This window comes from Flavobacterium macacae (assembly GCF_003865365.1).
In the GTDB taxonomy this organism is placed as follows: Bacteria; Bacteroidota; Bacteroidia; order Flavobacteriales; family Flavobacteriaceae; genus Flavobacterium; species Flavobacterium macacae.
On the sequence record NZ_RQVR01000016.1, the window covers coordinates 1 to 57,671 of the forward strand.

At 36.2% G+C, this 57,671-nt stretch carries 52 protein-coding genes and 1 tRNA gene (1 of these 53 running past the window's edge); 25 read left to right on the forward strand and 28 right to left on the reverse strand.

All coding sequences use genetic code 11. The annotated features are described in order from the left end of the window. The first annotated feature begins 1,042 nt into the window (after positions 1-1,042). Together EG849_RS12675 and EG849_RS12680 are read left to right on the forward strand one after the other, a co-directional pair. Positions 1,043-1,420: a GreA/GreB family elongation factor gene (locus tag EG849_RS12675; RefSeq protein ID WP_125013463.1), complete on the forward strand. Its 378-nt coding sequence runs from the start codon at positions 1,043-1,045 to the stop codon at positions 1,418-1,420. Positions 1,421-1,558: 138 nt separating this feature from the next. Then, complete coding sequence (locus tag EG849_RS12680; protein WP_125013464.1) at positions 1,559-2,128, forward strand: outer membrane beta-barrel protein; 570 nt, start codon at positions 1,559-1,561, stop codon at positions 2,126-2,128. Between the two features lie 126 nt (positions 2,129-2,254). Here the strand turns inward: EG849_RS12680 and EG849_RS12685 are convergent, their stop codons facing one another. Further along, complete coding sequence (locus tag EG849_RS12685; protein WP_125013466.1) at positions 2,255-4,012, reverse strand: mechanosensitive ion channel family protein; 1,758 nt, start codon at positions 4,010-4,012, stop codon at positions 2,255-2,257. Between the two features lie 194 nt (positions 4,013-4,206). Beyond that, on the reverse strand, positions 4,207-5,979 hold the full coding sequence (locus tag EG849_RS12690) for an AMP-dependent synthetase/ligase (RefSeq protein ID WP_125013467.1): 1,773 nt from the start codon (positions 5,977-5,979) through the stop codon (positions 4,207-4,209). A gap of 231 nt (positions 5,980-6,210) precedes the next feature. On the opposite strand from EG849_RS12690, the gene EG849_RS12695 reads away from it, so the two are divergent. From EG849_RS12695 to EG849_RS12705, 3 genes are all read left to right on the forward strand, one after another. Next, positions 6,211-6,516, forward strand: coding sequence for a GNAT family N-acetyltransferase (locus tag EG849_RS12695; protein WP_125013469.1), 306 nt, complete (start codon positions 6,211-6,213; stop codon positions 6,514-6,516). A 154-nt stretch (positions 6,517-6,670) separates the two neighbouring features. Next, complete coding sequence (locus tag EG849_RS12700) at positions 6,671-8,176, forward strand: aldehyde dehydrogenase family protein (protein WP_125013470.1); 1,506 nt, start codon at positions 6,671-6,673, stop codon at positions 8,174-8,176. Between the two features lie 79 nt (positions 8,177-8,255). Continuing rightward, positions 8,256-8,630: a DUF779 domain-containing protein gene (locus tag EG849_RS12705; RefSeq protein WP_125013472.1), complete on the forward strand. Its 375-nt coding sequence runs from the start codon at positions 8,256-8,258 to the stop codon at positions 8,628-8,630. Between the two features lie 4 nt (positions 8,631-8,634). On the opposite strand, the gene EG849_RS12710 is transcribed toward EG849_RS12705, so the two are convergent. The 5 genes from EG849_RS12710 to EG849_RS12730 all read right to left on the reverse strand — a co-directional run bounded on the left by EG849_RS12710 (position 8,635) and on the right by EG849_RS12730 (position 16,194). Then, positions 8,635-9,558 (reverse strand): AraC family transcriptional regulator, encoded by a 924-nt coding sequence (locus tag EG849_RS12710; RefSeq protein WP_125013473.1) that lies wholly within the window; start codon positions 9,556-9,558, stop codon positions 8,635-8,637. 81 nt (positions 9,559-9,639) lie between these two features. Continuing rightward, the gene (locus tag EG849_RS12715) at positions 9,640-10,002 is read right to left on the reverse strand and encodes a ribosomal maturation YjgA family protein (RefSeq protein ID WP_125013474.1); all 363 of its coding nucleotides are present in this window, start codon (positions 10,000-10,002) and stop codon (positions 9,640-9,642) included. 62 nt (positions 10,003-10,064) lie between these two features. Beyond that, positions 10,065-13,727 carry a phosphoribosylformylglycinamidine synthase gene (purL, locus tag EG849_RS12720; protein WP_125013475.1) on the reverse strand — a complete coding sequence of 1,221 codons (3,663 nt, stop codon included), beginning with the start codon at positions 13,725-13,727 and terminating at the stop codon, positions 10,065-10,067. 233 nt (positions 13,728-13,960) lie between these two features. After that, positions 13,961-14,617 (reverse strand): DUF1579 domain-containing protein, encoded by a 657-nt coding sequence (locus EG849_RS12725; RefSeq protein WP_125013476.1) that lies wholly within the window; start codon positions 14,615-14,617, stop codon positions 13,961-13,963. A 74-nt stretch (positions 14,618-14,691) separates the two neighbouring features. Beyond that, positions 14,692-16,194 carry a hypothetical protein gene (locus EG849_RS12730; RefSeq protein WP_125013477.1) on the reverse strand — a complete coding sequence of 501 codons (1,503 nt, stop codon included), beginning with the start codon at positions 16,192-16,194 and terminating at the stop codon, positions 14,692-14,694. Between the two features lie 187 nt (positions 16,195-16,381). Between EG849_RS12730 and EG849_RS12735 the strand changes: the two genes are divergently transcribed. From EG849_RS12735 to EG849_RS12760, 6 genes are all read left to right on the forward strand, one after another. Beyond that, positions 16,382-16,807, forward strand: a complete 426-nt coding sequence (locus tag EG849_RS12735) for a PaaI family thioesterase (RefSeq protein WP_125013478.1) — start codon at positions 16,382-16,384, stop codon at positions 16,805-16,807. Between the two features lies 1 nt (position 16,808). Continuing rightward, the gene (locus tag EG849_RS12740) at positions 16,809-17,870 is read left to right on the forward strand and encodes an isochorismate synthase (RefSeq protein ID WP_125013479.1); all 1,062 of its coding nucleotides are present in this window, start codon (positions 16,809-16,811) and stop codon (positions 17,868-17,870) included. Between the two features lie 48 nt (positions 17,871-17,918). Then, positions 17,919-18,635: a bacillithiol biosynthesis deacetylase BshB1 gene (gene bshB1, locus EG849_RS12745; RefSeq protein ID WP_125013480.1), complete on the forward strand. Its 717-nt coding sequence runs from the start codon at positions 17,919-17,921 to the stop codon at positions 18,633-18,635. A gap of 64 nt (positions 18,636-18,699) precedes the next feature. Beyond that, positions 18,700-18,773 (forward strand) — tRNA-His (locus EG849_RS12750). A gap of 120 nt (positions 18,774-18,893) precedes the next feature. After that, positions 18,894-19,148, forward strand: coding sequence for a hypothetical protein (locus EG849_RS12755; RefSeq protein WP_125013481.1), 255 nt, complete (start codon positions 18,894-18,896; stop codon positions 19,146-19,148). 107 nt (positions 19,149-19,255) lie between these two features. Continuing rightward, positions 19,256-19,585 (forward strand): YegP family protein, encoded by a 330-nt coding sequence (locus EG849_RS12760; RefSeq protein ID WP_125013482.1) that lies wholly within the window; start codon positions 19,256-19,258, stop codon positions 19,583-19,585. Between the two features lie 48 nt (positions 19,586-19,633). Here EG849_RS12760 and EG849_RS12765 read toward each other — a convergent pair whose 3' ends face one another. The 3 genes from EG849_RS12765 to EG849_RS12775 form a co-directional block, all read right to left on the reverse strand. Beyond that, positions 19,634-20,635, reverse strand: coding sequence for a M28 family metallopeptidase (locus EG849_RS12765; protein ID WP_125013483.1), 1,002 nt, complete (start codon positions 20,633-20,635; stop codon positions 19,634-19,636). 11 nt (positions 20,636-20,646) lie between these two features. Continuing rightward, complete coding sequence (locus tag EG849_RS12770; protein WP_125013484.1) at positions 20,647-21,603, reverse strand: DUF3667 domain-containing protein; 957 nt, start codon at positions 21,601-21,603, stop codon at positions 20,647-20,649. A gap of 148 nt (positions 21,604-21,751) precedes the next feature. Continuing rightward, positions 21,752-22,300 (reverse strand): type 1 glutamine amidotransferase domain-containing protein, encoded by a 549-nt coding sequence (locus tag EG849_RS12775; protein WP_125013485.1) that lies wholly within the window; start codon positions 22,298-22,300, stop codon positions 21,752-21,754. Between the two features lie 150 nt (positions 22,301-22,450). Here EG849_RS12775 and EG849_RS12780 point away from each other — a divergent pair, with 150 nt between their 5' ends. The 7 genes from EG849_RS12780 (at position 22,451) to EG849_RS12810 (ending at position 28,384) form a co-directional block, all read left to right on the forward strand. After that, the gene (locus EG849_RS12780) at positions 22,451-23,143 is read left to right on the forward strand and encodes a DUF421 domain-containing protein (RefSeq protein WP_125013486.1); all 693 of its coding nucleotides are present in this window, start codon (positions 22,451-22,453) and stop codon (positions 23,141-23,143) included. Next, entirely contained in the window at positions 23,144-23,635 is a 492-nt protein-coding gene (locus EG849_RS12785) for a GNAT family N-acetyltransferase (protein WP_125013487.1), read from the forward strand. Positions 23,636-23,736: 101 nt separating this feature from the next. Beyond that, the gene (locus tag EG849_RS12790) at positions 23,737-24,111 is read left to right on the forward strand and encodes a SpoIIAA family protein (RefSeq protein WP_125013488.1); all 375 of its coding nucleotides are present in this window, start codon (positions 23,737-23,739) and stop codon (positions 24,109-24,111) included. Positions 24,112-24,133: 22 nt separating this feature from the next. Continuing rightward, the gene (locus EG849_RS12795) at positions 24,134-24,640 is read left to right on the forward strand and encodes a pyridoxamine 5'-phosphate oxidase family protein (protein WP_125013489.1); all 507 of its coding nucleotides are present in this window, start codon (positions 24,134-24,136) and stop codon (positions 24,638-24,640) included. Positions 24,641-24,815: 175 nt separating this feature from the next. Then, a complete protein-coding gene (locus tag EG849_RS12800; RefSeq protein WP_125013490.1) occupies positions 24,816-27,305 on the forward strand; it encodes an AsmA family protein in 2,490 nt (829 codons plus the stop codon). Positions 27,306-27,351: 46 nt separating this feature from the next. Continuing rightward, positions 27,352-27,837: a tetratricopeptide repeat protein gene (locus EG849_RS12805; RefSeq protein WP_125013491.1), complete on the forward strand. Its 486-nt coding sequence runs from the start codon at positions 27,352-27,354 to the stop codon at positions 27,835-27,837. A gap of 148 nt (positions 27,838-27,985) precedes the next feature. Beyond that, positions 27,986-28,384, forward strand: a complete 399-nt coding sequence (locus tag EG849_RS12810; RefSeq protein ID WP_125013492.1) for a hypothetical protein — start codon at positions 27,986-27,988, stop codon at positions 28,382-28,384. Positions 28,385-28,437: 53 nt separating this feature from the next. Here the strand turns inward: EG849_RS12810 and tamL are convergent, their stop codons facing one another. The 13 genes from tamL to EG849_RS12875 form a co-directional block, all read right to left on the reverse strand. Then, complete coding sequence (gene tamL / locus EG849_RS12815; RefSeq protein WP_125013493.1) at positions 28,438-30,777, reverse strand: translocation and assembly module lipoprotein TamL; 2,340 nt, start codon at positions 30,775-30,777, stop codon at positions 28,438-28,440. Next, a complete protein-coding gene (locus EG849_RS12820) occupies positions 30,770-35,887 on the reverse strand; it encodes a translocation/assembly module TamB domain-containing protein (protein WP_233581802.1) in 5,118 nt (1,705 codons plus the stop codon). Before EG849_RS12820 ends, tamL begins: the two co-directional genes overlap by 8 nt. A gap of 112 nt (positions 35,888-35,999) precedes the next feature. Next, complete coding sequence (gene ligD / locus EG849_RS12825; RefSeq protein WP_125013494.1) at positions 36,000-38,639, reverse strand: DNA ligase D; 2,640 nt, start codon at positions 38,637-38,639, stop codon at positions 36,000-36,002. Positions 38,640-38,642: 3 nt separating this feature from the next. Beyond that, complete coding sequence (gene ku / locus EG849_RS12830; RefSeq protein WP_125013495.1) at positions 38,643-39,431, reverse strand: non-homologous end joining protein Ku; 789 nt, start codon at positions 39,429-39,431, stop codon at positions 38,643-38,645. Positions 39,432-39,532: 101 nt separating this feature from the next. Further along, a complete protein-coding gene (locus tag EG849_RS12835; protein ID WP_125013496.1) occupies positions 39,533-39,802 on the reverse strand; it encodes a hypothetical protein in 270 nt (89 codons plus the stop codon). Between the two features lie 17 nt (positions 39,803-39,819). Next, a complete protein-coding gene (locus EG849_RS12840; RefSeq protein ID WP_125013497.1) occupies positions 39,820-40,455 on the reverse strand; it encodes a YciE/YciF ferroxidase family protein in 636 nt (211 codons plus the stop codon). A 127-nt stretch (positions 40,456-40,582) separates the two neighbouring features. Continuing rightward, complete coding sequence (trpA, locus tag EG849_RS12845) at positions 40,583-41,347, reverse strand: tryptophan synthase subunit alpha (protein ID WP_125013498.1); 765 nt, start codon at positions 41,345-41,347, stop codon at positions 40,583-40,585. 4 nt (positions 41,348-41,351) lie between these two features. Next, positions 41,352-42,539, reverse strand: a complete 1,188-nt coding sequence (trpB, locus tag EG849_RS12850; RefSeq protein WP_125013499.1) for a tryptophan synthase subunit beta — start codon at positions 42,537-42,539, stop codon at positions 41,352-41,354. Beyond that, complete coding sequence (locus tag EG849_RS12855) at positions 42,536-43,153, reverse strand: phosphoribosylanthranilate isomerase (protein ID WP_317125211.1); 618 nt, start codon at positions 43,151-43,153, stop codon at positions 42,536-42,538. Before EG849_RS12855 ends, trpB begins: the two co-directional genes overlap by 4 nt. Positions 43,154-43,155: 2 nt before the next feature. Further along, a complete protein-coding gene (gene trpC, locus EG849_RS12860) occupies positions 43,156-43,947 on the reverse strand; it encodes an indole-3-glycerol phosphate synthase TrpC (protein WP_125013500.1) in 792 nt (263 codons plus the stop codon). Positions 43,948-43,949: 2 nt separating this feature from the next. Next, positions 43,950-44,942 (reverse strand): anthranilate phosphoribosyltransferase, encoded by a 993-nt coding sequence (trpD, locus tag EG849_RS12865; protein WP_125013501.1) that lies wholly within the window; start codon positions 44,940-44,942, stop codon positions 43,950-43,952. Positions 44,943-44,983: 41 nt separating this feature from the next. After that, positions 44,984-45,550, reverse strand: coding sequence for an anthranilate synthase component II (locus EG849_RS12870; RefSeq protein ID WP_125013502.1), 567 nt, complete (start codon positions 45,548-45,550; stop codon positions 44,984-44,986). Between the two features lie 12 nt (positions 45,551-45,562). Continuing rightward, positions 45,563-46,963 (reverse strand): anthranilate synthase component I family protein, encoded by a 1,401-nt coding sequence (locus tag EG849_RS12875; protein WP_125013503.1) that lies wholly within the window; start codon positions 46,961-46,963, stop codon positions 45,563-45,565. A 320-nt stretch (positions 46,964-47,283) separates the two neighbouring features. Here EG849_RS12875 and EG849_RS12880 point away from each other — a divergent pair, with 320 nt between their 5' ends. Next, the gene (locus tag EG849_RS12880) at positions 47,284-47,973 is read left to right on the forward strand and encodes an SRPBCC family protein (protein WP_125013504.1); all 690 of its coding nucleotides are present in this window, start codon (positions 47,284-47,286) and stop codon (positions 47,971-47,973) included. A gap of 79 nt (positions 47,974-48,052) precedes the next feature. Here the strand turns inward: EG849_RS12880 and EG849_RS12885 are convergent, their stop codons facing one another. Next, a complete protein-coding gene (locus tag EG849_RS12885) occupies positions 48,053-48,244 on the reverse strand; it encodes a hypothetical protein (RefSeq protein ID WP_125013505.1) in 192 nt (63 codons plus the stop codon). A 335-nt stretch (positions 48,245-48,579) separates the two neighbouring features. Between EG849_RS12885 and EG849_RS12890 the strand changes: the two genes are divergently transcribed. Further along, entirely contained in the window at positions 48,580-49,023 is a 444-nt protein-coding gene (locus EG849_RS12890) for a hypothetical protein (protein WP_125013506.1), read from the forward strand. Between the two features lie 59 nt (positions 49,024-49,082). Further along, entirely contained in the window at positions 49,083-49,985 is a 903-nt protein-coding gene (locus EG849_RS12895; protein ID WP_125013507.1) for a magnesium transporter CorA family protein, read from the forward strand. A gap of 53 nt (positions 49,986-50,038) precedes the next feature. Here EG849_RS12895 and EG849_RS12900 read toward each other — a convergent pair whose 3' ends face one another. Together EG849_RS12900 and EG849_RS12905 are read right to left on the reverse strand one after the other, a co-directional pair. Next, positions 50,039-50,254 (reverse strand): hypothetical protein, encoded by a 216-nt coding sequence (locus EG849_RS12900; protein WP_125013508.1) that lies wholly within the window; start codon positions 50,252-50,254, stop codon positions 50,039-50,041. Positions 50,255-50,347: 93 nt separating this feature from the next. Further along, entirely contained in the window at positions 50,348-51,448 is a 1,101-nt protein-coding gene (locus tag EG849_RS12905) for a DNA alkylation repair protein (RefSeq protein ID WP_125013509.1), read from the reverse strand. A gap of 141 nt (positions 51,449-51,589) precedes the next feature. On the opposite strand from EG849_RS12905, the gene EG849_RS12910 reads away from it, so the two are divergent. Beyond that, positions 51,590-53,218, forward strand: a complete 1,629-nt coding sequence (locus EG849_RS12910; protein ID WP_125013510.1) for an NADP-dependent glyceraldehyde-3-phosphate dehydrogenase — start codon at positions 51,590-51,592, stop codon at positions 53,216-53,218. A gap of 156 nt (positions 53,219-53,374) precedes the next feature. Here EG849_RS12910 and EG849_RS12915 read toward each other — a convergent pair whose 3' ends face one another. After that, entirely contained in the window at positions 53,375-54,004 is a 630-nt protein-coding gene (locus EG849_RS12915; protein ID WP_125013511.1) for a nitroreductase family protein, read from the reverse strand. Positions 54,005-54,194: 190 nt separating this feature from the next. Here EG849_RS12915 and EG849_RS12920 point away from each other — a divergent pair, with 190 nt between their 5' ends. The 3 genes from EG849_RS12920 to EG849_RS12930 all read left to right on the forward strand — a co-directional run bounded on the left by EG849_RS12920 (position 54,195) and on the right by EG849_RS12930 (position 56,682). Then, on the forward strand, positions 54,195-54,560 hold the full coding sequence (locus tag EG849_RS12920; RefSeq protein WP_125013512.1) for a hypothetical protein: 366 nt from the start codon (positions 54,195-54,197) through the stop codon (positions 54,558-54,560). An 89-nt stretch (positions 54,561-54,649) separates the two neighbouring features. Further along, positions 54,650-55,534 (forward strand): DUF808 domain-containing protein, encoded by an 885-nt coding sequence (locus EG849_RS12925; RefSeq protein WP_125013513.1) that lies wholly within the window; start codon positions 54,650-54,652, stop codon positions 55,532-55,534. A 92-nt stretch (positions 55,535-55,626) separates the two neighbouring features. Further along, positions 55,627-56,682 (forward strand): NAD(P)-dependent alcohol dehydrogenase, encoded by a 1,056-nt coding sequence (locus EG849_RS12930; RefSeq protein WP_125013514.1) that lies wholly within the window; start codon positions 55,627-55,629, stop codon positions 56,680-56,682. Between the two features lie 83 nt (positions 56,683-56,765). On the opposite strand, the gene EG849_RS12935 is transcribed toward EG849_RS12930, so the two are convergent. Continuing rightward, positions 56,766-57,671: the final stretch of a S9 family peptidase gene (locus EG849_RS12935; protein ID WP_125013515.1), read on the reverse strand. Its footprint extends 1,272 nt past the window's final position; the window shows 906 of its 2,178 coding nt (coding positions 1,273-2,178); its start codon lies off the right edge, out of view; the stop codon is at positions 56,766-56,768.

Genomic DNA, 57,671 nt, shown 5'->3' on the forward strand with positions numbered 1-57,671 from the left:
ATTATGCAGGTGTGAAGGGGATTTTAGATGGTGTTTGCGTTTTTCAGAACTTTAAGTTGTAATGTGTCCAGGCGAAGGGATTCGCGCGGGAGCGGGGTGAAGGGAATTTTAGATGGTGTTTGCGTTTTTCAGAACTTTAAGTTGTAAAGTGTCCACGCGAAGGGATTCGCGCGGGAGCGGGGGTTTTTCAGAACTTTAAGTTGTAAAGTGTCCACGCGAAGAGATTCGCGCGGGAGCGGGGGTGTTTGCGTTTTTCAGAACTTTAAGTTGTAATTTGTCCACGCGAAAGGATTCGCGCGGGAGCTGGGATTCGCGCGGGAGCTGGGGGTAAAAATTACTAAAATTAGCTTTTTTATCCTTTTTGATTTTCGGTCTTTTAGGAATTGCAGCAGTTTCACTCTAACAAAGCAAAATTCAGTACCCTAAATAATTGAAAATAAGAAGTTACAAACAAAGGAGCTGTTAGGTGATATTACACTTTGTAGCAAGTAACTTTGAGAATACCTGCCGAATTAGATAAACTATTTTGTGAAAAATCTTCATTGGTACCCATGGGAAGGCTTCGTGGGTTATGAAGATAACTTACTTTAATTCAGTGTTTTAGTTAATTTATACGTTTTTAGTATAGGAATACTGATTTTTAAATGCTGAAAGCTGAGAAAAGATATTGAAAGCAAGAGGGAAGTGCAAAATTAAAAATAGTATTTATATTTCAAAAAAAAAGCAGTAACTTGGTACTCCAATAAAAGGAATGCAAAAATGACAATTTCAAATTTTTATTTAACCAATAATCGCTTGATGCGCTTGATGCGCACATTGTTATATCTGCACGACGATACTTTCTTAAAAAGTTCTAAAGAGTTCATTAATTAAGCCCTGTCACAACTCTAGACAGGGAAACTTTCATTTAGAAAGCTCATTATTTTAATCTTCAATTTTCATTTAGCACACGATATCATTAAGTTGGTACACGTAAGGGCTGCGTATTTATTTAATGAAGAGTCATCTATCATTGCTATGAAAAGGGAGCAACAAAACAGTTATGTCACAAAATATTATTTTAACCACAGGAGTTTACGATTTAATTAAAGATCATGTAAGAAGAAAAAAAGTAACATTAGAAGAAGAAAAGTTATTGCTACTAGAACTTAAAAAAGCGTCACAGGTATTAAGAAAAGATTTGCCAGAAGATATTGTTTCCGTAAATCGAATAGTGACGTATAAAAACCACAGTAACGAAGAAGAAAAAACAGTTGAATTTGTAGGGCCAAAGAAATCTAAGCCAGCCAAAAATAAAATTTCGATTTTATCAGATGAAGGAATTGCAATGGTAGGGTATAAAGTTGGAAATATCATAGAATGGCCTTCGAAAAAAGGCGACCTAAAGCTAGAAATATTGAAAGTTGAAGAAGCAGAATAACATGCTTTTGATTAAAAAACATCCCCAGAGAAGCCTTCTCTTGTGGGATGTTTTTTTTATATAATATGATTTTATGTCCCTTTTTTGTAAGTAAATTAAGAATATAAGTACTAAGTTTGCGCCCTTAAATTTACTACTGTGAATAAGTTATCGTCTTTGCTGATTGCCTTATTATTTTTAACCTTCTGTTGCAATGCAGCAAGTGCCCAAACCCAAAAAGGGGAGTTTATCAATACTTCCATAGGCATTGGCATGGTCGCTGCTGATGACCAAGCTGACATTACAGGATCAGGCTTTTATGCACAAGGAGAATATGTTTATAACATTTTGAGCTGGTTCGGACTCAGGCCTTATGCTGGAGCTATATTTGCTTCAGGAGCATCTGATGAGCCTGGAATGGACCACTATAAAGTGAAGTCAAATGCTTTTTTACTTGGAGGAAAAGCCCGAATTACTGCACCCATTCCTTACGTGGCTCCATTTTTAGAATCGGGTATCGGTATGTCTATAGGGGAATTTAAAACCTATACTCCTTATACCCATTTAGAAAAAAAAGGCTTGCAGCTGCATATTCCTGTTACCCTTGGCTTGGCAATAGGCCGCAATCACGATTACGAACTTAAATTTGTATATTATTTTCATCCTGCTGCAGAACAGACTTCAGGCGCGGCAGCTATCGGCTATAGTTTTCCGCTCGATAGAAGTTAAATTGCAAAATTAATCCCAGAGTATAAAAAAAATATTTTCTGTACTTTATTACATGATTTCTATCGGAAGCGATCCTACTATTAAAAAAGTTGCCTGTTACTCTTAAAGAAGAGCAATAGGCTTTTTTTATGGCTTCTCTTTATTTACTGCTGAACCTTTTGGCGGATACACAATAGAATCGTTCAGTTCTTTAATTTTATCAGGATGAAATTTTGGCAGCTGCATTTCGCCTCTTTCATTCCATTCTTTGACTTTGTCAGAAACATCTTTTGACTTTTCTTCAGAAATGCCGTCGTCTTTTGCAAAATAAAGGGTCTGCGAAGGAAAGGCAAATCCGGTACCGCTTTCTGAAACCAAGTCCATAATTCTCAGGTATAAATCTTCTTTGATTTCTAATGCTGTATCTAAGGTGCTCACCAGGATATACGCATTGATTTCTAAACGCAAAGAGGAGGCTCCAAAACCAATAAAACGAACGCGGGCATCGTCATTTCCCACCATCGGATGCGAATATAAGATGCTCCTGATTTCTACCAGCAGAAAACGAATTTGGTCGGGCGTAGTTTCACATCTTAAATCAAGAACAGGATTAAAAAAGAAACGATCCCTAAAAGCATAATTTTCAATATTTGTGGCCGAAAGCAAACCATTGGGTATGGTAACTACCGTTCGTTCTCCAGTTCTGACTTTCGTCGATCTCATGCCAATCTGTTCCACATTTCCTTTTATATCGTTTATCCTGCAATAATCTCCCACGCGAATAGGCTGGTCGATGATCAAGGTAACGCTTCCCACAAAGTTTTCTACCGTTTTTTGGGCACCCAGAGCCAAAGCGATACCCCCGATTCCCAATGCGGCCAGTCCGGCAGTGACATCAATTCCGATAGCGCCCAAGATAGCAATGCCGCCAAAAATAAAAATGGCTACCTTAAAAGTCCTTCTTAAAAATAAAATAGCAGAAATAGTAGAAACCCTGCCTTTTACTGTCATTCTGTTTTTGCTGAATTCTCCAATAAAATCCGTTATTCTCCACAGCAGCATTAAAAAAGCAACAATTCCCACAGTAACTGTCAAATAGCTAAAACGCTGGCGGATGATGATGGAAATGCCAACGCGCTGTGAAAAATCAATAAAAAACCAAAGCGCAATATACAGCTGGATCGGTAATGATAAGGCAACAAGGAATCCTTCAGTGGGTTCGGTCCTGGCTTTTTTCCAAAGTTTTGAAATTATAAAAGTCAGCAATGCAATTATTCCCCATGACAAAAAATAGGCTCCCGCAACCAGCACAATAATGATGAACCATTGTCCGATCGGGACGCCTGCTAGCAATCTTTCTTTTAAAGATTCGGGTAAAATTTTATTGACCAATAGATTTTCATCTACTTTAACGGCAGCAATCGCATCAACAGTTTCAGCAGAAAAAAGCCATATCGGCGGACTGCCTTCCCGTTCATTATTTTCAACATATAATTTGACATTTTTGCCATTGATGGATATTGTTCCCACAAGATCCAATTCTGCGTCTAATTCATCATCGCTATTGCCGGTATTTTTATCGCTGATTAGGGAAGTTGGAACAATGCTGCCGCTTTGGTCTAAAAGGTTCTGCATCGTTTTTACAATGCGTTCTCTTTCTTTGTTTTTTCGGAAAGACCTTTTTAAGTACAGGTAATTGCTGGCCCTGATATAATTTTGCTCTGAAACGGCTTTTAAGAAGCCATTAACCGTTCCTCTCGGATTTCTTCTTCCTAAGGAATCATCGGGAATTTTAACTTCTTCTTTTACTTCTGACGAGGATGGTAAAAGTTGTGCTTTAATCTCAACAGGATTTAGCAAAAATATAAAAGTTAGGATAAAAAAATTTCGAATTGAGATGCTCATAAAAAGTAATTTTGTTCAGAAAAGGCACTGTTTCCAATCTTTAAAATTACACTTTATTCCTCATAAATAAAACCTAAAGTTTGAAGGTCCAATTATTGATGTTGCGCAATACTATGTGGGAAACCTACTGACCCAGAAATCTTGACTGCCGCAAAATAAAAAACCACGAGCCGGTAAGGTCGTGGTTTCTGTTTTTAATCTTTGTAAATCGTATCGTATAATTTTTTATAGATTTCCATGATGCTTTTTCGTTTCAATTTCATCGTGGGTGTAAGATGGCCGCCGTCAATGCTCCAAACGTCAGGTGTCAATTCAAATTTTTTGATTTGTTCCCAATGCCCAAATTTAGTATTGATTCCGTTGATTTCTTCTTGGAAACGCGCTCTTACGTCTTTATTTTCAACTAGTTCCTCATTCGATCTGATGCTGATTCCTTTTTTCTTCGCCCATGATTTTACAAATTCAAAATCAGGCTGAATGAAAGCGGCAGGCAACTTTTCGCCGTCGCCAATTACCATAATTTCTGCAATAAAACGCGATTGCTTCATCGCATTTTCTATCAATTGCGGCGCAATGTATTTTCCTCCCGAAGTTTTGAACATTTCTTTCTTTCTGTCGGTAATTTTTAAGAAACCATCGGCGTCTACTTGGCCAATATCTCCCGTGTGGAAATAACCATCGATAATGGCTTCCTTCGTTTTTTCTTCATCTTTATAATAACCCATCATTACATTCGGTCCTTTGCAAAGAATTTCGCCGTCTTCCGCAATTTTTACTTCCACATTGTCGATTATTTTTCCAGCTGTACCAATCTTAAAACCGCCATTTCGGGTGTCATTTACTGAAATTACCGGAGAAGTTTCAGACAAGCCATATCCTTCCATTACATAAATCTCGGCAGCAGCAAAAACACGTGCTAATCGTGGCTGCAAAGCGGCGCTTCCGTTTACGATTAAATCTAAATTCCCGCCCAAACCTGCTTTCCATTTGCTGAAGATAAGTTTTCGGGCCAATGATAATTGAACGCCATACCACCAACCATTAGCATTATAGGGTTCGTATCTTAAACCGACAGAAACTGCCCAAAAGAACAGTTTTTTCTTGATTCCGGTAAGTTCAGAACCTTTGGCAATTATTTTTTCATATACTTTTTCGATAAGTCTCGGAACACCAGTCATTACGTTAGGTTGCACTTCTTTGACATTATCAGAAATCTTTTCAATTGATTCGCCAAAATAAATAGCGACGCCATAAAACTGGTAGATATACGTTACCATTCGCTCATAAATATGGCAAATCGGCAAGAAACTCAAGGCCTTGCTTTTTCCGGCTTCAAACGGAATTCTGCTGGCAGAATTTAATACATTCGATACAATGTTGTTATGAGAAAGCATAACGCCTTTTGGCCTTCCGGTGGTTCCCGAAGTGTAAATTATAGTAGCAAGTTCTAATGGATCTACGTTGTTTTTTCGTTCTTCCACCTCGTTTTGATTGCTTTCGTCTTTTCCTAATTCTAAAAGTTCGTTCCAGTTTTTACAGCCGGAAATCTCGTTGAAGGAGTAAACTTCCTTTAATTTCGGAACATTTGCTTTGATGGCATTTACTTTATTTAAAACTTCTTCATCAGAAACAAAACAGTAGCTTACTTCAGAATGATTTAAGATATATTCATAATCTTCTTCTGTAATCGTTGGATAAACAGGAACATTTTGCGCTCCGGTTTGGAGGATTCCAATATCCATAATGTGCCATTCGCTTCTGTTATTGGAAGAAATGACCGCAATTTTATCGTTTTTTTGAAGGCCTAACCGCAACAGGGCTCTGGAGATTGCATTGGCTTTTTTGACATATTCTTCCGTAGAAGTCTTCTCCCATTCGCCATTTACCTTGGTTGCCAAGGCGTCAGGAATGTTGTATTTTTCTAACTGATGATACGGGAAATCAAATAATCGGGTAATTGAAGCCATTCGAATGAAGATTAAATTCTATGCAAAATAGCAAATTATAAATATATGACCAATCTTTTTATCATTTCCGTAAGGAAATTAAAAGTATTTTCCATACTTGATTATCTTAGTGTCTTACAAATCATTTATTTATAATAGTTTTAAAACAATTTCCAGATAGTACTTTCTTGAACTGGTTCAATGCGATTTAGTCAGGAGAAAATTAATTTTACGAAATAAAATATAGAAAAGATGAGCTACACGATTTTAGATAATAAACAAAAAAATAGATTTGAAATTCATCAAGACGGATACATCGCTTTTGAAGACTATCAACTTTTTGAAGGTGGCATTTCTTATATGTACACCGAAGTTCCAAAGGAATTAAGCGGTAAAGGAATTGCGTCTGCGCTGGCAAAAATGCTTCTTGATTATGCGATTGAAAACAACTTAAAAGTGAAACCTTATTGTCCGCATATCAAAGCATACATCGACAAACATGAAGAATATCAGTTCAATTCTATTTTTCATAATCCAGAATTATTTTATTTGAAATAAGCTTGATTTTGGTCTTTGCTTAATTTAGATCATAACTAAAAAAACATAACGTTATATTCTTCTTAAAATTAGAATTGTGCTATTTTTTGACAGAATAATGCTATTGTCACTAATTTTTATGTCTGAAATTTGAGAAATTAAAAATTATAAAACAATGAGCGATATCTTAAAAAGACCAGAATTTAAAGAAAAATATGATAATTATATAGGTGGTAAATTTGTACCGCCAGTAAACGGACAGTATTTTGATACTATTTCTCCCATCGATGGAAAAGTGTTTACAAAAGTAGCGAAATCAAGCAAAGAAGATTTGGTTTTGGCAGTTGATGCAGCGCACGAAGCTTTTAAAACTTGGGGAAAAACATCGGTTACAGAACGAAGCATTTTGCTAAATAAAATTGCTCAAGTTCTTGAGGATAACTTAGAATACATGGCGGCAGTGGAAACAGTGGACAATGGAAAAGCCGTTCGCGAAACTTTAGCTGCAGATATGCCGCTTGCAATTGACCATTTCAGGTATTTTGCAGGCGTAATCCGTGCAGAAGAAAGTTCTATTGCTGAATTGGATTCGAACACGGTTTCGATTGCTTTAAGCGAACCTTTGGGCGTTATTGCACAGATTATTCCGTGGAATTTCCCAATTCTAATGGCTGTTTGGAAATTAGCGCCCGCATTGGCTGCCGGAAACACGGTGGTTTTAAAACCGGCTGAAAGTACGCCAGTTTCCATATTAGTGATGATGGAATTGATAGAAGGAATTCTTCCTCCGGGAGTTATAAATATCGTGAACGGTTTTGGCGCTGAATTGGGAAGAGCCTTGGTTACCAATCCGAAAGTCTCAAAAGCAGCATTTACGGGTTCAACGGCAACAGGGCGTTTGGTAATGCAATATGCAACAGAAAATATCATTCCGGTAACGCTAGAATTAGGAGGGAAATCTCCAAATATTTTCTTCAAATCAATCGCAGACCACGATGATGATTTCTTTGATAAAGCAGTGGAAGGCGCCGTAATGTTTGCCTTAAATCAAGGGGAAATTTGTACTTGTCCGTCAAGATTGTTGGTTCACGAAGATATTTATGACAAATTTATCGCCAAAGTAATTGAAAGAACCGAAGCTATCAAGATGGGCAATCCTTTGGATAAGACAACAATGATGGGTGCCCAGGCTTCCAATGTTCAATATGAAAAAATCCAGCAATATATCAAATTAGGAAAAGAAGAAGGTGCCGAAGTTTTAACGGGTGGCGATGTGAACAAATTGGAAGGCGATCTGGCCGGAGGTTATTACATCAAGCCAACGTTATTCAAAGGGCACAACAAAATGAGAATCTTCCAAGAAGAAATTTTCGGGCCTGTTTTAGCCGTCACTACTTTCAAAACTACAGAAGAAGCGATTGAAATTGCAAACGACACCATGTATGGTTTAGGAGCAGGAGTCTGGACACGCGATGCGCACGAAATTTACCAAGTACCGAGAGCAATCCAAGCCGGAAGAGTTTGGATCAATCAATACCATTCTTATCCTGCAGGAGCTCCGTTTGGAGGTTACAAACAATCCGGGATCGGCAGGGAAAACCACAAAATGATGTTGGGCCATTACCGCCAGACAAAAAATATGCTGATTTCTTATGATAAAAAGAAATTAGGCTTCTTTTAATTGGTTTGGATTTTTGAGTTTTAATTGAATAAATACAGCCCTAATTTATTTTTAGGGCTGTATTTTTAATATAAATGATATGGTAAAGAGAGTAGAGGCAACGCAAGAAGCGATAGCTATTATAAGGGAATTGCACAAAACGCACGGAGATTTGATGTTTTACCAATCGGGTGGCTGTTGTGAAGGAACGCAGCCGCAGTGTTTTGAAAAGGGTGGTTTTTACCTGAGAATGGGCGACGTTTGCATTGGAACTGTTGAAGGATTCGAGTTTTGGGTGGATCGCGATTTATTTGAATATTGGAAAAATGCCCACTTTTTAATGGATGTTTTAGACGGAGTTCCAACGGGCGGTTTCTCGTTAGAAACGCCTTTAGGAAAAACATTCAAAATCCATTATCGACTTTTTACGGCCGAAGAAATTGAAAATTTAGAACCCGTAAAATTAGAAGAGTAACAAATTAATTCGCCAGTTTTTGATACTGTTTTGGCGTAATTCCTTCGTGCTTTTTGAACAAGCGAATAAAATAATTGCTGTCTTCATACCCCAATTCATACGAAACTTCATTGATGTGAATATTGGGTTCGCTCAACAATGTTTTTGCCATTTTAATTTTTTCTTGGGCGATAAATTCAATCGGCGTAATTCCCAGTTCTTTTTTAAAGAAGCGATGAAAAGCCGTTGTACTCATATTGGCAACATCTGATAAATTTTTCAAATTGATGGCGCTGTGAATATTGGCTTTGATGTAAGAAATGATTGGAAAAAGCGACGAGTTTTTATCTGAAAACGTATTGTTTTCAATCGATTTTTGCGTTTGCAATTGGATAATTTGAATTAGCATTTCTTGCAACGTCAAATCGGCAATGACATCTTTGGTAATAGAATTGCTCAAGCAAACCTTGATTAATTTTTGGATTGAAGTGGCCAACTCCACATTGTTATAAAAGAAGTAATTCCTGGAATTCAATTGCCAGAAATTACTTGAACCTTCTTTCGGATATTTTTCGTTTAATAGATTTAGAATTTCAGAAATCTTTGTGTGATCTAATGCCAATGCCAAACATTGCGTCGGGTTTTGACGAGAAGCTTCCGGAAAATCAATTTTCATTTCTACATTTGAAGGGATAATTACGGTTTCTCCCGGAAGATATTCGAAACCTTCATTGTCAAAAAGATGCATCACTTTTTTACCGCGAAGCATACTTGTCACCACCAAATCATTAAATTTTAACGGTACTTTTTGAGCTTCTTGATAGGTTTCAAAAATGTTCAATTCACAATGATTTAAAGTATGAATCGTTCGGTTTTCTACTAAAGTTTTAAGTGAATTTTCTTTAGAAAGGCTAGGGGCATTCAGCAGGATTCCGTTTTTTGAATTCATACTATTTTATTTTTGAATTGAGATTTTAAAAAGCAACCTGATAAATTTAGAACATTCTTTTGTTAAAACAATAGCTCTTAACTATCGTTTAGGTAAATATTTTTCAGAAATAAAGCTTAGCAGGATTCCAAATGTATAGGCCAATAAATCGCTCAACAAAAATCCTTGTCCCAAAACCAAATGTCCCAAAGTCGTACTTCTTATTTCTACAATCCAACGAGCTTGATAAAGTTGCGAAAATTCAATTGCAAAACATAGTAGAAGCGATAAAAAGGCAACGCTAATTGGTTTTGATTTTATAAATAAAAAGCGAATCATAAAATAAATCATCATCGCATATAAAATGTCGCCAACAGCTAGAGGAATAAAATCTATTTTTCTGGAAACCAAGCCTACAATTATGATGAAGCAGATGAATAGAAAATAGTAAATTCTTGTTTTCATAAACGTAAAGAAATAAAAAAGGCTTCCAATTAGGAAGCCTTTTTTCAACTATTTAAAACTATTTATTTTTTATTCTCTACCCATTTTCTAGCATTCACAAAAGCTTCATGCCAAGGTGAAACTGCATCGTTTCTGCCTTCCGGATAATTCGCCCAGTTCCATTGGAATGTTGAACGCTCAATGTGAGGCATCATCGCCAAATGTCTTCCGGTTTTATCGCACATCATGGCAATATTGAAGAAAGAACCATTTGGGTTTGCAGGATAATTTTCATAACCATATTTCCCAACCACATTGTACTTATCTTCGGTGTAAGGCAAATCAAATTTTCCTTCTCCGTGCGAAATCCAAACACCTAAAGTGCTTCCTGCCAAAGTGTTCAGCATCACAGAATTGTTCTCCTGGATCGTTACTGAAGTAAATCCACTTTCGTGTTTGTGCGAATCGTTATGTCTTAATTTTCCATGAACTTCATGTTCTGGATTTATTAATTCTAATTCCATAAACAGCTGCGCTCCGTTGCAAATTCCAACCGATAAAGTGTCTTCTCTTTTGAAGAAATTATCCAAGGCTGTCTTTGCTTTTTCGTTGTATAAAAATGCTCCAGCCCAACCTTTTGCAGAACCCAAAACATCTGAATTGGAGAAACCTCCAACGGCTCCGATGAATTGAATATCTTCTAAAGTTTCACGACCCGAAATCAAATCGGTCATATGAACGTCTTTTACGTCAAAACCTGCCAAATACATTGCATTTGCCATTTCTCGCTCTGAATTACTTCCTTTTTCACGAATAATTGCTGCTTTTGGTCTTGGTTTAGAAAAATCTACAACTGGTTTTTTTCCTGTAAAATGTGCAGGGAAATTAAATTGCAAAGGTTGGTTTTTAAAATTATCAAAACGCTCTTTTGCTTTCAATTCTCCCGATTGTTTTCGGTCTAATAAATACGAAGTTTTGAACCAAATATCTCTCGTTTCGTTCACATCAAAAGCAAGATTTCGGTCGCCGTTTTTGATGTTTACTGTATTTCCTTCCGTTACTTTTCCGATGTTGAAGAAAGTAATATTGTTATCCTTTAAAATGGTTTCAACCGAAGCATCTGCTTGGAAAACAATTCCGATATTTTCAGAAAATAATACTTTGATAGTATCGCTTTCGCATAAAGCACTCAGGTCAAAATCAGCCGATAAATTCACATCTGCGAAACACATTTCTAAAAGAGTAGTAATCAAACCACCGCTTCCGATGTCGTGTCCCGCTTGGATTTTATCCGCTTTAATCAAATCTTGAATTACGTTGAACGTCTTCTTGAAATTCGCTCCGTTTTTAATTGTTGGAACTTCATTTCCAATCTTATTCAAAATTTGTGCAAAAGACGAACCCCCTAATTTGAAAGCATCTTCTGAAAGATTGATATAATAAATGTTGCCACCATTTTTCTTCAAAACAGGCTCCACCACTTTTTGAATATCCGTACAATTTCCACCAGCAGAAATAATTACCGTTCCAGGAGCAATTACGTCTCCATCAGGATATTTTTGCTTCATTGAAAGCGAATCTTTTCCTGTCGGAATGTTGATTCCCAATTCAATGGCAAAGTCAGAACAGCTTTGAACGGCTTCGTATAAACGAGCGTCTTCACCTTCATTTTTACAAGCCCACATCCAGTTTGCCGAAAGCGAAACGCCTTTCAAACCGTCTTTAATCGGAGCCCAAATAATATTCGACAATGCTTCTGCAATTGCAGTGCGACTTCCAGCAGCAGGATCAATTAAAGAGGCAATAGGTGAGTGGCCAACCGTAGTAGCAACACCTTCTTTTCCTAAATAATCTAACGCCATCACACCCACATTGTTCAACGGCAATTGCAACGGTCCAGCACATTGTTGTTTGGCAACTTTTCCACCTACACAACGATCCACTTTGTTAGTCAACCAGTCTTTTGAAGCAACTGCTTCCAATTGCAACACTTGGTCCAGATAGCTTTTAAACTGCTCTTGCGTATATTCTAATTCGTTGTATTTTCTATCGATTGTCGTATCGGTCATCACGACTTTTGGAGAACTTCCAAACATATCTTCCAAAGCAAAATCCATCGGTTTTGCACCCGTCGTTTTTGATTCAAAAGTAAAACGATGATTTCCGGTTACGTCACCCACCTGATACATTGGCGAACGCTCACGATCAGCGATTTTTTGTAACGTTTCAATATCTTTTTGGCCGATAACCAATCCCATTCTTTCTTGCGATTCGTTACCCACGATTTCTTTTGCCGACAAAGTTGGGTCGCCAACTGGCAATTTATCCAAATCAATCAAACCGCCTGTTTCCTCAACCAATTCTGAAAGACAGTTCAAATGGCCGCCCGCACCGTGATCGTGAATCGAAACAATCGGATTTTCGTCGCTTTCCACCAATCCACGAATGGCATTTGCTGCACGTTTTTGCATCTCAGGGTTTGAACGCTGAATGGCATTCAGCTCAATTCCAGAATTAAAAGCACCCGTATCTGCTGAAGAAACTGCAGCGCCACCCATACCAATTCTGTAATTTTCTCCACCTAAAATAACAATTTTATCGCCTTCTTTCGGCTTTTGTTTGATGGCTTGGTTTAGTTTTCCGTAACCAATTCCACCGGCTTGCATAATTACTTTATCGTAACCAATTTTTCGGTTGTTTTCATCGTGCTCAAATGTCAAAATCGAACCTGTGATTAAAGGTTGTCCGAATTTATTTCCGAAATCAGAAGCTCCGTTTGAAGCTTTAATCAAGATATCCATTGGAGTTTGGTACAACCATTTTCTTTCGTTCATTGCATCTTCCCAAGGTCTGTTTTCTTTCAAGCGAGAATACGAAGTCATATAAACTGCAGTTCCCGCCAATGGCAACGAACCTTGCCCGCCAGCCAAGCGGTCGCGAATTTCTCCACCAGAACCCGTTGCCGCACCGTTGAAAGGTTCCACCGTTGTTGGGAAATTGTGTGTTTCTGCTTTTAATGAAATTACAGAATCAAAATCTTTTGTTTCATAAAAATCAGGTTTGTCAGCTGATTTTGGTGCAAATTGCTGTACTCTCGGACCTTTTACAAAAGCCACGTTATCTTTATACGCCGATACAATATCGTTCGGGTTTTCAGCAGATGTTTTCTTGATTAATTTGAACAATGAAGACGGTTTTTCTTCCCCATCAATCACAAAAGTTCCGTTGAAAATCTTGTGGCGGCAGTGTTCTGAATTGACTTGCGAGAATCCAAAAACTTCAGAATCGGTTAGTTTTCGGTCTAATTTTTTAGATAAATTCTCTAAATATGCTACTTCTTCCTGGCTCAAAGCCAAACCTTCTTTTGCATTGAAAGCGTGGATATCTTCAATTTCAAGAATAGGTTCTGGTTGAATATTGATCGTATAGATTTCTTGATTTAATTCTGAATATTTCTGAGAAAGCATTGGGTCAAAATCAGAAAAAGCTTCTGTGACTTTCTGAAATTCTTCAATTCTGATGATGCCTTCGATGGCCATATTTTGAGTAATCTCAACCGCATTTGTACTCCAAGGAGTAATCATAGCGGCGCGAGGTCCAACAAAAAAATCCGCTAGTACTGATTTTTCTATTTTATGAGTATTGCCAAAAAGCCAGTTTAATTTTGAAATGTTTTCTGCCGAAAGCTCGTTTTGCGTCTGAACTGCAAAAACGGTGTTGCTTTCGTTTCCGAAGAAATGAATCATTGTGTAGATTTTAGTTGTTGTTGTGGTGCAAATTTAGTTCAAAATCTCGTAAAGTCAAAAAAATTAAAGTCATAAAGTTGAAACTATTAAAGTCGAAAGTGAAACAAATTAAAGCAACGATAAGAGCTCTTCTTTTTCTAATAAAAACTTCGCCACGAATTGCATTAAATTTCACTCATTGAATCGTGAAAACTCGCGCAATTTGTGGCGAAAAAACAGTTTGCAGTGAAAATTTATTTTTTTCTTTTCATCATAATTTCCATTGATTTGAACTCAGTTCCGTCAGGCGCGTTTTCAAAAGATTCCATTTTTTGAGTGTCATTATCAATTATAGTTACAACTTGTCTGAATTCCTTTATTTTTTTTGTCATGGGATCAACCATTTCTCCATTAAAGGTCGTTGATTTTGAAGCTTCGTCGTATTTTCCAGAAGCAATCATCATACCCGTTCCCATATTGTCAACCCAAGTTGAAGTATATTCTCCAGAAGCATTATTGTAGGCAAGAGTTGAAATGCCTTCAAAATCCATTCCCATCATTCTGCCCGTATGTTTTTGCTCTTGGTATCGGCCTCCTAAAATCATTTTTACTTGAGCGACTGCGGTATATTTCTGTGGGTTTTTATCCTCTGGACTCATCCAAAAGGTCAAATCTTCGGTCCAAGTTCCAGATTCGGAAGCCATTCTTTTGTGCGGTTCTGTAGGTGTTGCATATTCCGTCCAAGCTTTTTGCATAGCTAAAGAATCTATAGGTTCAGAAGTAATTTCTGCTTCTTTTAATTCGGGAACGGTGTCAACTTTATTGATAACTTCTTCTTTAATCGTTACTTCTTTCTTGCAAGAAGTCATGCACAATAAAAGGGCACCTAAATACAAATACGCTGTTTTCATGATTTATATTATTTTGATTGTTTGTCAAATTTACTAAGTAAATCATAAAAAAATAAGAATAATTGAATTGAATTTTATTCTGGCATATAATTATAAGCGCCAACATCTGGAGTGGAAGTTCTAGTATTAAAGTTAATATCGCTTCCGCCTAAATTGTTTCCGAAATTTCTTGCAGAAGATCCTTCTCCAAGCATTAAATTATTTTGATTCGCGTTAATAAATCTTGGGTTTTCTCTGGTAATATTAGTTTCATCGGCCATAAAAGCATACAGCGGATTAGTAGTAACAGTTGATGAAGTACTTAATTTAATAACGCATTTCGTGAAAATTGGTGTAAATGAAATTCCATCATCTTCACGAACCAAAGCCAATCCGTTTTGATTTGTACTGTAAATAATGCAGTTTTCAAATTTAGTATCAACCAAAGCTTGTGTCAAAGGACTTGCTCCTTCGATGAAATTGTCAATTCGCAAACCAAATTTATTGGTACCCGACCAATTGTTGTTAAAAGTGGAATGTATAAAATTATATTTTCCGCCATAATTGCAATACAAAGCGGACGAACCAGCGTAATTGATAACGACATTTTCTCCAGAAATATATCCGGTTTGTGCTAAAATGCCAGAGTTGGCACTATTATAAATCTGAACATTTTTAAGAGTCAAATCTGCAGTTGGATTATTTAATCCTGTATTTCCGGAAACTAAAATTCCAACCGTAGCATTTTTAATCGTAAGGTTTGTAAAATCGTGGCCGGTGCTTCCTTGTGTCAGCCAAATCGCTGACCATTGCCCTGGAATGTCTGAAAAATATTGCTCTAAACGATCGCCTTCAAAAATCACTTCATTTTCTAATTCTTCCGTAAAAGATTGAGCGCCATTAATTTTTATAGCACTTCCGTTGGACGCAATCAAGGCCGCATCAGAATGGAAATGTACTCGAGCGCCAGCGTCAACAGTCAATGTTTCGTTGGGCGGAACCGCCGCATAACCATATATTACATAAGGTTTTGCATTTGTCCAATGCAGTTCATCTCCTTCAAGAAAAAATCCGGGAACTGGCTCGTCTCCAATAGGCAACGTTTCATAATTTCCTTCAGAATCTCGTGCAGGATATAAAAAAACGGCGTCTTTCACTAAAGTAACCAATTCCACGGTTTGCAGGTTGCTTCCGCCGTCAAACTGAATTTGGTCGGTATATAAAAATTGCGCTTCTGGACCCGCAAATTCGTTGTAATCTATGGTGGTTTCTATGAAAATAAACAAACTGTCTTTGGCTAAGAGTTCTACATTATTGAATGATTTTCCATCAGTTCCTTGCATCCCGTCAATCATCATTCGGTATTTTGAATCGCTTTTTCCTAATTTGATATTCGGAATATTGATGTCTTTATTGCTTCGGTTGTACACTTTTAAGCGGTAGGTGCTTGATCCGATATTTGTAAAAACAGTATCTAAATAAACAGTATCCTTAGAAAATTCAAGGCTTCCCGAGCTTGGTTCAAAATCAAAATCTTCGCGACAAGAAGTCATTGAAATTGCAAATACAATAAAAAGGAAAAATATAGAATTACGCATCGGTTTTGAATTTTGGTAAAAATAGTAAAAATCTGATTTGAAATGGACTTATTCTAAAAAATCAGATTCGCTTTTACCTAAACTTCAAAATGTTAAAATTAGTATTTCGGTTTTAACTTTTTTCTGTCTTTTACAACTACCGTTACGCGGTATTTTTCCTTATTTTTGAAAAATATAAACAAACAGAATGGCTTTCGATAAACAAACAATGCTCGACAACTGCAAAAAATGGTGCCAAAACACCTTAATGCAGACTTTAGAAATAGAATTTATTGATGCTGGCGAAGGGTTTTTAAAAGCCCAAATGCCAGTAAATCCAAGAGTCCACCAACCCATGGGATTGTTGCACGGAGGCGCTTCAGTGGCGTTGGCAGAAAGTGTTGGAAGTGCTGCTTCATTAATGTTCATCGATGTGGAAAAACAAGAGGTGAGAGGTATTGAAATTTCTGCAAATCACGTGAAAAGCAAACGCGCTGGAATGGTATATGGAACTGCAAAAATCATTCACAAAGGCAGGATGGTACATCTTTGGGAAGTCAGAATTACGGATGAAAATGATCTTTTGATTTCGCTTTGCAAGATTACGAATATTGTGATGGATAGAACGAAATAAGATGTCAGAGTTACTTAAAAAAGGAACGAGTTATTTAAAGGAAGAAATGCCTTTTGTGATTTATTCCAAGCCGAACGAAGCTGAAATCATTGGGATTTTCCAAAAAGACAATTCTTTGAATCATACGGAAAATTTTACGGAAACAGGATTTGTTTTTGCTCCTTTTGATGGCGAAAAATTTGTCTTGATTCCAGAAAATGATTCTGATATTTTGGTTGAAGCTATTTCCGAAATAACTATTTTAAATTCTTTAAATTCTGCTTCTGAAATAAACTCTGAAGTAAAAGAAAACTTCGAAAATTTAGTTCAAAAAGGAATTGACGCTATTCATTCAGGCACTTTTCAAAAAGTCGTTTTGTCAAGAACAGAAGCCGTTTCTCTTGAAAATGCTGATGTCATTTTTTTGTTCCAAAAATTAGTTGCTACGTATAAAACAGCTTTTAAATACTGTTTTTTCCATCCAAAAATTGGACTTTGGCTTGGTGCAACGCCAGAACAGCTTTTAAAAGTAAATTCAAACGAAATTAAAACTGTGGCGCTGGCCGGAACCCAAGTTTTTCACGAAGGAGAAATTATTTGGGAAAACAAAGAAAAAGAAGAACAGCAATTTGTGACCGATTTTATCAGTCAAAATTTAGATGAATTTGTTTCTGAAAAACACACGAGCGACCCTTACACTTATCGAGCTGGAAATATCGTACATATCAAAACGGATATTTCTGCTACTTTAAAAGATAAAAAAGACGTCAAGAAGGTTTTGAAAATATTGCATCCAACTCCCGCAGTTTGCGGTCTTCCTAAGCTAAAAGCAAAAGAATTTATTATTAAAGAAGAAGGGTATAATCGAGAATATTATTCCGGATTTTTAGGTGAACTGAATAAAGATTTAGCCAAAAATGAATTTGAAAAATCAGATTTATTTGTCAATTTGCGATGTATGAAAATTGAAGATAAAACAGCAAGTCTTTTTATCGGTTGCGGTATCACGAAAGACAGCGACCCTGAAAAAGAGTTTTTTGAAACGGTTAATAAATCATTGACAATGAAAAAAATCTTGTTTTAAAGAGACGCGGTTTCTTTTCTATCTTTATAAAAACAAACAACAAACAGAATGAAATTAGATATATTATTTTTTGGCGCGCATCCTGACGATGTAGAATTGGGTTGTGGCGCAACGATTGCAAAAGAAGTTTCTCTCGGAAAAAAAGTGGGAATCGTAGATTTGACCAGAGGCGAATTAGGAACGCGTGGCACAGTAGAAATTCGTGACGAAGAATCTAAAAATGCTGGAGAAGTCTTGGGTGTTTCGGTAAGAGAAAATTTGGCTTTTAGAGATGGTTTTTTTACAAACGATGAAAAACACCAATTGGAAGTGATCAAAATGATCCGAAAATACCGTCCTGAAATTATAATCTGCAATGCGGTTGACGATCGCCACATTGATCACGGTAAAGGAAGCAAATTGGTTTCTGACGCGTGTTTCCTTTCAGGATTGATTAAGATTGAAACCCATCTTGATGGTGAAAATCAAGATGCTTGGCGCCCAAAAGTAGTGTACCATTACATTCAGTGGAAAGACCTGAAACCCGACTTTGTTGTCGATGTTACCGGTTTTATGGATAAAAAGGTGGAATCGCTTATGGCATACAAATCGCAGTTTTTTGATCCAAATTCTGACGAACCGACGACTCCAATTGCCACAAAAAACTTCCAAGATAGCATTCTTTATCGTGCGCAAGACCTTGGCAGGCTCATAAATTCAGAATATGCTGAAGGTTTTACGGTTGAAAGATATTTGGCAGTCAATAGCTTAGGAGATTTAGTGTAAATTTTTGAAATTTTTATTTGCAGAAATCAGTTTTTGCTGTATATTTGCACTCGTTAAACAAATGGTGGTTGTAGCTCAGCTGGTTAGAGTATTGGTTTGTGGTGCCGAGGGTCGCCGGTTCGAACCCGGTCAGCCACCCATTTTTACAAAGCTTCAGAGAAATCTGAAGCTTTTTTTTGCTCTATTTTAATGCTAATTAAAACTTAAATCAAAAGCATCTTTCAGGCTTATTGATTAAATTAGTAATAAAAACACACTATGTCACAGCAAATTTTTATAGGAAGCACAATTTCCTTCAAGTCGTTAAGAGATTATATTTTTGACCACAAAATCAATAAAGGCGATTCTATAGTACTTAATCCGATGAATTACCAGTCTATTATTGAAGAAATTAAAAAATCAGAAGAAGAAATCGAGATACCAATCAATGTTTTTGGGGTTTTGTTAGTGCAACATGATTCGGTTGAACTTGGTAAAATTCAGATTGTGAAAGATGAAAACTTAAATTCATAAAAAATATAGTAAGTATTTGTTATAAAATTAAATTAAAATATGTATTATTGGGAAAAATATTGTTAGAAATAGATTTCAAGCCAATTACAAATTCTTAATTTAATTTTATGGGAACATTTCTAATTACGAAAAACAAAAATGATCAATTTCAATTTGTTTTAAAAGCAGTAAACGGTGAAGTAATTCTTTCAAGCGAAGGATATTCTTCAAAAGCAAATTGCACAAACGGAATCGAATCAGTAAAGAAAAATTCACAAGACGATTCAAAATTTGAAAAGTTGGAAGCTAAAGACGGGAGAATGTATTTCAACCTGAAAGCTACAAACGGTCAAATTATCGGTTCAAGCCAAATGTATGCTTCAGCATCTGGAAGAGATAGCGGAATCGAATCGGTTAAAAAAAATGCTCCTGAAGCACAGACAAAAGAAGATTTATAATATCATAAGCATAAAAAAAGCTCCGAAGAAATTCGGAGCTTTTTTATTTTATTTTCCATCGCGGTCAACTTTAATTCTTTCTGGTCGATTGGCTAATTCCCAAGCGGTCGCAAAAACCAATTGTGTTCTTTTTTGCAGCAGATCATATTCAATTTTATCTGGCGTGTCAGTGGCTTTGTGATAATCAGCGTGCGATCCGTTGTAATAAAACAAGGAAGGAATTCCTTTTTTTGCAAAATTATAATGATCTGACCTAAAATAAATTCGTTCCGGATCGTTTCTGTCGTTGTATCTGTAATCTAATTCTAATTTTGTGTAATTCTTATTGGCTTCTTCAGAAATCTTGTGCAAATCTGTACTTAAACGATCGGACCCCACCAAGTATACATAATTTCCATTGTCTTTGTGTTTGTCATCACGGCGGCCAATCATATCTATATTCAAATCGGCAACCGTATTTTTTAATGGAAACAGCGGATTTTCGGAATAATATCTTGAACCATGCAAACCGTGTTCTTCGCCAGTGACGTGAAGAAATAAGATGGAACGTTTTGGGCCATGTCCGTCTTTTTTGGCTTGCTGAAATGCTTTTGCAATTTCTAACAACGCCACCGTTCCCGAACCATCATCATCCGCCCCGTTATAAATTTCCCCATTCTTCATTCCCACATGGTCGTAATGCGCCGAAATCACGATAATTTCTTCTGGTTTTTCAGAACCTTCAATTATGGCCCAAATATTTTCAGAGTCGCCTAATTTTGGAGAAAAGGGTCGCGCCATAAATTCAGCAGGTACTTTTTGGTACCAATCTTTGGCTTCTTTTGGATAAGAAACTCCTATTTTTTCATATTGAGAAATTAAATACCTTCCTGCCTTTTTTTGGCCTGGTTCGCCTGTATTTCTTCCTTCCATTTCATCACCGGCAACGATGTAAAGATGTGTTTTTAAATCGTCTGCAGAAATAGTTTTAATGTAGTTGTTAGGTTTTACTGAAGAACAGCTCGCTAAAAAAAGCGAGAGCAGAAAACCAGTCATGAGTGTTTTTTTCATTCTAATTAAAATTAATGTGTTGTATACACAGAATATGCAAGCAACGCAATTGAAAAGAGTGTAATTAAGAAAATGTTGATAATAAATAAAAGTAAGCCTTTTAATCTGGAAATGTATTTTTTCTCACCGAAAAAAGTGCTGTGCGCTCTGAAAAAATAAAAGAAAGAGTAAATAATGGTACCAATACCAATCAGGCCTGAGATTTCATCGCCATTATAAACTAACGCAAACAGCCATTCTAAGACGACACTTATTGTAAAAATAAGTAATAAAAAGCCAAAATAATGCAAGGTGAAGACGCCGCTGTCATAATAATACCATTTTTTCTTGTCATGGAAAAGCCATAAAAAAAATGCGAAAAGGGGCATATATAGAAACAATACTTTTGGAATATTGTGTACTGCATTTTCTTTAATTTGTTCTCTTAATTCCGACTTTGATATTTTTCCTTTGTTGGCGATTGTAAATTTATAAGCTTGGTATTGTAACCAAGAAAATTTTTCTGCATCTGGCAAATGGTTTTGGATAGAATCCAATTGTGTCATATTAGCGATTGATGGTCCATTAAAAACGACAACATCGTTTATTTCCTTTTTTTCTATTTCATTAGTTTCCACTTCTTTTTCAGAATGAATTTCTTCTCTAAAAGAATAATCAGGCAGCATATTTGGAATCAAAAATGTCACAAAACTGATAAAAATATATAATTTCACCGGTGGCACATACAATTTTCTTTTGCCTGCTAAATATTCCTTCGTAAGTTTTCCAGGTATAAACAGTAACGCTTTTATGGTTTTCCAAAAACTTCCATCATAATGTGTCAAATCTTCTACAAAGTGAGTAAAAAGATAATGAAAAGACTTTCGGGTTTCTGTATTTTCTTGGCCACAATTGGGGCAAAATTTATTTTCTACCACGTAATTGCAGTTCAAGCAGGTTTTGTTTTTTCTTATTTTTCCGTGTCCCATCGAAGAGTTTAAACTTATGATTTTAAGATGCTAAAACTATAAATTTTTTAAGGAAATTAAGATTAATAAGTGACAATTTTACATAAAAAAGTAAGGCCTCATCACCTTAGTGCTGAAGCCTTACGCATGAATTACAAATAACTCTAAATTAACGTGATTGCAATTCGTGTTTCCCTTCCTTAATTTCTTCCACCATTTTTTTATTAAATGCCGGAAGGTCGTCAGGATTTCTGCTGGTAACCAATCCATTGTCAACAATTACTTCTTTGTCTGTCCAGATTGCCCCGGCGTTGATCAAATCTTCTTTTACCGAAAAAAAAGACGTTATATTTCTGCCTTCTAAAACATCAGCATTGACTAAAATTTGCGGTCCGTGGCAAATGGCGGCTACTGGTTTTTTCTCTTCGAAAAAATCTTTTACAAATGAAATTGCTTTTTCTTCTCGTCGCAATAAATCTGGATTGATAACGCCTCCTGGCAAAACCAGCGCGTGGTAATCTCCTGAAGTTACCTCGTCTAAGGTTTTATTGACTTCGTATGCTTTTCCCCAATTTCCATCGGCCCAACTTTTAATGGAACCGCTTTTTAAGCTCACAATATCAGCTGTCCAGCCTTGCTGTTCTAAATATTCTTTTGGGGATTTTAATTCGCTTTCTTCAAATCCGTCTGTCGCTAAAATGGCTATTTTCTTGGTCATAATTTGGTATTTTTATTATATTTAGTTGATTCATATAAAGTTACAATATCATTTTGGGCTGTCAATTAATACATTATTAAAATTGTCATAATCTTTGTTAAGGTTTTTTATTTATTCGTAATTTCAAAATTCTATTAATCAACTTTACTTATGAACGATATATTTGATTGGGAACGCCTTTTAATAAACGACCATCCATTTGAATTTTTATTTGAAGTGGTTTTTCGTTCCGTCGTTATGTTTATCATCTTATTGATTACGCTTCGTTTTACGGGAAAACGCGGTGTAAAACAACTATCCATTTTTGAAACGGTAATCATTATTGCCTTGGGTTCTGCGGCGGGCGATCCTATGTTTTATGAAGATGTAGGCATCATTCCGGCAATCACGGTTTTTACCGTAATTATTTTACTGTACCGTTTTGTGACCATGCTTGCCGGAAAATTCAAATGGTTTGAAAAATTAATCGAAGGGAAAACCGAATGTATTATCGAAGATGGGGAATTTTCAATCGGAGCTTTTGCAAAAGAAGGTTTGGCACAAGACGAATTTTTTTCTGAATTGCGTGTGTATTCCATTGATCACTTAGGACAGATAAAAAATGCGTACCTCGAAACTTCTGGCGAAGTCAGCGTTTTTTTTCAAGCCGATGAAGACGTGAAATTCGGATTGCCTATCTTGCCCCAATTATTTGAATTAAAAAGTAAAAACATTCCAATACACGGAACGTATGCCTGCACATTTTGTGGAAACATTCAAGAATTATCCAAAGGGAAAGCCAATTGCGACCGCTGTAATAAAGAAGAGTGGGTAAAAGCCATCAACACCATCAGAATAAAATAAATGATTACAATTTATCCAACAGACGATTACAAAGCGATTCAAGATATTGCCGGAAAAACGTGGCCCGTGACTTACGGCCCAATCCTTTCTTCTGAACAAATTCAGTATATGTTTTCCATGATGTATGATTTAGAAGCCTTAAAAAATCAGGCAGAAACCAAGAATCATCATTTTATTATTGCGGAAGAAGCAGGCAATTTCCTTGGATTTGCTTCTTATGAATTTGATTATAATAAAGAACCCAAAACCAAAATCCATAAAATTTACATTCTTCCAGAAACCCAAGGAAGCGGTATTGGCAAAAAGATGATTTATTACATCGCTGAAAAGGCTAAAAAGAACAGCCAGCAATTTCTTTCTTTGAACGTAAATCGGTTTAACGAAGCCTTTCATTTTTACACTAAAATCGGTTTTGAAAAAGTTGGCGAGGAAGATATTGCTATTGGAAACGGCTATTTGATGGAAGATTTTATTATGGAGAAAAAAATCTAAATTTTGTATTTAATTATATAAAACTTGGCTTAAAATCAATAACATACTTCGTTTTAGATAATGGTAACTTTGGGTAAAACCTAACTAAATTACGCAAAGTCATGATTGAGCAAATAAAAAATTTACCCGATAATATGGTCGGTTTCCGAGCCAGTGGCGAAGTGGTTAAAGATGATTTTAATGTAGTTCACAAAAAAGTCGAACAGCTTGTCGACAAAACCGGAAAGCTGAATTATATGCTTTATCTTGAAAATTCCCCTGCCAATTTTTCCTTGGGAGCCTGGTGGGAAGACGCTTTGCTGGGAGTCAAAAATATAACCAAGTGGAATCGCGCTTCCATCATTTCTGATTCAGAAACGGTCGATAAATTTACTGCGTTTTTTAGCAAGATTATGCCCGGCGAATTTAAGGTTTTTCAAAAAAATGACTTGGAACGCGCCATTGATTGGACATCCGAAAAAATTGACGTAGAATAAAACCAAAAAAGATATCACTATTATGGGAGATTTAAAAAATTTGAGCAATGAAGAAGCCATTTCAAAATTAAAAAAATTGGCGGAAGATATTAGGATTTGTATGTTTTGCACCGATTTATCGCACGTTCCGTTTTCAACACGGCCCATGAGCGTTCAGGAAGTGGATGAATTTGGAAACATTTGGTTTTTGAGCGGTGCTGACAGCGATAAAAATTTCGACATCAAACAAGACGAAAAAGTACAATTGCTTTTTGCAAAAACGGCAAGTTCTGAATATTTGAATGTTTTTGGAAAGGCATTTATTTACAAAGATAAATCGACGATAGAAGAAAAGTGGAGCCCGATTGCAAAAGCGTGGTTCACAGAAGGAAAAGACGATCCAAATTTGACCGTAATTCGAGTACAGCCGGAACACACTTATTACTGGGATACCAAAAGCGGCAAAGTAGTTTCGCTTTTAAAAATTGCCGTTGGAGCAGTGATCGGAAAACCGCTTGACGATGGAATCGAAGGGAAATTATCAGTGTAGTATTTTGTATTTTATAAATAAAGCTTCTGGGAAACCGGAAGCTTTTTTTGTTTCAATTTTTTACGATTGACAACACAATTACATAATTAAAGTTGTGATTCAAGCAGCAAACTTTAACACCAATTAAGCACTTTCCAAAAACTTCTCCCTTAAATTTAAGATATAAATTCCTCTTATGAACAAAATTACTTTTTCTGAAATCTTAAATAAAAGAAATCCATTACCGCGTTGGGCGAAGCTTTCGGTTAAGATTGTTTTAGGAATTTTTCTCTTTGTTATCGTTGCTTACATGAGCTTGGCATTTTATGTAAACACACATAAAAAAGAACTCTTGGCGTCAATAACTGCCGAAATCAACGAAAATATCAACGGAAAATTAACGGCTGAAAGTATGGATCCTACATTTCTGCAAGGTTTTCCAAGAATTTCTCTGCAATTAAAAAATGTAAAAGTAACTGACAGTCTTTTTCAAACCCACCAACATATTTTGCTGGAAGCCAATGATTTTGATATTTCGATAAATTCGTTTGCGTTTCTTCGTGGCGCCCTTGAAATCAGAAAAATAGAGATTCAAGACGCCAGAATTTATTTATATACCGCTGAAAATGGCTACAGCAATTCGTCTATTTTTAAATCAAAAGACGATAAAAAAGCAGAAAATTCGAACGGAAGTTTTTTTGCAGAAGTCAAGAATTTCCAGCTCCACAATGTGACCTTTGTTTCGGATAATCAAAAAGGAAACAAGCTTTTTCAATTTGTAATCAATGATTTAAACGGAAGATTAAAATATAATTCTGATGGATGGGATGCCCATATAAAACTAGATGCTTTAGCAAAAAGTCTTGCTTTTAATACCAAACATGGAAGTTTTATTGAGAATAAGACGCTTGGAGGAAATTTTGATATTCGTTATAATGAAGACGCCGAAAGCATTTTAATTTCGCCAAACGACCTCAAAATTGGCGAGGACACTTTTAATATCAAGGGAAAATTCAATATCTCAAAAGAGAATTCACAGTTTTCAATCGGAATTATTGCCGACAAAATTCTTTGGAAAAAGGCTTCTAATTTGCTTTCCAATAATATCAGCAAGCAGTTGGATCGTTTTGATTTAGAAAAACCAATTGACGTGACCTGCGATATTGTGGGCGATTTGAATTCTCAAGACGATCCGCTGATTTATGTCAAAGCGAAAATCAAAGACAACCGACTTCATGTTCCAGACGGTATTGTGGATAACTGCAATTTTACAGGGATTTTCACCAATGAATATATCAAAGGGAAAGGTTTTGACGACCCAAATTCTGCTGTGAAATTACTAGATTTTAAAGGAGATTACCAAGAAATTCCGTTTGTGATGGACACAGCACTTATCAGTAATTTTGAAAAGCCCATGGCTTCCGGAACTTTTAAATCGCAATTTCCACTCGAAAAATTAAGCAAAACAATTGACAAAGATTTATTGGTTTTTACTAAAGGAAATGCGGATGTCAGTTTAAAATTTAAAGCCGATATTGTTAATTTTGAAATTACAAAACCAATTTTTTCAGGTCTGGTTAATGTTAAAAATGGTGATGTAATATATGTGCCAAGAAAACTTCGATTTAAAAACACAAATGTGGCTTTGGATTTTACGGAGAAAGAACTTTTGATTAAAAACATAACGCTCCAAAGTGGAAAAAGCGTGATTTTGATGGAAGGCGATATTCAGAATTTTTTAAATTTATATTACACTGATCCAGAACGAATTGTACTGAATTGGAAAGTGAAAAGTCCGCAGTTGCATTTGGCTGAATTTTTGGGATTTTTAGGTAGCAGGAAGAGCAAACAAATGGTTAAACAGAGTAAAAATAAAAATACATTTTCTGACAACTTGAATTTCTTATTTGAGAAAAGCAATGTGGCAATGAACGTTCAGGTGGACAAATTTTATTACAATAAGTTCTATGCTACTGATGTCAGGGCAAATGTGCTTCTTTCGCAAACGGGAATTGCTGTAAAAAATGCCCACGTCACTCATGCTGGCGGTTTTATGGATGTCGATGGTTTACTTGCACAAGGAAAAACGACAAATAAATTTGCCATAAATGCCGTGGTTAAAAATGTAAATATTGAGAAATTCTTTTATGCTTTCAATAATTTTGGGATGGAATCAATGTCTTCCAAGAACTTAAAAGGCTTTTTATATTCCAAAGCAAATATTACCGGAAGCATATCAAATGACGGAAAACTGGTAACAAATTCAATGAACGGAACCGTAGATTTTGATTTGCAGAAAGGCGCTTTGGTCAATTTTGAAGCCTTAAAAAGTGCTGGAAAATTTGCCTTTCCGTTTCGAGATTTAGACAACGTCACTTTTACAAATCTTAACGGAAAGTTTGATATTAAAGGAGAAAAGATAAAAATTTATCCAATGAAAATTAATTCGAGCATCTTAAATATGGATTTGGCCGGAGTTTATTCTTTCGGAAAAGGAACTAATATTACGCTTGACGTGCCCCTTCGAAATCCAAAAAAAGACAAAGATATTACAGATGAAGAATTGCTTGAACAACGAAGAAATCGAGGCATAGTAATCCATCTTTTGGCTAGCGATGACGAAGACGGAAAAGTGAAAATTAAATTGGTCAGTAAAAAGACAAGTGAAAAAGCAGTGGAAGAATAGATGGTGCTTAAATTTTTCGATCTTTGTATAAATAATAAAAAGGCATATGAAAACCGAATTTAGTGAAGAAAATACTTTTTCTGAAGATTTTAATTCAGAACTTTCAGGTGAAGTCGCGGCGCAATTAGAAGTATTAAGCGAAGAAGGAAACGAGTATTTCGATGAAGAAGATTATGAAAAAGCAATTGCCGTTTGGAAACAAGCTTTAGCATTAATTCCGAATCCACAACATGCTTTTTTAGAAAGTTTTTGGTTGGAGAGCGCTATTGGCGATGCTTATTTTATGTCGGAAAAAAATAAAGAAGCACTGCCACATTTTTTAAATGCCAAGAGCAGTAGTAAAGAAAATGCGCATGATAATGCATTTATAATGTTGCGCCTAGGGCAATTGTATTTTGAAGCCAATGAATTTGAAAATGCAAAAGAATATTTATTGCGCTCGTATACGTTGGATGGCGAAGAAATTTTTCAAGGAAGCAAAGAAAAGTATCTTGAGTTTGTGAAGGAAAATATTGATCTCTCTGAGATTTGATTTAGATTAAAAATAGTTACCATTGCTGTTGAAAACTTGGTCAATAATTATAAAATAAAATACTGAAATAATATAACTTCATATATCTAAAATCGATTACATTTACTGCGTTAAATTCCCTTAACTAAATTTATAAATTATAGAAATTATGAAACTAAAATCAGTTTTGTTCCTAGCTGCTTTTGCAATTGGAACTACTGTGAATGCCCAAGAAGTGAAAATCAAAAAAGAAATAGCTTCTATCGATGGAAAAGAATATGTGCGTGTAGGCGATTGTGGTATGTTTGCCAAAGAATGTTTTATCAGCAATCTTGAAGGCGAGCAACTGATTTTAATTAAACCGCTTGAAGATCCGAAAATTCCGGGAACTTATTTTCAAGTGACATTTTTAGAGACAAATACAAAGGTGGAAATTAAAAAGACCATAAAGCCTTTTATTAAAATGCTTCACGAAAATAAAATTGTGACTGACGAAGGAAAGCTAAACTTGGAAAGAGTAAAAGTTTTTTCAGAAAAGTATGGAAACAGAATTTCAGCTAAAAAATAAAAAAATGCGAAGTGAAAGCTTCGCATTTTTTGTTTCTATAATTTTATAAAACCTTAAAACGGATAGCCGATTGCCAAGTTAAAGACCAGATTTTCTTTTCTCCAACCTCTATCTCCAAACTGGATTTGGTCTAAAACCCAGCGGTTCCCTTCTGGTAAATATGGTTTTCTGATAGGGAAGGCCAAGTCCAGGCGCAAGACTAATAATGATAAGTCAAGACGCAAACCGGCACCGGTTCCCACGGCCAATTGTTCGTAAAAATTTCCTGTAAACTCTGCTCCGGGTCTTTGGTCATCTTTGTTCATCAACCAAATATTTCCAGCGTCGACAAAAATGGCACCGTGGACAATGCTGAATAATTTAGCGCGGTATTCAGTGTTTAGTTCCAGTTTAAGGTCTCCTGATTGATCGGGCAGAAATGAATTTTGGGGCGTTTCTTCATAGAAAGTTCCTGGTCCAATTGAACGGGCTCTAAAGGCACGGATGCTATTTGTCCCTCCAATAAAAAACTGCTTGATGAACGGCATTTGGTCTGAATTTCCATAGGGAACTCCAACTCCTGCAATAATTCTGCTGGCCAATTGTGAATCTTTTCCCAGTTTTAAATAATGGCGAAATTCGTGTTCCATTCTTGCAAACTGGCTGAACGGAACGCCTAATATTTCTTTGGGATCATTTTTGTCGCCACCCATTGCCAAACCGGCAATTGTTGCAGAAAGGTCTAAACTTCCTTTGTAATAAATCGTGTTTCTCTTTCTTTTTTGCATCGTATTCGTGTACGTATACGAGTAGGTAGGTCCAAAAATTAATTGCTTGTCAATCACTCGTTGCAATGCTTGGTTGCCAGGAATTGCGGGTGTTCCGTCAGGTTGCGCAGGAACACCATCGATCTGATCTTGGTATTCTTGCGTCACATTTCCAGAAGTTACGTAGGTGATTTCGGTAACGTTCAATTGATGTTCCTTTCGAGCGTTTTCTTTCCACAAATAGCCAAAGGAACCTCTAAAAGTGTTTAAAGTATAAAGTCGCTGTCTTTCTTGGTGTTCAAATCCTAGCAAAGCTCTTGTCTTTGGAACAAACCCTTCACCAGATTCCATCTTAAAGGGACCGATAAATCTGGGCCAAACTAAACTGGCTTCGCCTCCAAAACGGAAAACGTTGTAGCCTTTATTCTGTCCCGAAACTTGAACTTCCATTCCGCCAAAACCTGTCAAAGTCAATAATTCAGCACCTTTAAACGTGTTTCTGTTGCTCCAATTTACATTTAATTCGGTGCCCGTATAATTCGCTGAATTTGTTTTTGCTAAAACTTCCACACGAATCGATTTCTTCGGAAGCGGTGTCAAATAATAGGTAGTATTTAAAGCATTTTTGATAGAATCAGAAGGACGGAACTCGTTTTTTACGAACTTAAAAGTTCCCAAATTTATCAAGCGATTCAATGACAAATTGTGATCTGTCCTGTTGTAAACATCGCCTTTATAGAAATATAAAGTTCGGTCATAAATCCTCGGGTCAAAAGTTCGTGCCGTATCAATTATCGTAAAATCTTTGTATTTTTCAGGAACCGCTTTTGAAAAGACATTTGTGGTGTCATTTGTTGAAAGCGTATAATTTGGATAAATCGTAATTTGGTCTATCGTATAAATTTGTTTCGCCTTGGCCGGAGTTTCCTCTTTCACTTTTACAATCAGATCGACTTCTTTGGTTCCCACGGTGCTGTCGACTTGAACCAGCAAATAATCTGGACTGAAATAATAATAGCCTTGTTCTTTTAAACGGGTGTCAATTCGTTCCCTTTCGGTTTTAATTCGATCTAAATCATAGGGCTGGCCAACTCTCAAACGGCTTCTTCTGCCTAATTTTGCAATATCTCTTTCCAATGTATTTGTGGTATCCGAAGGAAACGTGACGCTTTTAATTTTGTATCGATATCCCGGACGAACCGTATATTCAGCCGTAACTTTTTTATTGTTGCTTTTTCCGGTAGAATCTGATTCGGTTCTTACTTTGTAATACCCTTTATTTTCGGCATAATTTTGGAGAATACTTTCGTTGTAAGCCAAGTCGACTTGACTGAACAAAACGGGTGGCTGGCCCACTTTGTTTCGCAACCAATAACGGAAACCTTTATCTTTTGTAGGTTCTCCTGCTAAATTGTAAAAATATAATTTCGGTCGCAGTCCTAAAAATGAACTGTTTGGTTTTGGACGAAGCAGAGGTTCTAATTGTTCTTCTAGATTTTTTCTTTCTTTTTTTGAAATTGCGGTGTCTTCTACTTTCACAGAACCCCCAACATATAAAGCTTCACCTTCTGGTAGGTATTTCAAGTTGCTACAGCCACCTATAAAAAGGGTCGCGAAAAAGAGGTAATATAGGGTGCTTTTATTCATTGTCTTTGTCTTTTTTGGCATTTTTGTCAGTGCGTTCTTTTTGTTCTTCGGCAGACTTTTCATTCGTTGCTTTCTCTTTTTCTCGTCTTAATTTATCTTTTTCCTTAATTTCTCTGTCGATTTTTTTCTGTTCTTCCGTCTTGTGAAAAAGTTCGCTGAACTTGTTGTAATCCATGGTGATGATAAATCCAACGCCCGTTTCAATAACTTGTCCCTGCAAAGCGACTTGGTACTGGTTTTTTCGATATGCGCGAACCATATAACGGCCATCTTTTGTCAATTGGTAATCGGCAGAAAGATCGCCGGCAATATTATTGGTTTCTTCATTGGCTTGTTGCGGGCCTTCCAATCCAAAACTGCTTCCCACAGTCACTTTCAGACGGTCGTTTAAAAGTCGTTTTGAAAGGCCTACATTTAAGTCGGTTCGGTCTTCGCGAGAGCCCGTCGTGTAATCTTCTCTTGACTGCAGATCAAAATCTAATTCAACGCCTTGAACCAAATCTCCAGCCAAATTATTCAGTTGTTGCGATAAAATTTTACTTACGCTTTGGCGAGCTAATGAACCTGCAGAAGTACCGCCAGCTTCACTAGAAAACGGATTTTCTCCGATAAACCTTCCTAATAAAAGCAAGGCAAAAACCTGTTTGTTCAATTCGCCTTCTTGCTGGCGAAGTTGCGCCAATTTGGTTTTGGTCAGGTTGGTCACTTCCGTGGCAACGGTATTATTTCCTTCGGGCAAAGTAATGTCAAAAGTAATTTCTGGTTTCAGCAATTCGCCCTTCATTTTAAGCAAAGTCTCAAACGGAATTCTTTGTTTGTAAATATTTCTATTCGTCGTAATTTGATTGTCAACCAAGTCAATAGGAGCGGTTTCAATTTCATAAACGGCCGTAATATTGATGTCGGCAGTAGTCGGCTCGCCTGTCCAAAGTATGTAGCTTCCTTTTTGGATTTCAAACCTTCTTTTGATGAAATTGAATGACATTTCATACGCTCCTTCGTCAAATTCATAACGCCCTGTCAAAGTCGTTTTACCAGATTCATCAATGCCTCCGGTCAATTGCGCTTCTCCTTTTAGGTTTAAATAATCACCGTTTCCTTTGTCGATAATCATTGTCAGTTCGGCTTCTTTCACGATTTCAATATTCACCGAAACATCCATTCCTTTAAATTGCGATTGGTTCAAAGAATCGGCAACGATAAAACGCTTGTCGATCTGCATACCGTCTTGGTCGATGAATTCCACAATTCCTTCACGATCGGCAATCGAAGGATCAGATTGTGGTAAAACAATCGTCAAAGCAGTATCTTCATTAATTTTCAATTCACCGCGAACCACAGGTTTGTTCAAATCGCCTTTTACGCTTAATTTGGTGTCAATAAACAAATCACCATAATACAAATCATTGTCTTTGGCTACAGAATTTACGACTTTAAAATTTTCTGCGTTCACACGTAAATCAAATCCGAAATCTGTATAATTTGTAGTCAAAACACGACCGTCAACTATCAATTGGTTGTCATCACTATCGGAAACAGAGAAATTATCAAGCGTGATTCCTTGATTAGTAAACGAAATTTTATCATTCATTTCATCGAAATAGGAAGCAAGCTGTGTCACTCGCAAGCCAATTTCATTAAATTTTAATTCACCGATAACATTCGGATCAGTTGTGTTTCCGGTAATTTTAAAATCTCCAGATAAAAATCCGGTGCTTTGGGTAATGGCTCCCATTGTAAATCCTTGGATACTTTTCATATTCAATTTTTCAATATCCAAATTCATATCAAAAGTTGAATTGTCCGTTCTGTAATTTCCGGTCAGATTCACTTGGTTTCCATCTCCGCCATTAATGGCCACATCAGCATTCAAGGTATTTGCCGTGTTGTTGTCCACTTTTATGGCAATATTTCCAACGGTATCGGTTTTAAATGTAAAGTCTTCAATATTCAAATCTGCGGTAAAAGTCATTGTTTTGGTCACATCTTTTACCAAGACATTACCGTTGATTCTTCCGCCTGCTAAAAGCGTGTCTTTTGCAACAGCATTGGTAATGGTGGCAATTTCAAAATCTTTTAAAGTAACATCCAACGGCGAATTGGCGCTTTCTGATTGTGACTGAATTTTGATCGAACTTGCTTGATTTGACAATTCAAAATTGTTGGCATATATTCCTTTGGAGCCAAATTCTAAAATATTTTCACGGTCAATGTCCCAAGGCTCATAATTCAAAACCAAGCCGTCTGGCTCTAAAGAAATTTTTGTATTTCCGTCTTCTGCTTTCAAGCTTCCAGCCAAAAGATATTGGTCCTCGTCTTTATTATCGCGAATCAGTACCGTATAATTTACTTTATTTTCAGCCACTTGCCCCGAAATGCTGGTGTAAGGCAAATTGATCTGTCCACTTTTGATATCGTCGATAACCAAGCTGTAAATTAGCGCATCTTCGTCTGTTTCAATATCTAACTCGCCGTTTGTGATGGTATTTGTTCCATACACAATCTTCGGTATTTTTCCGTTTACCGTGATGGAATCGCCTTCAGAATTATACCTTGCCTTAATTTCTATCGGAGACAAAGCGGTCAATTGAGGCATAAGTTTCATTAAGATCGGTTCGTCGCGCACTACTAAAGTCAAGTCAAATTGCTGTGGCAAATTTGTTTTTTTCGGCGCTGTTGGATTTGTATTGTAATATTTTGAAATGGAATTTGTCAAAGCCGTCCCAATTTGGTCGTACTGAAAATTTCCCGTCATTAAAGCATTTGCAAACTGAGATTGAATGCGGATCGAGTCCATTTCTGCGGAAGAAAAAGCATCCACTTTGATAGAATCTAGTGAATAGGTTTCTTTAGCATCTACCATCAGAAAATCATAAAGACGGACTTTGCCATTCAAATTTTCTGGACTCGAATCGGTAATATCTGCAAAAATATTTCCTCTTAATTTCAACGGACCAGCGTGCAGATTCAGTTTTTCTAAATCGGCAATATCAGTGTTCAGTTTTAATTTTACGGCTGGATATTTTCCTTTAAATTTTCCTTCGGCAACCATGTCAAAAGTCAGGTTGACGTCGTTCATTCCGGCTGTAATATCAAAATTTGCGTTTTTGATAGCGCCTTTTAATTTCAAGTCTTTATATGTGTATTTATTGAATTCCGCTTTGATCAAAGTTCCGTCAATAGAAGCATTTGCGGTTTGGGGATCAAATCCGGTGCCTTTCACTTTGGCTTTCAAGCTGACTTTTCCAAGCGAATCATTTTTTAACAATTTTCCGATATCAAAATTATCAATCGTTGCATCGGCATCATATTTTTCATAATTTTTACGTCTTTGGTCAAAAGTCGCCTTGATTTTGGCCTTTCCAAAACTGCTCGCCAAATTCATATCCGTATTGAAATTTGAAATTCCGCCCTTAAAAAATCCGTTCAATGACAATTGCGAAGGAAGCTGAATATTTGCAGGAATCGTTCCTTTTGGCACAAACATATTGATATCTTTTGCGGTCGATTTCAATTGATTGATCTTCAAATCAAAATAGGCTTTTTCAACATCGGGCAAACCCGTAATTCTTCCGCTTACGGAAACAACAGTCGAACCAATGCCACTTATTTCTAATTTAGGAATCGAAAGATCATTGACTTTTCCATAAACTTTACTGTTGATATACAAAATTGCATTCGGATTGCTCTTAAACGGATTTTGATTTTCCAAAGTCGGAACAAATAGCAAAATGTCTTTGAAACCAATTTGACTGTTTTCTAAATTTGCATCAAATCCCGAATCACCTAAATTATCTGCGATTTTTGACAAGTCATTGTAAGTCACATTTATTTCGTCTTTGACTAAAGTCTGCGGTGTTTTTAAGTATAAATTTTTAAGCGAAGCTCTTTTGCTTCCGTAAAAAAAGTTGGTTTTTAAGGATTCAATATCCAAACCGCTTTGGTCTTTTATTGAAAATTCTTTAATATTTCCATAAATTGAATCATTGCTGTAATATAATTTTTCTCCTTGAAGTTTTACATTTTCGAGATTCAAATGCTTGTAATCCATCCCTTTTTTAACTCTTGGGGAATTTTCATCATCAAATCTAAAAGCAATATTTTGAATGGAAGTTTCATTCAATTTTAATTTCCATTGCGGACCTGATGCTTTTAAAGATTCTGGTGCCTGAACTTCAATGGGTTTGTCTAATTTTCCAAAAGTCAAACCTCCAGAAATACCGTCAATCTCAAATTTTTCTAAATCAATAAATTGCTTTTTTAAATCGATTTCATTGAATTTCAAAAGCAGTTTTTTCAATTTAATTCCTGTATTTAAAGCGGAGCCCTTGTTGTCAAAACCAACATCAATATTAGCCAATAAAATCTCTCCTACTTCTAAATTTAAGTCAGGCCTTTTGACCGCTTCATCAGTCACTTCTACCGTATTTTGGGCAACTTCTTGAATGATTTCGCCTTGTTTCAGCATTACTTTAAATCCGTCCAAATTAATTTTTGGAACCGTAAAATCCATTTTATCTAAATCAAATTTGGTGATTTTTGTATCAAAATGGTTCACATAGGCATTTAAGTCGTTCTTTGAAATGGCGTCTTCAAAACGTAGTTTTATGCGGTCAAGATTGATGTTTTTTACCGAAATTTTCATCGGTGCAGCAGTGGTGTCTTTCGGTTCGTTCGAGGCAAAAGCGTCAATAATATAATCAAAATTGAAAACGGAATCTTTGTCCCGTTTTATGGTGGTGTTAATTCCTTGCAAATCCAGCGAATTGATTTCTACCTCGTTGTCCAAAAGCTTGAAAAGACTGATATCCACTTTCACTTTATCGCCCGCTAAAAGCGTATCGCCCGTCTGGCTTTCAAAATAGATATCTTCTAAAATGATGTATTTTGGAAGTCCGATTTCAATTCTTCCGACCTTAACCGGTGTTTTGATTTTTCCTTCTAAATAAGTTACAGCCTTATCTTTAATTATGTTTTGGAAATAAGGAATTTGTATTAAAATCACAATCAAAAGAAATAGCCCCAGCAATGAACCAATGATCCACGCTAAGATTTTTAGTGTTTTTCTGACGTATTTATTTAATTTAAAAGATTTAGTAGGTTTGTTCAAAATGAAATAGTGTTTAAAATAGGTCTCTTACGCTAATTAAAAATACAAACTAAATCATAGAATTATATTAAAATCTTCCCAAAATTGAGAGAAAATAGCTGGTAACAATCTCCTAAATTTGTTCTAATATTGATTTTAAATCGATTGCATCTTTAAAGAAATTGGCCCATAAATCTCCCTTTTCTTGAAGCCTTTTCGGAAGTGTCTTGATACTAAATTGGTTTAAATCCAATTTGTCGTTTATTTCTTTCCACTCTAAAGGCGTGCTGACATTGGCGCCTTCGCGAGGGCGGATAGAGTAGATGCTGGCCATTGTTTTTCCTTTTCCATTTTGTAAAAAATCGAGATAGACTTTCCCTTTTCTTTTGGACGGGCTTCTTTCTAAACTCACAATTTTGGGCAGTTTTTTTAAAACCATCAGGCTCACCAAATGTGAAAATTCTCGAGTTTGGGTATAGGAATATTTCGGCAGAACCGGAATAAAAACGTGGATTCCTTTTCCGCCGGAAGTTTTCACATAAGCCGGCACCTGAAGCAAATCAAGGATTTCTTTCAATGCCAATGCAGTTTTTACAATTTTTTTGATGTCAGCTTCATTCGGGTCCAAGTCAAAAATAATGTAATCAGGATTGTTTAATTTTCCCACGCGACTGCTCCACGGATTTAACTCAATACAGCCCCAATTGGCCAAAAAAAGTAAGGTGTCGCGGTCTTGGCAAAGCAGATACGTAACGCTTTCGTCTGTGGATTTTGACTTTAATTTTCGAGTTTTGATCCAATCAGGAACTTGGCCTTCCACATTTTTCTGAAAAAAACCGGGTTTTGAAATTCCGTTTGGCGTTCGCAACAAAGATTGCGGACGGTCTTTCAAATACGGTAGAATATAATCTGTAATGGAATTATAATAAGCAATCACGTCGCCTTTTGTATATTTTTCTTTCGGCCAGAAAACTTTATCTAAATTTGAAAATTCTACTTTGCTATCTGTAATTTCATTTGTATGAATGGTTGATTTTTCTGCTGTAGAAGATGATTTTTTGGTTTCTTTTACTTTGGAATTATCTCCAGAAACTATTTTTTCAGAAGCCATTTCTTTTTCTCGAACGACATTTTTTGCTTTTTTATCGGTTCGCAAACCCATATACACCGGATGGCGCAAACTTCCAGATTCAGTCCATTCTGAAAATTTGACCTGCGCGACCAACTGAGGCGAAACCCAATGCGTTCCCTGCAATTTTGGAGGCGTTTTGAACGGTGGCGTTTTGCGTTCGATTTTGTTTAATTTCGTGCGGAGTTCTTTTAAAACGGCATCAGAAAATCCAGTCCCTACTTTTCCAGAATAGATGAATTCATTGTTTTCGTAAAATCCTAAAAGCAATGCTCCAAGTCCATCTCGGCTTCCGCTGGGTTCTGTAAAGCCACCAATAACCATTTCTTGCTGTTTGCTGGTTTTGATTTTCAGCCAATCTTTTGAGCGTTTGTTTTCATAATATTTTGAGGACGATTTTTTAGCAATAATTCCTTCGCCACCTAGTTTTTCAACTGCATTAAAAGTTTCCAAACCTTGACCGATCGTGTGCGAAGAAAAGATGATATTTTTCAATTTCGGAAGAATGGCTTTCAGGATTTTTTTTCTTTGGATAAGTTTCAAATTTCGCAGATCATGCCCCTTGAAATAAATTATATCGAAGACATAAAACTTTAAAATTCCGCCTTTCGGATCGTCATCAAAATGTTGCAACCATTGAAAATGACTTTTACCTTTTGAATCTTCCACCACAATTTCCCCATCTAAAATTACGTCATCATTTACTTTTTCTAGACTTGAGACGATTTCTTTGTATTTTGAATTAAAAGAAATTCCGTTTCTGGAAATTAAATTTACTTTATTCTTTTTTATTTGGGCCAAAGCGCGGTAACCGTCAAATTTATTTTCAAAAATCCAGTCGTCATGATCAAATGCTTCTTCTGCTAAAGTCGCCAACTGCGGACGCCAATTCTCTGGAAATGATTTTATTTTTTGGGCTTCGGCCAAATCCTCACCTGAAAACTCGGAATCACTTTGCCTTAATTTTAGCTTTGGTTTTTGATCATCAGCTTTTTCTTTTTTTTCTTTTGCTATTTCTTTTTCAGCTTCAGGTTTTGAAAGTTTTTTACCTTTTTTAGAACTGTACACGTTGCCGTTTTCTTCAATTCCTTTAAAATCCAAACCCGAAACGGCTGAATTTTCATCAAATTTTATCTTTTCGCCCGCAAATTCATCTTTTGATTTCATCAAAAGCCACATGTTTTCTTTGCCTTTCATTTGAACCAAATGCCACGCGCCTTGCATCTTTTTTCCTTTCAAAATAATTTTTATGGAACCCTCAGCAAGCTGTTTTTTCATTATTTTATTGTCTTGGGAAATCGTTTTTTCTGCATTTTCAGGACGAAAGGTTCCGTAATCCCAAACCATAACGGTACCACCGCCATATTCTCCTTTCGGAATGGTGCCTTCAAAATCAAAATAATCCATCGGATGGTCTTCGGTCTGTACCGCTAATCTTTTGTCAGAAGTATTGGCCGAAGGCCCTTTTGGAACTGCCCAACTCACCAAGACGCCATCAATTTCCAACCTAAAATCATAGTGCAATCGCGAAGCATCGTGTTTTTGGACCACAAAAGTCAAGGCTCCTTTTGAAGTTTTTTTTACACCTTTTGGTTCTTTCGTTTTGCTGAAATCCCGCTTTTGATTGTATTTCTCAAGTGGCATAATCTAATTTTTTATAGCTTCTAAACTTGCTTTTAATTGCTCTAATAGATCATCAGAAGCGCCTTTTTTTGCTTTTGGCTTTTCTTCTGTTTCTTCTTTTTTAGCCGGTTTTCCTTTTGTTTTGGCTTTTTTCTTAATCATTTTTTCAAGTTCCTCTTTATAGGTGTCTTTGTATTTTTCGGGCTCAAATTTCTCGGTCAATTGATCAATAATGGTCATCGCCATATCTAATTCTTTCTTTGAAATCTTCACATCATTCGGAATTTTTGCTTCTTTTGGATCGCGCAAGTCCTGGTCAAAACGAATTTGGATCAGCAATATCGCATCTTCTTCGACTTTTAAGATTCCCAGATGTTCGGTATTGCGCAAAACAAATTTGGCCAAACCCACTTTTCCAGATTTTTTTAAAGCTTCGCGAAGCAAAGCATATGTTTTTTTAGCTTCTTTCGCCGGTTCAACGATATAGGGTTTTTCTAAATACTGCGACGGAATTTCATCTTCCAATACAAATTCAAAGATGTCAATCGTCTGCGTTTTTTCAGGCATTGCTTTCGCAAAATCAGCCTTGTCTAAAACTACATAATCGCCATCTTCTTTTTTGTAGCCTTTGGCAATTTCATCCCAAGGCACTTCTTTTCCGTCTTTTTTGCAAACCCTGACATATTGAATTTTACATTGGTCTTTCTTTCTAATCATATCCAAATCAATATTATGAGTCGTCGCTCCGCTGAAAAGCCGAATCGGAATATTGACCAAGCCAAAACTGATTCCACCGCGCCAAATTGCTTTCATACTGTTTTCTTTTACTTAAATGTATCACTTTTTTGATAAATACAGATTTGCTTTAACATCACGTAAACAAAAAAGTGAAGCTGTTGTGCTTCACTTTTTTATTATCTTTCTTCACTGTCGCCAACCGTTCTTTTTTGGTACGGCTTTGTTTCATTTGGCTCATCGTCTGCATCTTCATCATCGGTCAATGAATGTTCTTCGTCCAGACCGTTTGTGTGAAAATCGTCGTTTTCATCTTCTTCTTCAGCGTCTTCATCAAAGTCGCGGTCTTTGTCGTGCGCATTGTTTTTATCACGGTTTAGTTCCGGATTATCAATTCCCCGCCTGTCGTTTTCTGCAAATTCTTCTTCGTTGTTTCTATCATTTGTCATAGCATGAATTTTTAAAATTACTTTTCATCCATTTCGTCAACAGCGTCGAAGTTAATAGTGTTGTAAGCCGCTTCTGTTAAAGTCACATCAGCCTCTTTCTCTTCTTCTAAAGTTGCATGTAGAATTTCAGCCGCTTCCTCTTCGCCTAAAGTCTTTGCAAACGCGCAAAGGGTTCCATAAGTCGCGATTTCATAATGCTCAATTTTTTGCGAAGCTGCAATAATTCCAGCATCACGCACGGCACCAGGCTGGGTTTCTTCGATAATGCTGTTTCCTTCTTTTATCAAACCATCCATAGCATCGCACTTTTTGGCGACTGCTTTTTTTCCAATAAGCGCAAAAACTTGTTCTAATCTTTCTACTTGCTTTTCCGTAACCCCTAAGTGATCTTCAAGAGCGGTTTTTAAATTTTCAGAAGTAGCATTTTTAGCCATTTTTGGCAACGCTTTTGTTAGTGCTTTTTCTGCCCAATAAATGTCTTTCAGCGAATCTTCAAACAATTCTCTCAAGCCGTCGGCAGCGCTTGCTTTTGGCTTGACAGTTTTAGTTTTAGAAGACGTTGCCGGTTTCTTTGTAGCAGCAGTTGTTTTTGTTTTGCTGGCAGCAGCTGTTTTGCTTTTACTGTCTTTTGCAGTAGCATTTGAATTTTTCATATTGAGATTTTTTATGTTTCGTTATCTCAAAGTTCTTAAATCCAAATTCATTTTTGCTTACATAATTTTTTTAGTTTATTACATTTTTTTGTTTTGTAAATGATTTGCTAGTAGTAAAATGCGAAATTTAATTAATAAAATTTCTTGTGAAATCTGATAGGGAAGCAACAGCATTTTCTTTGATGAATTTCACAAAACTGCTCCCAATAATGGCCCCTTTTTGAAAAGTGGCCGCCTGATTAAAAGTCAATTTATCATTTATTCCAAAACCGATAATTTGGGGATTTTTCAAATTCATTTTAGAAACCCTTTCAAAATAATTCATTTCTTTTTCTCCAAAACCATCCGTGCTTCCGGTAACGCTGGCACTGCTTACCATATAAATAAAGGAATTTGAAATGGAATCCATTCTTAAAATGCGTTCTTCGGAAGTTTGTGGCGTAATCAGGAAAATATTGGCTAGCGCGTATTTTTCGAAAATTGCTTGGTATTCTGAAACGTAAATTTCCAAAGGCAAATCAGGAATAATCAACCCGTCTATTCCAATTTCTTGGCATTTTTTACAGAAATTTTCAACTCCGAATTGTAAGATGGGATTAAAATAACCCATTATCAGCAACGGAATTTTTACGCTCTCGCGGATATTTTGCAACTGTTCAAAAAGCAATGCAGAGGTCATTCCGTTTTTTAGGGCTTGCGTAGAACTCGCCTGAATTGTGGGTCCGTCAGCCAAAGGATCGCTAAACGGAAGCCCGATTTCAATCATGTCAACTCCTGATTTTTCTAAATTTTCAATAATATTTTTAGTGTCATTCAGATTTGGAAATCCAGCCGTAAAATAAATAGAAAGCAGTTTTTTATTTTCTTGTAATTTATCTTGGATGCGTTTCATCTGCTTAAATTTTAAAATAGTTAATGTAAGTAGTCAAGTCTTTATCGCCCCGACCTGAAAGGTTTACAATCACAATATCATCTGGATTAAATGTTTTATGATTCAAAACCGCAAAAGCGTGAGCACTTTCAATCGCCGGAATAATGCCTTCTAATTTAGCCAATTCGAGTCCGGCTTCCATTGCTTCATCATCGGTAATCGAAAGAAATTCGGCTCGTTTTGTTTGAAATAAATTGGCGTGCATCGGTCCAATTCCAGGATAATCCAAGCCGGCAGAAATAGAGTAGGGTTCTGTAATTTGTCCGTCGTTGGTTTGCATCAACAGGGTTTTGCTTCCGTGGATAACTCCTGTTTTTCCAAGCAAAGAAGTTGCCGCACTTTCTCCAGAATTCACACCTTTTCCAGCAGCTTCAACAGCAATTAAATTTACATTTTCATCGTCTAAAAAATGATAGAAAGCGCCAGCAGCATTGCTTCCGCCACCAACACACGCAATCACATAATCAGGATTTTTTCTGTTTTCAATTTCTTCCAATTGCAATTTAATTTCTTCGGAAATAACACTCTGGAAACGCGCCACCATATCAGGGTAAGGATGCGGGCCGACAACGGAACCGATGATGTAAAAAGTGTCTTCGGGGTTGTTAATCCAATCTCTGATCGCTTCATTGGTAGCGTCTTTTAACGTTTTTGAACCTGAAGTTGCGGGACGGACTTCCGCGCCAAGCATTTTCATTCGCGCCACGTTTGGAGCCTGTCGTTCAATGTCGATTTCGCCCATATAAACGATGCATTTCAAGCCCATCAACGCACAAACCGTGGCGGTTGCAACACCGTGCTGGCCGGCCCCTGTTTCTGCAATAATTCTGTGTTTTCCAAGTCGTTTGGCTACTAAAATCTGGCCAATCGTGTTATTGATTTTATGCGCGCCGGTGTGGCACAAGTCTTCTCTTTTTAAATAGATTTTAGTATTGTGTTTTTGGGACAATCTTTTAGCGAAATAAAGCGGTGTAGGTCTTCCAACATATTCTCTCAGAAGCGATTGAAATTCTTCTTTAAAGCTTTTTTCTTCTGAAATTTCCAAGTATTTCAATCGCAATTCCTCTACATTTGGATATAACATTTCTGGGATAAAGGCTCCGCCGAATTCTCCATAAAATCCTTTTTCGTCTGCGTTGTACTTTGAGCTCATAGTTTTGATTTAAATGCAATTATTTTTTCTGTATTTTTTAATCCGGGAGCGATTTCAAATTTGCTGTTGATGTCTATTCCAAGACAATTTTTTGCGTAATCTTTTTTCAAGAATTCTTTCAAATCGGAAACATTTTCCAAACTGATTCCACCGCTTAAAAAATATTTTTTTTCTAATTTATAGTTTTCTAAAATGTTCCAGTCAAATGCCATTCCGTTACCACCGTGATTTTTTCCTTTGGTATCAAATAAAAAGTAAGTACACGATTCAGAATAATTTTTAAGTATTTTAAAATCAAAGTTTTCATCAATTGAAAATGCTTTAATAATCGGAATTTTATTTTGTAGTTTCAGGCAAAATTCAGGCGATTCGTTTCCGTGCAATTGAATATAATCCAGCTTGTGAATATCTAATTTAGATGTAATTTCTTCAAAAGTTGCATTCACAAAAACGCCTGCTTTTTTAATTTTTTCTGGAAGTTCTGGAATTTTTCCTTCGAAATTTCTGGATGAATTTTCATAAAAAATAAATCCTAAAAGGTCAGGTTCCAGTTGGCTTATTTCCAAAATGTTTTCTAGAAATTTCATTCCGCAGATTTTTAATTTCAAGTCCATAATTAGTACTTTTTCGAATCCATTTCAGCGATAAAATTTTCTAAAGTTTGCCCTGGATTTTCAGTTTTCATAAAGGTTTCCCCAATTAAAAATCCATTGAAACCATATTTTTTTAATTCTAAAATATCGTTTGGAGCATCAATGCCACTTTCTGAAATTTTCACAAATTCATTTGGAATTTTGTCTGCTAAATCAAAGCTATTTTTCAAGCTGGTTTCAAAGCTTTTTAGATTTCGATTATTCACTCCAATCAAATCCAGACTTGGCATTATTGCTTTTTCTAATTCTTCTACATTGTGAATTTCTAATAAAACTTCGAGCGAAAGTGCTTGTGCAAATTCTGACAATTGCTTAATTTCAGTTCGAGCCAACACACTTGCGATAAGTAAAATGGCATCGGCTCCGTTTGATTTTGCTTCCAGAATTTGAAACTCGTCCATGACAAATTCTTTTCGCAAAAGTGGCGTTTGCACGGATGCTCGAGCCAATTGCAAGTCTTCTAAAGAACCTCCGAAGTATTTTGAATCCGTCAAAACTGAAATTCCAGAAGCGCCTGCTTTTTCATAGCCTCTTACAACTTCTTCAACTGAAAAACTGCTGTTGATTGTTGCTTTTGAAGGCGATTTTCTTTTATGTTCCGCGATGATTCCTGAGGAAGTTTTGATACTTTCAGAAAGCGAAACAGTTCGTCTTCCGAATAAGTCTGAACCTTCTAATTGTTTTACAGAAATAATTGATTTTTTAAGTTCAATTTCTCGTTTTTTATCGGCTATAATTTTGTCTAAAATGTTCATAATTATTGGCTTAATTGTTGGAGTTTATTCAGTTTTTCTAGTGCTTTTCCGGTGAATAGGCTTTCTTTGGCTTTTTCAAATCCGTCCAGAATAGAACAGTTTTCAACCGTTGCAATTGCCAAACCTGCATTTGCCAAAACCACTTGATTTTGAGCTTCGGTTCCGTTTCCAGAAATGATGTCCAAGAACATTTTTGCGGATTCTTGAGTCGTTGTTCCGCCTTTAATTTCCTCTTGATGTAAAGCAGAAAGATGGAAAGTTTTTGAGTTTATAAGTGCTTCAGAATTTTTTGAAATCATCTTGGCGTCGCCAGTCAGCGAAATTTCATCATAACCGTCTAAAGAATGCAGAATCGTATAGTTCACATTGGTATTCTGATATAAATAAGCATACATTCGAGCTAATTCCAAACTAAAAACACCTACAATTTGATTCTTCGGAAACGAAGGATTTACCATCGGGCCCAGCATATTAAAAAATGTCTTTACGCCTAATTCCTTACGAATCGTTCCTACGTTTTTCATAGCGGGATGAAAAAGAGGCGCGTGAAGTATCGAGATGTTGGCTTCGTCTAAACAGCGTTTTAAAAAATCTTGGTCGTTGCTGAATTTTACACCCAAATTCTCCATTACATTACTGGAACCCGAAATAGACGAAACGCCATAATTTCCGTGTTTTGCCACTTTTATTCCTGAACCGGCGACCACAAAAGAGGCCAGTGTTGAGATGTTAAAAGTGTCTTTTCCGTCGCCACCAGTGCCACATAAATCAATGGTATTGAAATCTGAAAAATCAACAGGAATGCACAATTCTAAAAGTGCTTCGCGAAAGCCAGATAATTCTTCAATAGTAATGTTTCGCATCATAAAAATGGTTAAAAATGATGCAATTTGACTGGGATTATAATGTCCTGAAGAAATATTTACCAAGACAGATTTAGCTTCTTCTTTAGAAAGTGTTTCTTGGTTTATCAGGCGATTTAATATGTTTTTCATTCTATTTAATTTTTAAAATTGGATTTAATTTGAGTGGTATTTTAACTCTCAAGCCAATTCTTTAAAATCGTTTTTCCATGTAGCGTGAGAACGCTTTCGGGATGAAATTGCACTCCTTTTAGGTCTAATTTTTTATGGCGAAGCGACATAATTTGTCCGTTTTCATCTTTTGAAGTTATTTCTAACTCTTCTGGAAAACCGTCATTTGAAACCACCCAAGAATGGTATCTTCCGACTTCAAATTCTGCGGGAATGTCTTTAAATAATTCTTCGTCATTGACTTCTTGCTTTACTTTCGTCGCAACACCGTGATAGACTTTTTCTAAATTAATTAGGCTTCCGCCAAAAACTTCTCCGATAGCTTGTTGTCCAAGGCAGATTCCCAAAATGCTTTTTGTGGAAGCAAAATGTTTAATTGCCTGTTTTAAAAGTCCGGCTTCATCGGGAATTCCGGGACCTGGAGAAAGCAATATTTTTTGGAAAGATTCTAATTCTTGCAAGTCAAATTCGTCGTTTCTAAAAACGGTGACTTTTGCTCCTAAATCTTCCAAATAGTGAACTAAATTGTAGGTAAAACTGTCGTAATTGTCAATAACTGCTACTTTCATTTCTGTGTTTTTTTAAATATTTTGAGCCAAATCAAGAGCCTTTGTCAGCGCTCCTAATTTGTTGTAAACTTCTTGCATTTCGCTTTCTTCATTGGAACTTTCCACAATTCCGGCACCAGCTTGATAATGCAGTTGATGGTTTTTTGAAAGGAAGGTTCGAATCATAATCGCGTGGTTAAAATTACCTTGAAAATCCATAAAACCAATTGCTCCGCCATAAAATTCACGGTTGGTTTTTTCCATTTTTTCAATCAGTTGCATTGCTTTGTGTTTTGGCGCACCGCTTAAAGTTCCTGCTGGAAAAGTGCTGGCAACCAACTGCATTGTGTTTGCGGTTTCCTTTAAATTTCCGGTAACTTTTGAAACTAGATGAATGACGTGCGAAAAAAATTGAACTTCCTTATACTTTTCGACTTGAACATTTGAACAATTTCGGCTCAAATCATTTCTGGCCAAATCCACCAGCATCACGTGTTCACTGTTTTCTTTTTTATCTTCGGATAATTTTTTAGCTAAAACGGCATCTTGTTCATCGTTTCCGGTTCTTTTGAAAGTTCCTGCAATCGGATGAATTTCAGCTTTATTTTCTTTTACTACTAATTGTGCTTCGGGTGAAGAACCAAATATTTTGAAATTTCCGTAATCAAAAAAGAACAGGTAAGGTGAAGGATTGATGCTTCGCAAAGCTCTGTAAACATTGAATTCATCACCTTTAAAATGTTGCGAAAAGCGTCTTGATAAAACCAATTGAAATACGTCGCCACGATGGCAGTGCTTTTTTGCTAAAGCCACATTTTCCTTGAATTGGTCATCGGTCAAATTTGATTCTGGATTTCCTTCTTTTGAAAACGAATAGGATGCAAAGTTTTTGGCGACAAGCAACTTTTCAATTTCCCCTATATTATTGGTTTCATCGATGCTGTGGCAAAAAATATACGCTTCGTTTTTAAAGTGATTGATGGCGATTATGTTTTGGTATACGGCATAAAAAATATCGGGGATTTCCAGATTTTCTTGTCTTGGACTGATTTCTATTTTTTCAAAATAACGAACGGCATCATATCCGATGTAACCAAATAATCCGTTGGTAATAAATTTAAAATCAGTCGGTTCTTGCTTAAATTGCCTTGCAAATGCCTGAATTTCTTCGGGAATATTCGTTTCTGGATTGATTGTAATTTCTTCAGAATTTCCGTCAGGAAAATTTTTTAAAATAGTTTCATTCTGCACTTTAATGGAAGCAATCGGGTTGCAACAGATGTAGGAAAAGCTATTGTCGCTGGCGTGGTAATCGGAACTTTCAAGCAAAAGACTGTTAGGAAATTGATCTCTAATTTTCAGATAAATACTGACCGGCGTAACGGTGTCGGCCAAAATCTGCTTGAAATTTGTATGTAATTGATAGGTTTTCATAAGTTGAGTTTAGGGAATAAAAAAAGGCTTGTCGTGATTGACAAGCCTTATTATATTTTGATTTTAAAATACAGATAGAAGGATTCGCTCACGAAGTCTGACGTAAGTTTTTCCACCACCAAGTATTGTTTAAAATTGTGTTCATCTGTAATAATGTTGAAGCAAATGTATAAATGTTTTTTTTGATAAAATTAATTTGCAATGTTTTTTTTGAAAAATTTAAGATTTGTGTTATTGACGTTAAAGGTTGGTTAATAGTTTTAGAAAACTCGTTTTTTGGTTTTAAATTTATGTAACCAACCGCAAACAAAAAATATTTTATGGAAAGTCAATTACACACCATAACGCTAAAGAATTTACAACAAAAAGCCCCAGGTCTTGAAGTAAATGTTTCAACGACTGAGCGCGTAGTGTCTGTTTTGTCAGGATCGTTGATGCTTTATAATTCATTGAATAAAAAGCCAAAGAACGTACCGAGAGCTTTGTTATCTGCGTTTATGATTTTTCGTGGCGCAACCGGACATTGCCCAGGATATAAATTGGCTAATAAAACGTTGGAACCGCCAAAAGTTTCAAACATCAATATTCGTTTTTATGTGACTGTAAATAAGTCCCTTCCTTTTGTATATAAACATTGGCGCAATCTTGCCAATTTGCCTGTGATCATGAAACATCTGGAAAGTGTTGAGATTATTGACGATGAAACTTCAGAATGGAAAGCAACTATTCCTGGTAAATTGGGAGTTTATACTTGGAAAGGTGCCATTACCAAAGAGATTGAAAACAGAGAAATTCGCTGGCGTTCTTTTGGAGAATCACTGATACATCACGTTGGAAAAGTGGAATTTCACGACAACGGAAATTTTGGGACAAAAATGGAAGTTATGATATCCTATCGCGCTCCTTTTGAAGAAGCAGGTGAAATGGTGGGTAAAGTTTTAAATCCATTTATTGCGAATATGATTGAACAAGATGTCAATCGTTTTAAGGATTTTGTTGAAAATAGCTAATGTATATTTGAAGAAATAAAAAAGCAGTTCTCGATAAAGAACTGCTTTTTTATTGAATATATTTGGATTATTAAGCCGTTTATTTGAATTTTTCATTCACATTGCGTTGTTCTCCTTTTGGAATTAGGTCGCAATAATCAGAAAGTTTTCCTGTCAAACCTTCTGTTCTGCAAAGGATTTTGTCTATTAAATTTAGTTTTCTCACAATCAATGCACTGGCAACTAAGGCAACCGCTCCCGCAGTTATTCCTAAAACAATTGAATTTTTCATATTAGTGTGTTTGGTTTTGGTTATATAAAAATCAAAATCTAAAAATCCCCATCATTTTCACAATGGGGATTTCAAACAAATAATAAACCTCAAAAAACAATACAAACTCAAGAATTCTTGAAATTGGATATATTGAAATTATTATAAGTTGTATTAAAGATTTTCCAATTCTTATATTTCAAAGTTACCATTAAAACCGTAAAAAGGCCTTACATAATTTTAGTTTTTGATTATATTATTATTCAATTTGAGGAAAATTATTTATAAATTATAGCTCAAATTATGTAATAGAAATCTGTTTCTTTATCACAATCTTTATAGAAAAATTTGGTCTTATGGAAATCCTAAAAATCATTTTGGCAACAATCGCTGGAACATCGGTAATGACGGCGTTCAGCTACCTGGCGTCTGAAACATTTAATAAATTGTGGAAAGAGCCAGTGCTTTTAAATTTGGTTGTTGCAAAAGCAAGCGTTGAATTGACCCCGAGGCGAAAAAGCATATTTGGCTGGTTCATACATTACTTTATTGGTTTGGCTTTTGTGCTTTGCTATGAATTCGTTTGGAACAATTTTGACATTGACCCCACTTGGTTTTGCGGATTGATTTTCGGAATTATAAGTGGTTTTATTGGCATTTTTAGCTGGTTTCTCATGTTTAAGCTTCCGGAAGAAAAACCTAAAATTAAATTTAAACAATACTATCTTCAACTTTTCATAGCACATATCTTTTTCGCTTTGACAGTAATTGCGGTTTACAAACTGTTTTCACTATTTTAAAATAATACAATTCTATTTTTTTACATTAAAATTAAGCTTAAATTTATTTTAAAAAAGATATGGCCATTGAAACCTGCAAGCTGACCGACACTGAAATTGTTTGGACTGATATTACCAATCCTACGAAAGAGGAATTGGAAAACGTCAGCAAATTGTATGATTTAAATCCATATACTTTGATGGACAGTTTGGACCCTGACCATCTTCCCAAGTACGAAGAGCATAACAATACGCACTTTTTCATCGTTAGAATTTTACAGCATTCACAGGAACACGAACAGACGGTTCGCGAGTTGAGCAGTAAAATTGCTGTTTTTTACAACGATAATTTCATCATCACGATTCACCGTTCCGCACAACCAATAATGAAGGAAATTAAAAATCATTGTATCAAACTCGGTAAGGTAAAGAGCGCCGCTGGAATGGCGGTTCGAGTAATTTGGGAAACTTTGCATTCTTATGACGCGCCGGCCTTTGAACTTTCGGACGAAGTCGATTTTTATGAATCAAAAGTGTTTTTAAAGAAAAATATTCCGGCTGATATGATTGAAGGCATCTATTATTTAAAACGAAAATCTGGACTTTGCAAAAAACTGCTTTTGCTGACCAATGAAGTTATAAATTCAGTGAGAGTTGAAGATCCAGACAAACCTGCTTTGCAAGATGTTCGGGATTTGCAGGTGAAATTATTGACACTTTATGACCAAGTTCACGAAGACACAAACAATTTGCTGAATATTTACTTATCGCTTTCTGCTAGAAAAACCAATGATGTGATGAAGATTTTGACCATTTTCTCGGTCTTTTTTATGCCACTGACTTTCATCGCAGGAATTTACGGAATGAACTTTGAATTTATGCCTGAAGTAACAATGAAATATGGTTATCCAGTAACGCTTTTAGCAATGGGAATAATCGTTGTCATTATTTTTGTTTGGTTCAGAAGAAAACGCTGGCTATAAAAAAAATGGACATTTTCCCATCCACTTTGTGATAAAACAAACTCTAAATTATTTTACGGAATTCCCACGGTTTCGTCGCCTTGAGATTGGTCTTTTTTAGTTTTTTCTTTTAAATCCGTTTCTTTTTCAGGCATTTTTGCGCCTTCACTTTTTTTATAATCTTCATCGTCGTCCAGCTTTTCTCTTGGAATATCATTAACGTGAATGTATTTTTTTTCAGTAGATTTTCCAGACTCTCTGTTCTCCATTTCTTTATTTTCTTTGTCCATCGCTTTTGTTTTTGAGTTATCTAAACATATTTAAAGTTAGTGAAACAAAACAAAAATGCATTATAAAATTCAATTGAAAACTTGCAAAATTGATTAGGTAATTAATTGAAATTCATCAATCACTTTTTCTTCGCCGTTCACTATGACAGAAACTTTGTGCAAACCAGAATAGAATTTTTTGGTCGTAATCAATTTAAAAGATTGCTTTTTTATAACTAAATCTTTCTGTTTCGGCTGATACATTCTTTCGCTGATTTTGAAGACTTTTTTAGATAATAATCCATTCGCTTTGTTATAATAAATTCCATATTCCAAACGAATAATTTTCGGAATTTCATACTTATTTTCCACTTTAAAAGAAAACTGCAAAGCATCAGGAACTTTCACTTCTGGAGTGTCAATTTTAAATTCAGAAACCGTAATTTTTTCGCTGTCTAAACCATAATGCGAAAGGATTTCTGGATGTCCTTGTTTTAATAAAGTTCGGCATCCGTGTTTGATGATTGCATCGGTTTCTTTGGTGTTATTTTTCCATTTTGATGCAATTTCTAAAACTATATTTGGATGGTCTTTTGCAATATCGTTCAAATTATTGGCTACACTTCGTCGCACATATTCAGAAGAATCATTTTTTAAATTTTCTAAAATCGGCAAGATTTTCTCCGGATTTTTTTTCAGTTCTGGCAACGCCATCGCCCAAGGCAAACGCGGTCGGCAACCTTCAGTAGCCAATCTTCTGACGTGATGGTTTTGGTGTTTTGACCAAAGTAACATTTGCGCCATCATCGGTTCAAAATAGTGGATGATGAAAGGCCGGATTCCGTATTCGCAAGTAATAAATTGCGTAGTAAATTCAAGAGCTTTTACCGAGTTTTTATAATCTTCTAAACCATACATTTCAATATAATCAGGCAAAAAGATATACGCCAAACCGCCTTCGCTACCGCCTTTTTTTCTTACTTCAGCAATTGTTTTTTCGATGATTTTTACGGCTTGACCAAAATCAGCGGGCATAAACTCATGCAAAACTCGGGTTGTATGGCGCATTCTTTCTTTCAATTCCATCGTCTTGAAAGGTTCGTCAAAGATTTTTTCAACAAACTTTTGCTTGTCAAAAGAAGGAACTGTTATCAGCAAAACATCAGAAAGGTTGTCATAAAATTCGGGAGAATAAATGTCTTTTAAAGCACTCATTGGGCTGGCAGTTTAGTTTTTGTTTTTTGTAAATATAAAAATATTAAGAAGTGAATTCTATCTTAATCCTTTAAAATTTCACATAAATTCTGATTATATTTACAAGACAGCCAACTGATTTTTTTACTTAAAATTAATATTATGGAAAATACTTTTGAATCGAAACTGAATAATTTATTTGTTTCGGAAGAACAAATTCCGGAACAATTCAGGATCGAAGAAATTCACCAAAAAGAATACTTGAGCAACGGAATAATGAAGCAATGGAATGGCGATGTCCACGACGTTTATTCACCAGTTTATATTAAAAAGGGAGAAGAATTAAAGCCTAAATTAATCGGAAGCTATCCGGTTTGCACCGAAAAAGAAGCGCAAGAATCATTGACTTCGGCCGTTGAAGCTTACAATGACGGCCGGGGTGAATGGCCAACGATGAGCGTTGCAGAACGAATAAAACATGTGGAGCAGTTTACCCGAAAAATGATTGCCACCAAAGACAAAGTAGTCAAGCTAATTATGTGGGAAATCGGGAAATCACACGCTGATGCCGTAAAAGAATTTGACCGAACGGTTGAATATATTTATGCCACGATTGATTCTTTGAAAAATTTAGACCGAGATTCTTCAAAATTTGAAATTGCCGAAGGAATCGCAGCGCAAATTCGCCGTTCGCCATTGGGAGTCGTGCTTTGTATGGGACCCTTTAATTATCCGTTGAATGAAACCTTTACGACCTTGATTCCGGCATTGATTATGGGGAATACCATTTTATTCAAGCCGCCAAAATTCGGAACATTATTGCATTATCCTCTGCAAGAAGCGTTTCAGGAGAGTTTTCCAAAAGGTGTGATCAACGTGATTTACGGACGCGGAAATGTGATTATTCCAGGTTTGATGGGATCCGGAAAGATCAATGTTTTGACCCTGATTGGTTCGAGTAAAGTGGCCAATGAGTTGAAAAAACAGCATCCGAAAGTGAATCGTCTTCGAGCGGTTTTAGGTCTGGATGCCAAAAATGCTTCGATAATTACAGCAAATGCCGATATCGATTTAGCCATAAAAGAAACGGTTACGGGTTCGCTTTCGTTCAACGGACAGCGGTGTACGGCTCTGAAAATCGTTTGGGTGCACCGAAGCAATGCCGATGAATTTATAAACGGTTTCAACAAAGCGGTTTCTGAATTAAAATTTGGATTGCCGTGGGAAGAAGGTGTTTCGCTGACACCGCTTCCAGAACCTTATAAGATTGACTATTTAAACGAATGTATTGCCGATGCCGAAGCCAAAGGAGCGAAGGTGATGAATGAAAATGGGGGCGTTTCAAAAGCTTCCTTTTTCTTTCCGGCGGTGGTGTATCCGGTGACTGCCGAGATGAAATTATACCACGAAGAACAATTCGGGCCAATCATTCCGATTGTGCCTTTTGATGATGTCGAAGAGGTAATCCAGTATCTGATTGATGCGCAATTTGGACAGCAAGTGAGCATTTTTAGCAGGGATGCTTCTGAAGTGGGTTCGCTGATTGATCCTTTGGTAAATCAAGTGAGCCGTGTAAATATCAACAGCCAATCACAACGCGGACCTGATATTTTTCCATTTACTGGAAGAAAAGACAGCGCCGAAGGAACACTTTCAATTCCTGATGCCATTCGTTCTTTTTCAATTCGTTCCTTGGTTGCTTTTAAGATGAACGACGCGAATAACCAACTGATTAATGAGATTGTAAATGATGATAAATCGAAGTTCTTAAGTACCCGATTTATTTTTTAGATCTTGAATTTTTATGATGAAAGGCTTACAGTATTTTCTCCTGCTGCCGGGGAGAAGAAAACGGTAAAATATATTTTTATTGACATGGCTTCCTTAAAATAATAAATTATAAAAATCCCCTTGCAAATTCATGTAAGGGGATTTTTTATTTTATTTTTAGTCTAAATCGGTAATAAAACCTGCCTTTGGTTTTCTAACTTTTTTGAGATCTACAAGCCAGTCTTTTTGTTCATCCCGATATCCTAAAGGCAATAACAAAACACTTCGAAGTCCTTTTTCTTTCAATTCCAGCAATGCATCGACAGCTTCTGGATTAAAGCCCTCAATTGGGGTTGAGTCCACCCGTTCTGTAGCCGCAGTCGCTATTGCAAAACCAAAAGCGATATAAGCCTGTCGCGCGGCATGTTCAAAGTTTTCTTGCGCCGGCCGCACAACATACATTTCTAGCAACCGTTTTCTGTAATTGTCCCACTCTTGGTTGAAACCGCGAATGCCATGCGATACTTCAAACGCATGATTGATACGTTCTTCCGTATAATTATCCCAAACCGCAAAAACCAATAGGTGGGAGCACTCAGTAATCACAGATTGGTTAAAAGCTAAAGGCTTGATTTTTTCTTTTAATTCGCTATTTTTTACAACCAAAATTTCAAAAGGCTGCAAGCCGCTTGAAGTGGGCGCAAGTATGATGGATTCCAGTATATTGTTAATTTTTGATTCGTCAATTTTTTTGCCATTCATGGCTTTGGAAGCATAACGCCATTTTAAATCTTCTATAAATTGCATAGTATTTTTTGTATGAATTAGGAATTGCAAAATAACGATATATTCTGGATTGTATAATTTATAAGCCGCATAATGATTTGTTAATTCTGAAAGTAGTTCAAAAAAAATAGCATATGAAGTTCAAATATTTAGGTTTCCATTGTTGCAAAATTGGAATATAAATACGTAACTTTAAGTAAAAACAATAATTATGAAAGCACTTGTAGAAATTAAAACAGACCAAAAAATTGAAGATATTTCCATTGAAAATGCAGGAACAGAAAAATATAATGCAACGGTCAATGAGATTTTAAAATGTAAAAATTTTGAAGTGGTCGATGTCCAGGTTTTTGAAGGCCATCCAGAATTTGAAAAAGAGTATGCCAGCATGGAAGTGGCTGAAGAGACGTACATTTCTACACTAATAGATTTGGAACCAAATGAAATTGAAAATTTTTTGAGTTACAAAAATGAGATACTGGCAAAAGCGATGAAATCTATAAGCAACCGAAATCTGGATATTTTAGCCGCTTCAGAACATGGAAATGAAGCATATGTTTATTTTAACGAACCCTAAAAAAATAAACAGTAAATACTGGGAATGACGGGTTATCTTCGAGTTTATAATCAAATTTAATTTATATTTTTACACTAAAAAAATAAATAATGGCATCAGGAATTTTCGCAATCTTAGACGATATTGCAGCATTAATGGACGATATAGCAGTCACGAGCAAGATTGCAACCCAAAAAACGGCCGGGATTTTAGGAGATGATTTGGCCGTAAATGCCGAAAAAGCGACCGGTTTTTTATCTTCGAGAGAAATACCTGTTTTGTGGGCCATTACCAAAGGTTCTTTTGTCAATAAGCTCATCATCCTCCCAATAGTGTTTCTGTTAAACTATTTCTTTCCCATGGTCATTACCCTAATTTTAATTTTGGGAGGCGTTTACCTGGCGTATGAAGGTGCTGAAAAAATTGTTGAATTTATTTTCCACAGTGGTAAAAAAGCGCAGGAAGTTGTAATGGAAGGCGCTTTGCCTGATGATGCTGAAAATTCTGAAAAGTCAAAAATAAATTCGGCTATAAAGACCGATTTCATACTTTCTCTAGAGATTGTAATTATCGCGCTTGCCACGGTAATTGAACACGAGCATCCTCTTATTACGCAAATTCTTTCTGTAACCGTGGTTGCCATTATTGCAACGGTAGGCGTTTATGGCATCGTAGCCTTAATTGTAAGAATGGATGATGCCGGTTTTTTTCTTATGAAAAAATCAGGAAATAAAGGATTTTTATCTGCAGTGGGACAAATTTTGGTGAAAGCTTTGCCTGTAATCATCAAGATTTTATCTGTGGTCGGTACGATTGCCTTAATTTTGGTTTCGGGTGGCATATTCGTGCACAATATTGATTATTTCCATCATTTATTTCCAACCGTTCCTTCAATGGTGAAAGAATTTGGATTTGGTTTAGCTATCGGACTTCTGGCAGTGGGACTGATGGCTATTTTTAAAGCTATTTTTAAAAAGAAAATAAAAGAAGCTTAAATAAAAAGGAGAAAATTTAAACAAGAAGTAGTTTAAAGCACTAACTTTAATCTTCAAAAAATAGATTTCTTAAATATATAAATAGTATAAAAATGGCTACAACACAAGTTAAAGCATTTGGAACAGAAGCTCCCGAGGCTGCTTTACAGCAAATGAATATAGAGCGCAGAAATGTGACTCCAAAGGATGTCGAAATTGAAATATTATTTTGCGGTGTTTGCCATTCTGATCTGCATACTGCCCGAAATGATTGGGGCGGTACTATTTATCCCGCCGTTCCAGGCCATGAAATTGTTGGAAAAGTGAGCAGTATAGGTGCAGAAGTTTCAAAATTTAAAGTAGGCGATTTAGTGGGAGTAGGCTGTATAGTTGATTCGTGCAAGACTTGCGATAGCTGCAAGCAAGATTTGGAACAATATTGCTTAAACGGTTTCACCGGAACGTATAACGGAAAGGACAAACATTCAGGGAAGCAGACGTTTGGAGGCTACTCCGAAAAAGTCACGGTTAATGAAGAATTTGTACTTCATATTCCTAAAAATTTAGATTTGGCAGCGGCTGCCCCTTTGCTTTGTGCAGGAGTTACAACTTGGTCGCCATTAAAACACTGGAATGTAAAAGAAGGAAGCAAAGTGGCTGTTGTGGGCTTGGGCGGTTTAGGACACATGGCTATAAAGTTAGCAAAAGGTCTTGGCGCGTCAGTTACTTTATTTTCAAGAACTCCAGATAAAATTGCAGATGCCAAAGAATTGGGTGCAGATGAAGTTGTCATTTCTACAGATGATTCTCAAATGAAGTCGGTTGCCGGAAAATTTGACTTGATCATTGACACCGTACCTTATGTCCATGACATCAACCCTTATGTAGCCACATTAAATATCAGCGGAACGTTGGTTTTGGTGGGATATCTTGGGCCATTAGAGCCGTTTTTAAATTCGGTGCCGATGATTTTAGGAAGAAAATCGGTAGCAGGTTCTGTTATCGGAGGTATTGCTGAAACTCAAGAAATGTTAGATTTCTGTGGCAAGCACAATATCGTTTCTGAAATTGAAATGATTAATATGCAAGACATTAATGCATCTTACGAGAGAATGCTGAAAAGCGATGTGAAATATCGTTTCGTAATTGATATGGCTTCGCTTAAATAATTAGGACATCGTTTCTTTTAAATAGAAAATCCGTTTAAGAATTCACTTAAACGGATTTTTTTATTTTCTGATAATTTCAGTTCTTACTTCAAGTGCACCTCAAAATAATCAGCTATTTTTTGGTTCAAATGCACTCTGTCTTTACCGCTGACGTTGTGTTCGTGCGTTGGATACAAGAAATAATCCACTTGTTTTCCTGCTTTGATGCACGCTTCAATAAATGCCATGCTGTGTTGCTGTACCACAACCGGATCTTGCGCTCCGTGGATCATAAAAAGCCTTCCTTTTAACTGGTTTGCTTTTTTAGTCAAGTTGTTATTATCATAACCTGCTTGGTTTTCTTGTGGCATGTCCATATAGCGTTCGCCATACATTACTTCATAATAGCTCCAGTCAATTACCGGTCCGCCAGCAACGCCTACTTTAAAAGTATCATTGTGGTTCAGCATCAAGGAAGTGGTCATAAAACCACCAAAACTCCAGCCATACACGCCAATTTTAGTTTGGTCTACAAATGATTTTGATTTCAAGAATTCAATTCCCTTCATTTGATCAGCCATTTCATTGACGCCTAAATTTTTGTGAATTACGTGCTCAAAATCTTTTCCTCTGGCATCGCTTCCCCTGTTGTCCACTGTGAAAACAACATATTCATTTTGGGCCATGTAGTAATCAAACAAAGTAGCGCCACCAAGGAATTTATTGGTAACCAGCTGTGCATGCGGGCCTCCGTATACATACACCATCACAGGATATTTTTTGCTCGCGTCAAAATTGGCAGGATAAATCAATCTTCCGTTTAAAGGCGTTTTTCCGTCTGCAGAAGTAATCGTCACCAATTCCATTTTTGGCAAATTGGTTTTCCCTACATAAGGATTTGAAGCTTTTACCAAATTTGTCGTTTTCTTCGATTTCAAATTGATAATATTGATCTCATTCGGAGTCGTAACATTTGAATATTGGTCAAACAAAAGCGTTCCGTCACTACT

Bases quoted from the DNA above. Each gene is read 5' to 3' on its own strand.
- EG849_RS12735 (WP_125013478.1), top strand. From the start codon at position 16,382: ATGGCTTTCGATAAACAAACAATGCTCGACAACTGCAAAAAATGGTGC.
- EG849_RS12875 (WP_125013503.1), bottom strand. From the start codon at position 46,963: ATGAAAACCTATCAATTACATACAAATTTCAAGCAGATTTTGGCCGAC.
- EG849_RS12870 (WP_125013502.1), bottom strand. From the start codon at position 45,550: ATGAAAGTAGCAGTTATTGACAATTACGACAGTTTTACCTACAATTTA.
- EG849_RS12840 (WP_125013497.1), bottom strand. From the start codon at position 40,455: ATGAAAAATTCAAATGCTACTGCAAAAGACAGTAAAAGCAAAACAGCT.
- EG849_RS12675 (WP_125013463.1), top strand. From the start codon at position 1,043: ATGTCACAAAATATTATTTTAACCACAGGAGTTTACGATTTAATTAAA.
- EG849_RS12790 (WP_125013488.1), top strand. From the start codon at position 23,737: ATGATTGAGCAAATAAAAAATTTACCCGATAATATGGTCGGTTTCCGA.
- EG849_RS12755 (WP_125013481.1), top strand. From the start codon at position 18,894: ATGTCACAGCAAATTTTTATAGGAAGCACAATTTCCTTCAAGTCGTTA.
- EG849_RS12785 (WP_125013487.1), top strand. From the start codon at position 23,144: ATGATTACAATTTATCCAACAGACGATTACAAAGCGATTCAAGATATT.
- EG849_RS12915 (WP_125013511.1), bottom strand. From the start codon at position 54,004: ATGCAATTTATAGAAGATTTAAAATGGCGTTATGCTTCCAAAGCCATG.
- EG849_RS12685 (WP_125013466.1), bottom strand. From the start codon at position 4,012: ATGAGCATCTCAATTCGAAATTTTTTTATCCTAACTTTTATATTTTTG.
- EG849_RS12930 (WP_125013514.1), top strand. From the start codon at position 55,627: ATGGCTACAACACAAGTTAAAGCATTTGGAACAGAAGCTCCCGAGGCT.
- tamL (WP_125013493.1), bottom strand. From the start codon at position 30,777: ATGAATAAAAGCACCCTATATTACCTCTTTTTCGCGACCCTTTTTATA.
- EG849_RS12715 (WP_125013474.1), bottom strand. From the start codon at position 10,002: ATGAAAACAAGAATTTACTATTTTCTATTCATCTGCTTCATCATAATT.
- EG849_RS12740 (WP_125013479.1), top strand. From the start codon at position 16,809: ATGTCAGAGTTACTTAAAAAAGGAACGAGTTATTTAAAGGAAGAAATG.
- EG849_RS12835 (WP_125013496.1), bottom strand. From the start codon at position 39,802: ATGACAAATGATAGAAACAACGAAGAAGAATTTGCAGAAAACGACAGG.
- EG849_RS12690 (WP_125013467.1), bottom strand. From the start codon at position 5,979: ATGGCTTCAATTACCCGATTATTTGATTTCCCGTATCATCAGTTAGAA.
- EG849_RS12780 (WP_125013486.1), top strand. From the start codon at position 22,451: ATGAACGATATATTTGATTGGGAACGCCTTTTAATAAACGACCATCCA.
- EG849_RS12710 (WP_125013473.1), bottom strand. From the start codon at position 9,558: ATGAATTCAAAAAACGGAATCCTGCTGAATGCCCCTAGCCTTTCTAAA.
- trpA (WP_125013498.1), bottom strand. From the start codon at position 41,347: ATGAAACGCATCCAAGATAAATTACAAGAAAATAAAAAACTGCTTTCT.
- EG849_RS12805 (WP_125013491.1), top strand. From the start codon at position 27,352: ATGAAAACCGAATTTAGTGAAGAAAATACTTTTTCTGAAGATTTTAAT.
- trpD (WP_125013501.1), bottom strand. From the start codon at position 44,942: ATGAAAAACATATTAAATCGCCTGATAAACCAAGAAACACTTTCTAAA.
- ligD (WP_125013494.1), bottom strand. From the start codon at position 38,639: ATGCCACTTGAGAAATACAATCAAAAGCGGGATTTCAGCAAAACGAAA.
- EG849_RS12925 (WP_125013513.1), top strand. From the start codon at position 54,650: ATGGCATCAGGAATTTTCGCAATCTTAGACGATATTGCAGCATTAATG.
- EG849_RS12810 (WP_125013492.1), top strand. From the start codon at position 27,986: ATGAAACTAAAATCAGTTTTGTTCCTAGCTGCTTTTGCAATTGGAACT.
- EG849_RS12920 (WP_125013512.1), top strand. From the start codon at position 54,195: ATGAAAGCACTTGTAGAAATTAAAACAGACCAAAAAATTGAAGATATT.
- EG849_RS12765 (WP_125013483.1), bottom strand. From the start codon at position 20,635: ATGAAAAAAACACTCATGACTGGTTTTCTGCTCTCGCTTTTTTTAGCG.
- EG849_RS12905 (WP_125013509.1), bottom strand. From the start codon at position 51,448: ATGAGTGCTTTAAAAGACATTTATTCTCCCGAATTTTATGACAACCTT.
- EG849_RS12895 (WP_125013507.1), top strand. From the start codon at position 49,083: ATGGCCATTGAAACCTGCAAGCTGACCGACACTGAAATTGTTTGGACT.
- EG849_RS12795 (WP_125013489.1), top strand. From the start codon at position 24,134: ATGGGAGATTTAAAAAATTTGAGCAATGAAGAAGCCATTTCAAAATTA.
- EG849_RS12700 (WP_125013470.1), top strand. From the start codon at position 6,671: ATGAGCGATATCTTAAAAAGACCAGAATTTAAAGAAAAATATGATAAT.
- ku (WP_125013495.1), bottom strand. From the start codon at position 39,431: ATGAAAGCAATTTGGCGCGGTGGAATCAGTTTTGGCTTGGTCAATATT.
- EG849_RS12855 (WP_317125211.1), bottom strand. From the start codon at position 43,153: ATGGACTTGAAATTAAAAATCTGCGGAATGAAATTTCTAGAAAACATT.
- EG849_RS12725 (WP_125013476.1), bottom strand. From the start codon at position 14,617: ATGAAAACAGCGTATTTGTATTTAGGTGCCCTTTTATTGTGCATGACT.
- EG849_RS12910 (WP_125013510.1), top strand. From the start codon at position 51,590: ATGGAAAATACTTTTGAATCGAAACTGAATAATTTATTTGTTTCGGAA.
- EG849_RS12885 (WP_125013505.1), bottom strand. From the start codon at position 48,244: ATGAAAAATTCAATTGTTTTAGGAATAACTGCGGGAGCGGTTGCCTTA.
- purL (WP_125013475.1), bottom strand. From the start codon at position 13,727: ATGATTCATTTCTTCGGAAACGAAAGCAACACCGTTTTTGCAGTTCAG.
- EG849_RS12730 (WP_125013477.1), bottom strand. From the start codon at position 16,194: ATGCGTAATTCTATATTTTTCCTTTTTATTGTATTTGCAATTTCAATG.
- trpC (WP_125013500.1), bottom strand. From the start codon at position 43,947: ATGAACATTTTAGACAAAATTATAGCCGATAAAAAACGAGAAATTGAA.
- EG849_RS12900 (WP_125013508.1), bottom strand. From the start codon at position 50,254: ATGGACAAAGAAAATAAAGAAATGGAGAACAGAGAGTCTGGAAAATCT.
- EG849_RS12760 (WP_125013482.1), top strand. From the start codon at position 19,256: ATGGGAACATTTCTAATTACGAAAAACAAAAATGATCAATTTCAATTT.
- trpB (WP_125013499.1), bottom strand. From the start codon at position 42,539: ATGAGCTCAAAGTACAACGCAGACGAAAAAGGATTTTATGGAGAATTC.
- EG849_RS12800 (WP_125013490.1), top strand. From the start codon at position 24,816: ATGAACAAAATTACTTTTTCTGAAATCTTAAATAAAAGAAATCCATTA.
- EG849_RS12890 (WP_125013506.1), top strand. From the start codon at position 48,580: ATGGAAATCCTAAAAATCATTTTGGCAACAATCGCTGGAACATCGGTA.
- EG849_RS12775 (WP_125013485.1), bottom strand. From the start codon at position 22,300: ATGACCAAGAAAATAGCCATTTTAGCGACAGACGGATTTGAAGAAAGC.
- bshB1 (WP_125013480.1), top strand. From the start codon at position 17,919: ATGAAATTAGATATATTATTTTTTGGCGCGCATCCTGACGATGTAGAA.
- EG849_RS12695 (WP_125013469.1), top strand. From the start codon at position 6,211: ATGAGCTACACGATTTTAGATAATAAACAAAAAAATAGATTTGAAATT.
- EG849_RS12705 (WP_125013472.1), top strand. From the start codon at position 8,256: ATGGTAAAGAGAGTAGAGGCAACGCAAGAAGCGATAGCTATTATAAGG.
- EG849_RS12880 (WP_125013504.1), top strand. From the start codon at position 47,284: ATGGAAAGTCAATTACACACCATAACGCTAAAGAATTTACAACAAAAA.
- EG849_RS12770 (WP_125013484.1), bottom strand. From the start codon at position 21,603: ATGGGACACGGAAAAATAAGAAAAAACAAAACCTGCTTGAACTGCAAT.